Source organism: Peribacillus sp. S4, from assembly GCF_046715815.1.
Taxonomy (GTDB): domain Bacteria; phylum Bacillota; class Bacilli; order Bacillales; family DSM-1321; genus Peribacillus; species Peribacillus frigoritolerans.
On record NZ_CP175708.1, the window covers coordinates 5527226 to 5582479 of the forward strand.

48 protein-coding genes and 4 tRNA genes (1 of these 52 running past the window's edge) are annotated in these 55254 nt (G+C 41.8%); 4 read left to right on the forward strand and 48 right to left on the reverse strand.

Translation table 11 applies throughout. From position 1 onward, the window contains the following. The 10 genes from ACJ9PY_RS26565 to ACJ9PY_RS26610 all read right to left on the reverse strand — a co-directional run. Positions 1–1052, reverse strand: partial view of a sugar ABC transporter ATP-binding protein gene (locus ACJ9PY_RS26565; protein WP_336058831.1) — the 5' portion only. Its footprint begins 430 nt before the window's first position; the window shows 1052 of its 1482 coding nt (coding positions 1–1052); the start codon lies at positions 1050–1052; its stop codon lies beyond the left edge, outside the window. A gap of 18 nt (positions 1053–1070) precedes the next feature. Beyond that, positions 1071–1463: a D-ribose pyranase gene (rbsD, locus tag ACJ9PY_RS26570; protein WP_034316088.1), complete on the reverse strand. Its 393-nt coding sequence runs from the start codon at positions 1461–1463 to the stop codon at positions 1071–1073. Then, positions 1460–2344, reverse strand: coding sequence for a ribokinase (rbsK, locus tag ACJ9PY_RS26575; protein WP_063574590.1), 885 nt, complete (start codon positions 2342–2344; stop codon positions 1460–1462). Before rbsK ends, rbsD begins: the two co-directional genes overlap by 4 nt. Continuing rightward, on the reverse strand, positions 2341–3327 hold the full coding sequence (locus ACJ9PY_RS26580; RefSeq protein WP_403188205.1) for a LacI family DNA-binding transcriptional regulator: 987 nt from the start codon (positions 3325–3327) through the stop codon (positions 2341–2343). Before ACJ9PY_RS26580 ends, rbsK begins: the two co-directional genes overlap by 4 nt. Before the next feature lie 428 nt (positions 3328–3755). After that, a complete protein-coding gene (locus ACJ9PY_RS26585; RefSeq protein WP_411739320.1) occupies positions 3756–5567 on the reverse strand; it encodes an IucA/IucC family protein in 1812 nt (603 codons plus the stop codon). 21 nt (positions 5568–5588) lie between these two features. After that, positions 5589–6917: a lysine N(6)-hydroxylase/L-ornithine N(5)-oxygenase family protein gene (locus ACJ9PY_RS26590; protein ID WP_098864457.1), complete on the reverse strand. Its 1329-nt coding sequence runs from the start codon at positions 6915–6917 to the stop codon at positions 5589–5591. After that, on the reverse strand, positions 6892–7476 hold the full coding sequence (locus ACJ9PY_RS26595) for a GNAT family N-acetyltransferase (protein WP_098864458.1): 585 nt from the start codon (positions 7474–7476) through the stop codon (positions 6892–6894). Before ACJ9PY_RS26595 ends, ACJ9PY_RS26590 begins: the two co-directional genes overlap by 26 nt. Beyond that, a complete protein-coding gene (locus ACJ9PY_RS26600; RefSeq protein ID WP_411739321.1) occupies positions 7466–9268 on the reverse strand; it encodes an IucA/IucC family protein in 1803 nt (600 codons plus the stop codon). Before ACJ9PY_RS26600 ends, ACJ9PY_RS26595 begins: the two co-directional genes overlap by 11 nt. A 2-nt stretch (positions 9269–9270) precedes the next feature. Next, positions 9271–10779 carry a pyridoxal phosphate-dependent decarboxylase family protein gene (locus tag ACJ9PY_RS26605; RefSeq protein ID WP_255294610.1) on the reverse strand — a complete coding sequence of 503 codons (1509 nt, stop codon included), beginning with the start codon at positions 10777–10779 and terminating at the stop codon, positions 9271–9273. 7 nt (positions 10780–10786) lie between these two features. Further along, on the reverse strand, positions 10787–12139 hold the full coding sequence (locus ACJ9PY_RS26610) for an aspartate aminotransferase family protein (protein WP_098864460.1): 1353 nt from the start codon (positions 12137–12139) through the stop codon (positions 10787–10789). Between the two features lie 676 nt (positions 12140–12815). On the opposite strand from ACJ9PY_RS26610, the gene ACJ9PY_RS26615 reads away from it, so the two are divergent. Then, positions 12816–14279: an alpha-amylase gene (locus ACJ9PY_RS26615; RefSeq protein ID WP_063574584.1), complete on the forward strand. Its 1464-nt coding sequence runs from the start codon at positions 12816–12818 to the stop codon at positions 14277–14279. A 141-nt stretch (positions 14280–14420) separates the two neighbouring features. Next, positions 14421–15656 carry a peptidase T gene (pepT, locus tag ACJ9PY_RS26620; RefSeq protein ID WP_098864490.1) on the forward strand — a complete coding sequence of 412 codons (1236 nt, stop codon included), beginning with the start codon at positions 14421–14423 and terminating at the stop codon, positions 15654–15656. A 64-nt stretch (positions 15657–15720) separates the two neighbouring features. Here pepT and ACJ9PY_RS26625 read toward each other — a convergent pair whose 3' ends face one another. Both ACJ9PY_RS26625 and ACJ9PY_RS26630 read right to left on the reverse strand, forming a co-directional pair. After that, positions 15721–17790 carry a catalase gene (locus ACJ9PY_RS26625; RefSeq protein ID WP_411739322.1) on the reverse strand — a complete coding sequence of 690 codons (2070 nt, stop codon included), beginning with the start codon at positions 17788–17790 and terminating at the stop codon, positions 15721–15723. 502 nt (positions 17791–18292) lie between these two features. Continuing rightward, on the reverse strand, positions 18293–19741 hold the full coding sequence (locus ACJ9PY_RS26630) for a DEAD/DEAH box helicase (protein ID WP_411739323.1): 1449 nt from the start codon (positions 19739–19741) through the stop codon (positions 18293–18295). A 294-nt stretch (positions 19742–20035) separates the two neighbouring features. On the opposite strand from ACJ9PY_RS26630, the gene ACJ9PY_RS26635 reads away from it, so the two are divergent. After that, positions 20036–20368 (forward strand): heme oxygenase, encoded by a 333-nt coding sequence (locus tag ACJ9PY_RS26635; protein WP_057278265.1) that lies wholly within the window; start codon positions 20036–20038, stop codon positions 20366–20368. Between the two features lie 59 nt (positions 20369–20427). Here ACJ9PY_RS26635 and rlmN read toward each other — a convergent pair whose 3' ends face one another. The 25 genes from rlmN to ACJ9PY_RS26760 form a co-directional block, all read right to left on the reverse strand. Further along, positions 20428–21495, reverse strand: a complete 1068-nt coding sequence (gene rlmN, locus ACJ9PY_RS26640; protein WP_095678798.1) for a 23S rRNA (adenine(2503)-C(2))-methyltransferase RlmN — start codon at positions 21493–21495, stop codon at positions 20428–20430. A gap of 81 nt (positions 21496–21576) precedes the next feature. Further along, positions 21577–22056 (reverse strand): 23S rRNA (pseudouridine(1915)-N(3))-methyltransferase RlmH, encoded by a 480-nt coding sequence (gene rlmH, locus ACJ9PY_RS26645; RefSeq protein WP_411739324.1) that lies wholly within the window; start codon positions 22054–22056, stop codon positions 21577–21579. A 372-nt stretch (positions 22057–22428) separates the two neighbouring features. Further along, on the reverse strand, positions 22429–22590 hold the full coding sequence (locus ACJ9PY_RS26650) for a CxxH/CxxC protein (protein WP_065310847.1): 162 nt from the start codon (positions 22588–22590) through the stop codon (positions 22429–22431). Positions 22591–22766: 176 nt separating this feature from the next. Beyond that, on the reverse strand, positions 22767–23987 hold the full coding sequence (locus tag ACJ9PY_RS26655) for a S1C family serine protease (protein ID WP_187050312.1): 1221 nt from the start codon (positions 23985–23987) through the stop codon (positions 22767–22769). Positions 23988–24258: 271 nt separating this feature from the next. Further along, positions 24259–25053 carry an MBL fold metallo-hydrolase gene (locus ACJ9PY_RS26660; RefSeq protein WP_034316123.1) on the reverse strand — a complete coding sequence of 265 codons (795 nt, stop codon included), beginning with the start codon at positions 25051–25053 and terminating at the stop codon, positions 24259–24261. A 6-nt stretch (positions 25054–25059) separates the two neighbouring features. Continuing rightward, the gene (locus ACJ9PY_RS26665; RefSeq protein WP_328134341.1) at positions 25060–25854 is read right to left on the reverse strand and encodes a two-component system regulatory protein YycI; all 795 of its coding nucleotides are present in this window, start codon (positions 25852–25854) and stop codon (positions 25060–25062) included. Beyond that, on the reverse strand, positions 25841–27178 hold the full coding sequence (locus ACJ9PY_RS26670; RefSeq protein ID WP_411739325.1) for a YycH family regulatory protein: 1338 nt from the start codon (positions 27176–27178) through the stop codon (positions 25841–25843). The genes ACJ9PY_RS26665 and ACJ9PY_RS26670 overlap by 14 nt, the downstream gene beginning before the upstream one ends. Next, on the reverse strand, positions 27175–29007 hold the full coding sequence (walK, locus tag ACJ9PY_RS26675; RefSeq protein WP_048685611.1) for a cell wall metabolism sensor histidine kinase WalK: 1833 nt from the start codon (positions 29005–29007) through the stop codon (positions 27175–27177). The genes ACJ9PY_RS26670 and walK overlap by 4 nt, the downstream gene beginning before the upstream one ends. Before the next feature lie 5 nt (positions 29008–29012). Next, positions 29013–29720: a response regulator YycF gene (gene yycF / locus ACJ9PY_RS26680; RefSeq protein ID WP_034316131.1), complete on the reverse strand. Its 708-nt coding sequence runs from the start codon at positions 29718–29720 to the stop codon at positions 29013–29015. Positions 29721–30001: 281 nt separating this feature from the next. Continuing rightward, positions 30002–31420: a peptidoglycan DD-metalloendopeptidase family protein gene (locus tag ACJ9PY_RS26685; RefSeq protein ID WP_411739326.1), complete on the reverse strand. Its 1419-nt coding sequence runs from the start codon at positions 31418–31420 to the stop codon at positions 30002–30004. A gap of 409 nt (positions 31421–31829) precedes the next feature. Further along, positions 31830–31902, reverse strand: a tRNA-Phe gene (locus tag ACJ9PY_RS26690). Between the two features lie 29 nt (positions 31903–31931). Continuing rightward, positions 31932–32007, reverse strand: a tRNA-Asp gene (locus ACJ9PY_RS26695). Positions 32008–32030: 23 nt separating this feature from the next. Next, positions 32031–32102 (reverse strand) — tRNA-Glu (locus ACJ9PY_RS26700). Between the two features lie 8 nt (positions 32103–32110). Beyond that, a tRNA-Lys gene (locus tag ACJ9PY_RS26705) sits at positions 32111–32186 on the reverse strand. A gap of 278 nt (positions 32187–32464) precedes the next feature. Next, positions 32465–33757 carry an adenylosuccinate synthase gene (locus ACJ9PY_RS26710; RefSeq protein ID WP_034316136.1) on the reverse strand — a complete coding sequence of 431 codons (1293 nt, stop codon included), beginning with the start codon at positions 33755–33757 and terminating at the stop codon, positions 32465–32467. A 281-nt stretch (positions 33758–34038) separates the two neighbouring features. Further along, positions 34039–35403, reverse strand: coding sequence for a replicative DNA helicase (gene dnaB, locus ACJ9PY_RS26715; protein WP_034316139.1), 1365 nt, complete (start codon positions 35401–35403; stop codon positions 34039–34041). A gap of 140 nt (positions 35404–35543) precedes the next feature. Next, positions 35544–35993: a 50S ribosomal protein L9 gene (gene rplI / locus ACJ9PY_RS26720; RefSeq protein ID WP_034316140.1), complete on the reverse strand. Its 450-nt coding sequence runs from the start codon at positions 35991–35993 to the stop codon at positions 35544–35546. After that, positions 35990–37960 (reverse strand): DHH family phosphoesterase, encoded by a 1971-nt coding sequence (locus ACJ9PY_RS26725; protein ID WP_053536992.1) that lies wholly within the window; start codon positions 37958–37960, stop codon positions 35990–35992. Before ACJ9PY_RS26725 ends, rplI begins: the two co-directional genes overlap by 4 nt. A 41-nt stretch (positions 37961–38001) precedes the next feature. Next, positions 38002–38949 carry a YybS family protein gene (locus ACJ9PY_RS26730; RefSeq protein ID WP_063574572.1) on the reverse strand — a complete coding sequence of 316 codons (948 nt, stop codon included), beginning with the start codon at positions 38947–38949 and terminating at the stop codon, positions 38002–38004. A gap of 237 nt (positions 38950–39186) precedes the next feature. Next, positions 39187–39426 (reverse strand): 30S ribosomal protein S18, encoded by a 240-nt coding sequence (gene rpsR, locus ACJ9PY_RS26735; RefSeq protein ID WP_053348323.1) that lies wholly within the window; start codon positions 39424–39426, stop codon positions 39187–39189. 48 nt (positions 39427–39474) lie between these two features. After that, positions 39475–39999, reverse strand: coding sequence for a single-stranded DNA-binding protein (gene ssb, locus ACJ9PY_RS26740; protein ID WP_057278276.1), 525 nt, complete (start codon positions 39997–39999; stop codon positions 39475–39477). Between the two features lie 69 nt (positions 40000–40068). Next, positions 40069–40353 (reverse strand): 30S ribosomal protein S6, encoded by a 285-nt coding sequence (rpsF, locus tag ACJ9PY_RS26745; protein WP_034316153.1) that lies wholly within the window; start codon positions 40351–40353, stop codon positions 40069–40071. 194 nt (positions 40354–40547) lie between these two features. After that, positions 40548–41648 (reverse strand): redox-regulated ATPase YchF, encoded by a 1101-nt coding sequence (gene ychF / locus ACJ9PY_RS26750; protein WP_034316156.1) that lies wholly within the window; start codon positions 41646–41648, stop codon positions 40548–40550. A gap of 166 nt (positions 41649–41814) precedes the next feature. Beyond that, the gene (locus tag ACJ9PY_RS26755; protein ID WP_034316158.1) at positions 41815–42012 is read right to left on the reverse strand and encodes a DUF951 domain-containing protein; all 198 of its coding nucleotides are present in this window, start codon (positions 42010–42012) and stop codon (positions 41815–41817) included. Between the two features lie 20 nt (positions 42013–42032). After that, positions 42033–42869, reverse strand: a complete 837-nt coding sequence (locus tag ACJ9PY_RS26760; protein WP_063574571.1) for a mechanosensitive ion channel family protein — start codon at positions 42867–42869, stop codon at positions 42033–42035. Between the two features lie 371 nt (positions 42870–43240). Between ACJ9PY_RS26760 and yyaC the strand changes: the two genes are divergently transcribed. After that, a complete protein-coding gene (gene yyaC, locus ACJ9PY_RS26765; RefSeq protein ID WP_053536995.1) occupies positions 43241–43876 on the forward strand; it encodes a spore protease YyaC in 636 nt (211 codons plus the stop codon). Between the two features lie 49 nt (positions 43877–43925). Here yyaC and ACJ9PY_RS26770 read toward each other — a convergent pair whose 3' ends face one another. From ACJ9PY_RS26770 to rpmH, 11 genes are all read right to left on the reverse strand, one after another. Further along, positions 43926–44627 carry a DUF554 domain-containing protein gene (locus tag ACJ9PY_RS26770; protein WP_053536996.1) on the reverse strand — a complete coding sequence of 234 codons (702 nt, stop codon included), beginning with the start codon at positions 44625–44627 and terminating at the stop codon, positions 43926–43928. Positions 44628–44679: 52 nt separating this feature from the next. Next, complete coding sequence (locus tag ACJ9PY_RS26775) at positions 44680–45540, reverse strand: ParB/RepB/Spo0J family partition protein (RefSeq protein ID WP_063574570.1); 861 nt, start codon at positions 45538–45540, stop codon at positions 44680–44682. Continuing rightward, a complete protein-coding gene (locus tag ACJ9PY_RS26780; RefSeq protein ID WP_034316249.1) occupies positions 45533–46294 on the reverse strand; it encodes a ParA family protein in 762 nt (253 codons plus the stop codon). The genes ACJ9PY_RS26775 and ACJ9PY_RS26780 overlap by 8 nt, the downstream gene beginning before the upstream one ends. Positions 46295–46553: 259 nt before the next feature. Further along, positions 46554–47414 carry a nucleoid occlusion protein gene (gene noc, locus ACJ9PY_RS26785; RefSeq protein ID WP_034316169.1) on the reverse strand — a complete coding sequence of 287 codons (861 nt, stop codon included), beginning with the start codon at positions 47412–47414 and terminating at the stop codon, positions 46554–46556. A 381-nt stretch (positions 47415–47795) separates the two neighbouring features. Then, complete coding sequence (gene rsmG / locus ACJ9PY_RS26790; protein WP_034316171.1) at positions 47796–48512, reverse strand: 16S rRNA (guanine(527)-N(7))-methyltransferase RsmG; 717 nt, start codon at positions 48510–48512, stop codon at positions 47796–47798. A gap of 29 nt (positions 48513–48541) precedes the next feature. Continuing rightward, positions 48542–50428: a tRNA uridine-5-carboxymethylaminomethyl(34) synthesis enzyme MnmG gene (gene mnmG / locus ACJ9PY_RS26795; RefSeq protein ID WP_411739327.1), complete on the reverse strand. Its 1887-nt coding sequence runs from the start codon at positions 50426–50428 to the stop codon at positions 48542–48544. 21 nt (positions 50429–50449) lie between these two features. Then, entirely contained in the window at positions 50450–51835 is a 1386-nt protein-coding gene (mnmE, locus tag ACJ9PY_RS26800) for a tRNA uridine-5-carboxymethylaminomethyl(34) synthesis GTPase MnmE (RefSeq protein ID WP_054398445.1), read from the reverse strand. Between the two features lie 335 nt (positions 51836–52170). Continuing rightward, on the reverse strand, positions 52171–52791 hold the full coding sequence (gene jag / locus ACJ9PY_RS26805) for an RNA-binding cell elongation regulator Jag/EloR (RefSeq protein ID WP_063574568.1): 621 nt from the start codon (positions 52789–52791) through the stop codon (positions 52171–52173). Next, on the reverse strand, positions 52788–53576 hold the full coding sequence (gene spoIIIJ / locus ACJ9PY_RS26810; protein ID WP_053537000.1) for a YidC family membrane integrase SpoIIIJ: 789 nt from the start codon (positions 53574–53576) through the stop codon (positions 52788–52790). The genes jag and spoIIIJ overlap by 4 nt, the downstream gene beginning before the upstream one ends. A 174-nt stretch (positions 53577–53750) precedes the next feature. Beyond that, a complete protein-coding gene (gene rnpA / locus ACJ9PY_RS26815; RefSeq protein WP_057278285.1) occupies positions 53751–54107 on the reverse strand; it encodes a ribonuclease P protein component in 357 nt (118 codons plus the stop codon). Between the two features lie 80 nt (positions 54108–54187). Continuing rightward, the gene (gene rpmH / locus ACJ9PY_RS26820; RefSeq protein WP_034316183.1) at positions 54188–54322 is read right to left on the reverse strand and encodes a 50S ribosomal protein L34; all 135 of its coding nucleotides are present in this window, start codon (positions 54320–54322) and stop codon (positions 54188–54190) included. Between the last annotated feature and the right edge of the window lie 932 nt (positions 54323–55254).

Consider the following 55254-nt stretch of genomic DNA (forward strand, 5'->3'; position numbering starts at 1 on the left):
CCGATATTTTCCCTTACAGAAAAGTCCAGGATCAATCCCTCTTCTTTACGATTTTCCGTAATGAAAGCCAGGCCGTGTCGTACTGCATCCGTTGGTTTTCGTATGGAAACTTTCCTGCCTTCAATGGTGATTTCACCGCTGTCTATTTGGTCGACACCAAAAAGGGCGCGCATTATTTCCGTTCTGCCTGCTCCCATCAATCCGGCTACACCGACAATCTCACCTTGCCGAACCGATAAATGGATATCTTCAAAAAGCCCCTTTCTGGTTAAACCTTTCACATCAAGGACTATGTCGCCAGCATTCGCTTCACGATGAGGAAAACGGTCCTCCAGCTCCCGCCCGACCATTTTCTGAACGACTTCATCGAAATTCGTTTCTGCAATTCTTTTCGTATCGACTGTCTTTCCGTCTCGCATTACGGTGATCCTGTCACAAATGGCGAATATTTCTTCCATTCGGTGAGAAATATAAACAAGCGATACACCCTTTTTGGTAAGCCCCTTCATCACTTCAAAGAGCTTCTCTATTTCCCTATCAGTTAAAGCGGCTGTGGGCTCGTCCATGATGATGACTTCGGCATCCGTCATGAGCGCCTTGGCAATTTCAATCATTTGCTGTTCACCGACAGAACAGAATCCGGCTTCCTTATCAAAAGGAAGGGAAATATTAAGTGTTTTAAAAATCTCCTTTGCACGCGCTTTCATTTGTTTCGTCTTCAGGACACCGAAGGGATTCACCATTTCCCTGCCGATAAATAGATTCTCCAGCACGGTCATTTCGGGCCAAATATTCAATTCCTGACGGATAAAGGCCATTCCTGCCTCTTCGGCTTCCTTTGAATCCCTGAAGGAGGTTTCTTTACCGTTAATCTCGATCGTTCCTTGATCTTGTTTATGCAGCCCGGTCAAAATGTTCATCAAGGTTGATTTCCCTGCTCCATTCTCCCCCATTAGTGCATGTACTTCCCCAGCCTCTAAAGAAAAATGAACACCTTCCAATACCTTGTTTTGACCAAATGCTTTATAAATATTGTGCATTTCGATTTGCATGCTCATCATCTCATTTCTTTAAAAGAATACTCCAGACTGCAATATGCAATTTGAATATGGCGTCGTCTCCCCGGTCCGGATAATGGCTTTCGCGTTACTTGTCAGCCTTTTAAAATCCTCATGGGAAACATATTCAATCGCTGCTCCGAATTGCTGCTCCATGTATTGATGCTGTTCCGGGTTTTTAACCTTCACTTCTGTGGCAGCGATAACTTTTTCAACAACCATATCTTCGTGAACCGCCCGGACGACATCTTGAAATGATGGCGTTCCAGGCGTCAATGCTAAATCTATCTTGCAAACTCCGGGCGGCACCGGCAGCCCGGCATCACCTACGACAATATAATCGGTATGACCAAGGTCAACCAAGACCTTTGCTATTGAACTATTGATGATTCCTTGACGTTTCATGCTTCAAAGCCCCTCTCGACCTCTACCCTTTGCGGCATGCCGCCTTGAGCACCTAATTTCGTCACGGAAATGGAAGCTGCCCGGTTCGCGAACAACAGACTTTCGTCAAAACTTTTTCCTTCTGCAACAGCCACCGCAAAGGCTGCATTGAATGTATCCCCTGCACCTGTTGTATCCACCGCCTCCACTTCAAAGCTTGGAACAACCTTTTCTTCATGTCCATCAAAGTAACGGACGCCATTTTTCCCTTCGGTAATGAATAATTTATTTGGATACTCAGTCAAGACTTCCGTTCTATCTCTCCCATCGAATAGTATCTCGAACTCATGTTCATTCGGAGTAAGGAATGATGCCTGTTGAATGACAGCCTCGCTTAACTTGCGGGCGGGAGCTGGGTTCAATAGTAATCTCTTTTGAAGCATGTTGCACAAGTCAGCCAGATACTCCACAGTTTCCTCGGGTATTTCCTGCTGAACCAACACGATATCCGATTCCTCTATCACCTTTTTCGCCTTTTCTACATATTCAGGAGTAATGAAATCATTCGCACCTTTTACGACAATAATGCTGTTATCACCTTCCGAAAGGGTAATATGTGCTGTCCCTGAAGCAGAACCTGTAACCGGTTCCACATACTTCGTGTTTACATGATTTTTTTTCAGGTTATCTAAGATGATCTCTCCATAGACATCATCTCCTACACATCCAACCATCGACACTTCTGCACCAAGACGTGCCGCTGCAACAGCCTGATTGGCTCCCTTTCCTCCAGGAACCGTGATAAAGGACTCCCCTAAAACCGTTTCCCCCGCCATTGGCCGTTTGGCTGATGTCACCACTAAGTCCATTGACGAACTTCCCACTACTGCAATTCTAATCATGTCTTCTCCGCCTTCCTTCTCGTTGTTTGTCTCTCCACAAAAGAAACAGGGAGCTTTTTATGTGTTACTTCCATTTTTTCTTGATTGATCCTTTTAATTAGCATTTCCGCCGCTTGTGCCCCCATCTCATAGGCAGGCTGCCGAATGGTCGATAACGGTGGATGCAATAACGCTGTGAAGGAGATATCATCATAGCCGATCAATTGTATGTCTTCCGGTATCCGTATTCCCCGTTTTAAGATCTCTTGAAGTGCTGCGGCTGCAACAATATCATTACAAGCAATGATTCCATCCGTTTCCGGATATTGCTCGAAAAGCTGCTTGACGCATATTTGGCCGCCTTGAAGAGTCAGGGATGAATCCATGACTTGCACGTTCACTTTTGCTTGTTTCAATTCTTCCAATGCTGCCATGTACCGTTCATATACAGGCTTTATTTCGACTGGCCCCCTAATGAGGACGATATTCGTACTGCCTCTATCCAGCAATACGCGTGCTGCCAGCTTACCGCCTGTCCTTTGATCGGAATAAACAGCTGGTAATTTCTCTGCTGTACGGTCGAGAAGGACAACTGGAATATCCAGATTATCGAAATTCTCATTGGCTTCTTCACTAGTTGAAGCAATCATGCCCACTACATTGTTTTGCAGGAAAGTGTCAATATATTCTATTTCTTTATCTCGCTTTTCATCACTATTTCCAAAAATTAACCGATAACCAAACTGCTGCAGATAATCCTCGACACCTCTTGCCATTTCTGGGAAGAAGGGATTCGTAATGTCCGGCAAAATCAAACCAACCAATTTGGATTTACGATTGTAGAGGGATCTTGCCACTTCATTCGGTTTATAATTCAATTTTTCAACAGCTGCCATGACCACCTTTTTTGTGTCCTCATGTGCATAACCACTGCCATTCATAACTCTGGAAACCGTTGCTACAGAAACTCCAGCTTCCTTTGCCACATCCCGAATAGTTGCCAAAATATCACCCTCTATACTATTGTGTAACCGTTTACACATAGCTTATCACCAATTTAAATGAACGGCAAGCCCTCTTCCAAAGATATTTTTTAGGAATTTCGACCCAAAAAAAATATAACACAATTCGTTTTTTATGCGTACATTTCGTCTCTTTGAGTTTCCCACATATAGGTTTAACACTCTCATTACGTCAAAATCCAGTCTACTTTAAAACATAAAAGACTGTAGCTCTACCTAACTGTTAAAACTAGTTGATTGGAGCGGTGTACGTGACTCCTGCGGGGAAAGCGCGTCTACGGGAGACCCCGCAGGTGCAAGCCGAGGAGGCTCACGAACCGCCCGCGCAAAGCGAGTGCCTGAAGCGGAAATCAACGGTCAAATTGTAAAACCATAAGAAAACTGGCTCAAAAGTCTGAGCCAGTTTAACTTTATAACGTTTTTGCAGGTAACTTTTCATAAAGGGCATTATTCACATGCCCAAACTCAGAGGCATGCGGACGGTCTTCACCATCGCTATACCCATATTGAAGCATCCGATTTCTATTCAGGCAGAGCTTTGTTAATTTTGGCGCAAAGAAATTGAACGTATCGAAACGATCCTGTAGCATAGGGAATTTTTTCTGATGTGTAAGGATTGTTCGAGTGACGCCTTCCCAGAAAGCATTCTCATCCAAAAGGGACCTCTTCATCAGAAGTGCTGACAAGTATCGGAAATGACAGATGAATAGTCCCGTAAAAATGAATTGAACCAGCCCCTCCGGAGTCTCACTTCTTAGTACTTTCCTTAAATCATCGGGAAGGCTGCTTAATTCAGGAAGCGGTTGATCACTTACGTTTACATCATCTACAAAATCCTTGATGGCCAAACGGTGAGGTTTGTAATCCTTCAAAACTAAAATGGTATTTTGACCATGCGGCGAGAAGACTAATCCATATTGATAGATGAAATGCAGTAATGGTGATAGGATGACGTCAAATAATTGAGCTGTCCAGGCTTCTGCAGTCAATCCCGATTTTTCAATAAGACTTTCCACATATGGTTTACCTTTGCTGTCGACATGTAAAAGGGACGCAAGCGTAATGGGCTTTTCGCCTTCTTCCATATAACTGTAAATGCTTTCTCTCCAAATCCCCCCCAGCATCTCCAAATATTGATACGGTACATTCTCTAGCTTGGAATAATACGGGTGATCAACATTTAAACTGGCCACTTCACCAGGAAGCACTACTTTGCATTGTTCTTTCAAGAATGAATCATTTTCATAAATGTTCTTTATATACGTTGTGATTTTTGGGGCAATGACCGTGCGTTCAGCTGGCAATCCACGGTAGACTAGCGTATTTAAAATGCTCATCGGCAGCTTGACGTGGTGTTTATCCTTATTCGATACATTAACAAATGTCCGGATGGATTGTTGCGGCAAATATTTATCAGGACCATTTCCCAAAGCTACGATCAGCCCTTTAGCCAAGTCATCGGTAAAGTTCTGGATGATTACATTCTTCCACTGCCATTCATGAACTGGGAGGTAGTAATAGTTTTCGGCGTTCAGACCTTTTTCTGTCAATGTCTTTGCAAATGATTTTTGGGTTTCCCCATCCAGTTCATTCTCCATCAATTGCTTATAGGATAACGTTTCGACTGAATTGAACTCACCCCTCGTTTTATGGACGGCAATCCAGGATAACTGAACTTCCTTCTGGTTTTCTGGGGCGAACTTCAAATAATCATCATAACCGAAACCGATTCTTCCCTTGTTATAAGCAATCCAAGGGTGACCGCTCATTTCGCCTTCAAGTAATGCATAATCCAGTTCGACTAAATCATCCGCATCTTGTTCAGGTTTGGATAGCAATTGGAGATCCGCAAGCAGCGTATGATGGAATTCTTTGATTAAATGTCCTGTTGTTTCTGCAGTCATCCCAATTAACGGCTGGATGTCCAAAATGAATTGAATAGCATCTTTAGCCTGTGTAATACCTTCCGTTTCACATACCTGGATTGACTCGGCCTGTACTTCATAGCTGTCAAAAAGACGGGGCGACGCTAAAAATCGATAAGATTTCCCCTCATTTATCTTTAACTCATATAGATTTGCTGCTGCGTTTTCGTTCAGGACAGCTGGATGGATCATATCCTCATACATATACTCAGAAATCATCTTGGCCAGCAGGTTTTGGTTTACTATCGACCAATTTTTTTCTGAAACTGCCTGTTCCACTTCATTTATGAACTGCATATAATTCTTCCTTCCCTTTTCTTAGTAAGCCATGACGGGTGTTTTTACACGGAATGACTGAAATGCACCCTTTGGCTTCGATGGATAAACTTCTTTACCTGCCAATTGATTGATGATAATCGAATTTCGGAATGCCCCCAGACCTAGATCCGGAGCACCCACACCATGTGTATGTATCTCGCCATTTTGAATAAATAGGTGATTCGGTGTAGAGATGGCCGTTCCTACCTTATAGTCTTTCGTTATTGCAAGACGCCCCAAGTCATCGCGGACTAAATGGTCCTCCATCGTTTCAAGGAATGCCGGAAGGGTTGATTTATAGCCCGTCCCAAAAACAATCGCCTCTGTGTCCACATCAAATTCGCTATCTTCAACCCACTGTCGGCATTTCAATTGCCAGCCATTTTCGGCGGGGGTAACTGCCGAAACTTCCGTCATGGCCCGAAGTTCAATGGCAAGTTCGGCATTTCCAATCGATTTCTCATACATCTTGTCAAAAATTGCTGCAATGGTCGTAGCGCTGATCCCTTTATACAATAAATCCTGTTTCGGCAGGATTTCATCCTTCTTTTCCTGCGGCAGCCGATAAAAGAAATCAAGGTAATCTGGAGTGAAGTATTCCAACCCGAGTTTTGAATATTCCATAGGGAAAAAGCCCTTGGATCTTGTATACCAGTTTAGCTGGTAGCCATATTCCTCCTGCTCATTAAGCAAATCCAGAAAGACCTCGGCTGCACTCTGTCCAGATCCGACAACCGTTACGGATTTTTTCTTTAAGATGTTTTCTTTATTCCGTAAATAATCGGCCGAATGCAGGATGCTCTCTCCCATATAGGGCTGAAAGGCCGATGGAACAGTCGGGGAACTGCCAATTCCCATGACTACATGGCGGCTATAATAGACTTCGATCTTTTGTGTTTGTACATCCCTTACACTGATTTGATAGCAGGGTTCACCTTGATCTCCTATATATTCAACCGCCTCCACCGCTTTGCCAAAACGGCAGCTATCAAGTTGATGGGCAGCCCAGCGGCAATAGTCGTTATATTCCTTTCGTGGAATCAAGAATTTTTCAAGGAAGTAGAAATGATAAAGCCGATCATGCTGCTGTAAATAATTCAGGTAGCTATATGGGCTTGTCACATCTGCCATGCTAACCAGATCGGCAAAGAACGGCACTTGCAGCGTTGTCCCTTCCAGCAGCATCCCTTCATGCCAATTAAATTCCCCCTTTTTCTCAAAAAAGACGGCATTCAACTCCGGGGTTTTCTCCAAAAGGGCCGCAAGTCCAAGGTTAAATGGACCAATCCCTATCCCTACCAGGTCATAGATAGATTGTTGCTTCTCCATAGTTCCACTTCCTCTCGAAATTCCCCCGTGTGCATGACATAAGCAATGCTGTTTTGTCAGGGAGTTCTATCTCTTTAATTGGGGTAAACCCGCATTTTTCAAATAAATGAATCATCTTTGCATTCCTGATATCCGGTTCAGCCATCACTTTGTTTGTGGTTGAGGTAAGTAGTTGGAACTTCACCATTGCCCGTAAAAACGGCAAAGCCAGTCCTTTCCCTAGATAATCCGGATCACCAATGAGTAAATGAATGCCTTGATCTCCCTCTTCGGATTCATAATGATCTTCGATGATATCGCCTTTTACCCAATACGATTCCCAATAGCTCATGGGAATGGAGTCCAGACAGCCTAAATAAAGTGTTTGGTGTGTATCAGCCAGTGCCTTTTTTAAATGAACAGCAAATTTTTCTTTTGTGAAATTCAAATTCCAGTAGGGTATCACATGATCTTCATGCATCCATTCATGCAGTGTATCCAAATCCCTCTCAAATTCAACTTTGACAAATGAAAGCTGTTTATTGCAGTCCTTGAGCACTTCTTCATAACTATTTTTCATGGACGGCCATAACCCCCTGCGCGAACGGATTATCAATCGTTGTATAAACGGATTGTGTCTCAAGTGAACCAACAAGCTCATCCATATCATGGAATCGTGTCAGTAAATTAGCCTTACAAGTTAATTCCCGGGCATGAAGCAACTTTGAGACAACTCGATTCAACCCTTCATCTTCGCTATCCCTGCTGCATGTTTCCAGATGTTCCTGAACGAGCTGTAACAGATTGCTTTCTGATACTAATCCTTCCGTTCCAAAATTATTGATTAAGCCTAATAAGTGATTAAAAAAGAAATAGTATTGCAGTCTTTCTTCTGCGACATCATCAGAACAAATCGTGAAGCTTTTTTCACTTAGTTCCGGCATGATCTTTTGCAGCCTGTCCACTTTGGACTCACAATAGTAATACCCTTGATTATCGCGATAATAAAAAGCGGCTGGATACCCATCTTGAAGCTGAATGATGGAATTTTGTTGATGGGCTTCCAAAACGATTCCATACTCTTCAAATAGCCAAAGCATCGGTTTCAATGTCATGGACAGATAGGTTTTGAACCAATCCTTACTTACTTCTTCGGTACTGCGGTCTTCTTCAGCTGATAACTTGCGGATGATCGCTCCAAGCCTTGATGGTGCACCATAAGCATTATCCTGACATAAGCCGGCAATCAGGCTTGCTTGTTTATCGTTTTCATAAAAAGGATTTTCCCGGATATCAACATCGAATCCCGATTCTTGCTCGGTCGTTTTGATCGTTAAGTAAGCAGGATCCTTGATGATACGGAAGGAGGGGTGCCGTTCTTTTAGATCGTCTCCCACTTTAGAATCTATTAATTTAGCGATTTCCACACCACGATCTAATTCTTTTTGCAGATTTGCACGTAGGGAATTCGTGATTTTTACCGGAACGGAAAATTTGTACATATATCTCGATGTGGCACTATATACCGTTCTAAATGAAGAGGTGGCCGTGAATTTTTTTCCAAGCGGTCCTGCATAAACTAGTGACCCTTGCTCGATCAGCCTCTTGACCTCCTCTTTTTCGATAAGCACTTTTGCCTGGAGCGGGTGTGCCGGGATAATGATGTATCGGCTTTCCTTTTGGCAATACGTGTCACGAAATTCACTGGAAATCTCCAAGTCACCGGCTAATTCCTGTTTGATGATTTCACTTGCCGATCGGACTTCACTGGAATCCTGGATGACGATCGAAGGTTCTGCCAGGAAGTAGTGCAGCTGGAACTCCCCTTTTAATTCGGGTGAATAGATCCATTCATCTTTTGCCGAAATGCCTTGCTTGCTTTTCGGTGTCGGATGGAACAGATGCCCGAATAAAAGTGACTGCTCTGCTTCGATGTAGGTGAAATCAGGACTTTGAAGGGCATCAGCGTCTTCCGTCCTCGCTTCCACATACCGTTGAATGTTTTGGCTGCTAAGGATGACACGCAGCATCAATTCATCTTCACTATCCGTCCGGCCCTGTTCATTCAATAATTCTTTAGAAACGATCGAGACCATTGTCACGTAATCTAATTCAAGTACTTGCTTGGATGCCGTTTGATAGTAAATCGGGAAGTTGAAAATATGACGCCCCGTTTCCGACCAATATTTAAGCGGAACAAGCATTGTAATATCTTGGGATGTGAGCTTACTGACCACTAATGAATCCGGGATGGCCCCCCCCAAATTCGGCCAGTTTTTCGTTTCTTCTAAATTGTAATTTCCGGTTTCCCGGAAATAACAATTCAGAAAGCTTTGCATTGTTGCCTTTTCAGCTATTCGCTTACCATTCATCTTCATTCCTCCATCATCTTGAACATTTCACCTAATACTCGGATTTCATCTAAAATTCCCTCTATGTGTTCAAGGCTTGTCATTGGATTCAATAGTGTCATTTTTAAATATACCTGTCCGTCAAAACGCGTTTTTGCTAAAAATGCCCGTCCGCTTTTCAGTAATTCCTGCTGAATCTGTTTATTTAATAGATTGACTAACTGATCACTTTCTCCCTCGGGATTATAACGGAATACAACCGCATTCAATTCAGGGTCTTTATTCAATACTGTGAATCCTTCCTCTTTATCGATCTTCGCAGCCACCTCACGTGCAAGGTGACAAGTATAATCGATCATTTCGGCAAAGGTATCCAGTCCAACGACCTTCAATGACATCCAGAGTTTCAGTGCGTCGAACCTTCTCGTCGTTTGAACCGATTTATTGACTAAATGAACCATGCCCTCGGCTTCATCTTCCTGTGGATTCAAGTAATCGGCGTGATGCTGGATATATTGAAATGAGTTGCTGTCAGAGACAAGAAAAGCACCACAACTGATGGGTTGATAGAATAATTTGTGAAAATCAACCGTAATCGAATCGGCCCGTTCAATTCCGCTGATTAACTCTTTGTAATCCTTACTTAAAATCATCGCGCCTCCATATGCGGCGTCCACATGCAGCCATATCCCATTTTTCCTTGCCGCTTCGGACAATTCATGTAATGGATCGATTGAACCGAAATCTGTTGTTCCACAAGTTGCAACGATGGCAAATGGCAGTAAACCCTGTTCCTCTAAAATCGACATTTGATGATTTAATTCATCCATGGACAGACGGTGGTTTGAATCCGTTTTAATCGTGACTACAGACTGTTCACCAAGCCCCAGCTGTGCCGCTGATTTACGGACCGTAAAGTGGGCAGCCTCGGAGCATAGGATCCGCAATTTTTTCGCCTCGACTGGCAAACCTTGCTGCTGAACATCCACACCCCAGAAACGCTTACAATAAGCGTCCCTCGCCAATAGCAGTCCCATATAATTGGATTGGGTTCCACCGCTTGTGAAAATCCCATCCGCTTGTTCAGGTAACCCCACCTGGCTGCACAGCCAATCTATTAAACGCTCTTCAACGAAGGTGGCAGCAGAGCTTTGGTCCCATGAATCCATGGATTGATTCAACGTGCCGATAATCATTTCGGCAGCCACGGCAGGTATTAATGTCGGGCAATGCAAATGTCCGATACAAGCGGGGCTGTGTACATTGATGCTGTCATTAATAACAAACTCCGCCAGCTCATCCGCTACAGCTTCCATTGTCTTCCCTTTTGGAGAAGCAAGGGACAGCTCGTTTAATTTTGCTTCGATTTCATACGGTTTTTTCCCAGAGTATGGTGAATCGTTCCCTTTTAAAAAGTCTGTCAGCTTTTTTTCAATGATTTTCAATGATTCGCTGTAGTTGTTGAAGCCTTCTTCGTTATTCAAGAACATCCGAGAATATGCAAAATCCGTTTTATTTATCATTTCGATCATTGATCATTCACCCTCTTGCAACTGCTGCACGAACAGCTTGTTCAAAAATTGCAGTGGCTTCGCGAAGCTGGGGTTCCGTTACGATCAATGGAGGCAGGAACCTCACTACACTTCCATGTCTGCCTCCAACTTCCAGAATCAACCCTCTTTGAAAGCATTCCTGTTGAATGGCACTGGCAAGTTGCGAATCAGCAGGATGGCTTCCATTCGCATTTTGCGGTTCTTCATGATTGATCATTTCCACACCGACCATTAATCCCCGGCCCCTGACATCACCGATTTGCTTAATATCCTTTTGCAAATCTTTAAGAATATCCTTTAAGATTTCTCCCATTTTAGCGGCATGCTCCACAAGATTCGTCTCTTTCATGTATTTTAAAGTAGCTGTTCCTGCTGCCATCGCCATTTGATTTCCGCGGAACGTACCAATATGTGCACCTGGTGACCATAGGTCAAGCTCTTTGTTATAAATCACCACCGATAATGGAAGACTTCCGCCTATTGCTTTGGATAGTACAAGAACATCCGGAACGATTCCTGCATGTTCAAAGGCAAACATTTTCCCTGTACGGCCGATGCCTGATTGAACTTCGTCGATAATAAGCGGAATGCCCTTCTCTTTCGTTATTCTCCTGATTTCCTTAAGCCATGGAATTGGAGCTGGAATGGAGCCTCCCTCACCTTGTACTGCCTCTAAAATCATTCCTGCAGGTGCCAATAATCCGGATTCGGGATCGTTCAATAGATTTTCGATATACTGGCTGCTGATTTTATGGCTTTCTTCTCCGCCTATTCCAAAGGGACAGCGATATTGATAGGGATACGGCAGGAATTGAACATCTGGCATTAACCCTTGTATTTTTTCCTTTGGTCTTGTATTGCCGCTGATTGACATGGTTGCATGCGTTGCCCCGTGGTAAGCTCCTTGGAAGGATAAAATGCTTCTATTGCCTGTCGCTGTTTTAACCAGTTTAAGTGCTGCCTCAATGGCATCTCCGCCAGTAGGACCACAGAATTGAATTTTTGCATTTTTCCTGAATTCCTCAGGCAGGCATTCGAAAATTTCATCGACGAACTGCTCTTTAATTGGCGTCGTAAAGTCCAATGTATGCAAAGGACGCTTATCCTTAAGAATTTTTTCCATCGCTTCAAGCACTGCCGGATGATTGTGTCCAAGCGCTAATGTTCCAGCCCCGGCAAGAAAATCAATATATCGTTTTCCATCCATGTCTGTTAAGTAAATTCCCTCCGCATGATCGATCGCCATGGGTAATCTTCTAGGATATGATCGGGCATTTGATTCCCTTGTATTTTGTTGTTCCAGTAGTTGATCATTTTTTGTGAGCGTGTTCGTTACCATATTGAACCTCCATGTATTGAATTAATTGAGAATAATTATCATTATCATGGAACTAATTTTACTGATAATGATAATTATTCTCAATGAGTAAATCCACTCATTTTTCTGCTAGTAAATTCCAATAAAATTAAGAAAAGGTTAAAACTGGGGCCTATTCTCTATTTACCTATTGAATACAAAAATGTTCTTAAGGCTTTATTAAGACTCTGTTTATAAGCTGAACGCAGTCAAAAATCATGGAAAAAGAGGAAGAACAATGAATGGTTTAAAAGGAAAGCAGCTCCTCCAAAGATACGATCATTCTATCTTCCGTGCTCCTACTCTTATTAATTGATGCAATGGCTTTCGCCCACTTCTTTAAACGAAGAGGTATAATAGGATAATAGACTTACAAAAAATTAAGGTATCCCAAAATTCGGGATGCCTCTTTTTGAATTGGCGTATAGCCTTTTTCGGGTTATTCCTCCACATTTGATTAATTTTTAACTGCTAATCAATATAAAATACCCTTATTTGGTATAAAATAGTAAAATAGAGAGGTAGATGAACCTCAATCAAGAGGGTTGTTCACTTGTTTATCATTTGATTTTAGTGGGTAAAGAATTCCATTATTACTTTATCCGATTGCATTAGTTTCACTTTTTTAATAATCAGGTCGGTGTCAGGGGGGAAACGGATGAAAAGAAATCATACGATGATGCAATTTTTTGAGTGGCATCTTGAGGCAGATGGTTCTCATTGGGAAAGATTGAAATACGCAGCCTCCAAGTTGAAGGATATAGGAATTGACTGCGTTTGGCTTCCACCAGTCACCAAAGGGCAATCCGTTGGGGATAATGGATATGGAATATATGACGGTTACGATTTGGGGGAATTTGACCAAAAAGGAACCGTTCGTACAAAATACGGAACCAAAGATGAATTGCTGCAAGCAATAGCCACCTGTCATAACTACGGACTTTGCGTTTATATCGATTTAGTCATGAACCATAAAGCAGGAGCTGACGGAACCGAAAAATTTGAGGTGATTGAAGTCAATCCAGACAACCGTATGGAAGATATTTCAGAACCATTCGAAATGGAAGGCTGGACCAAATTCGATTTCCCGGGCCGTAAAAATAAATACTCTGACTTTAAGTGGAACCATACTCATTTCAATGGTACAGACTATGATGCCGAAAACGACAAAATGGGTGTATTTCGCATCACAGGCGAAAATAAGCACTGGAATAAGCATGTCATCGATGAATTCGGAAACTACGATTATTTAATGTTTGCCAACATCGATTACAGCCTGCCAGAAGTTCGTAAGGAAATGATTAGCTGGGGAAAATGGATGGTTGATACGTTAAAGTGTGATGGTTTTCGTTTGGACGCCGTTAAACATATCGATTATGAATTCATCAACGAATTTCTCCAAGAACTCATTCCTTATACAAAGGAACATTTTTTTATGGTCGGCGAATTTTGGAAGGCGGATGTTAAAGCCTGTCAAACTTACTTAGAGCAAACCAATCATGACCTCAACTTGTTCGATGTTTCCCTGCATTATAAATTTCATGAGGCCTCAAACGCAGGAACAGACTTCGACCTCTCAACCATCTTTGATGATACCCTCGTCCAAACCAATCCAGCAGAGGCTGTCACTTTTGTCGATAACCATGACTCCCAGCCTCACGAATCCCTGGAGTCTTGGGTAAAGGACTGGTTCAAGCCATCGGCATATGCACTTACCTTGCTTAGACTTTGCGGTTATCCGTGTGTATTTTACGGAGACTATTATGGAATCGGCGGACCTTCTCCGGTGCCTGGGAAAAAGGATATCCTGGATCGCCTATTATTCGCTAGGTATGAAAAAGCTTACGGAGAACAAACCGATTACTTTGATGATCCAAATACGATAGGCTGGGTCCGGCACGGGGTTGAAGAGCTAGAAGGCTCGGGGTGTGCGGTCATTATCTCTAATGGAGACCACAACAGTGAAAAAAGGATGTTCGTCGGCGAGCATCGTGCTGGTGAAATCTGGAGTGATTTAACCTATCATAGAGATGACCACATCACCATTGAAGAAGATGGGTTCGCTACCTTCCCCGTTCATGGAAAAAGCGTATCTGTATGGGCCTTGAATAATCCACTCTAAAAAGAGATAGCAAGGAACGGCATGTCTTTTGCAGATATGCTGTTCTTTGCTGATTACACCACCCAAGAAGATTTGGAAAAAGATAATTTTTCCATTACAGTCAATCATGGTAAGATAAGGGGAAAAGGAGTTGAAGGAAAAGTGAAAAATGAAATCATTGAAAGATTCACTTCTTATGTGAAAGTGGATACCCAATCGAATGAGGAAAATCCCTCATGCCCTTCTACACCCGGACAGCTGACCTTGGCAAATGCATTGGTCAAGGAACTTCAATCCATTGGGATGAAGGATGTGACAATTGATGGGAACGGCTATGTCATGGCAACCTTGCCAGCCAATTCAAATAAGGATGTTCCGACAATCGGTTTCTTGGCCCATGTCGATACAGCAACGGATTTCACCGGAAAAGATGTAAAACCGCAAATCGTCGACAACTATGATGGCAAAGATCTTACTTTACATGAAAAATTGGATGTCATTCTTTCACCTGATGATTTTCCTTCGCTTAAGAACTATATAGGGCATACCTTGATTACGACGGATGGGACAACCCTGTTGGGAGCAGATAATAAGGCTGGAATTGCCGAAATCATGACTGCCATGGATTATTTGATTCAGCATCCGGAAATCAAGCATGGAAAAATCCGTGTTGCTTTTACCCCCGATGAGGAAATCGGCAGGGGACCCCATAAGTTTGATGTAGATGCTTTTGGTGCCCAATTTGCCTACACCGTGGACGGCGGCCCGCTTGGGGAACTTGAATATGAGAGCTTCAATGCAGCATCGGCCAAAATCCTGATCAAAGGGACGAATATTCATCCTGGAACGGCTAAAGGAAAAATGGTGAATTCGGCAAAAATCGCCATGGAATTCCATAATAAGCTCCCAGCGGCAGAAGCACCGGAATATACGGAGGGTTACGAAGGATTTTATCACCTGCTTTCCTTTCATGGTGATGTGGAAGAGACCAAGCTTTCTTACATCATCAGGGATTTCGACCGCCAAAGATTCAATGAACGCAAGGAATATATAACAAAAGTGATCGAAGATTTAAAAGAAAAATATGGGCAAAACCGAATCCAGCTCGAATTACACGACCAATACTTCAACATGAAGGAAAAAATTGAGCCTGTGAAGGAAATCGTGGATATCGCCCATGAAGCAATGGAGAAACTCGATATAAAACCGAAAATCTCGCCAATACGCGGTGGTACGGACGGATCTCAATTATCGTATATGGGCCTGCCAACACCCAACATCTTTACGGGCGGGGAGAACTTTCATGGAAAATATGAGTTTATTTCCGTTGATAATATGATATTGTCCACTAAAGTGATCGTTGGCATTGCATCACTTTTTGAAGAAAAAGCAAAGTAGCTTGATACGAAATATCTATTGAAATAAACCCCCAGACTTCAAGTCTGGGGGTTTTCAATAGATATTAAGCGCGTTTCCAGTGACGGTGCTTGGCAATTGCCTCGATAAAGGCAGAAACGCTATTTTGATCCGTAACAGCTACAATGCCTGAAGCTGGATCATTGGAAATGATGCCTGCCTTCGATAAGATCATGGCCCCTTCTTTTCCCGCACCAATCGCTTTGAAATGATTGTAGGCTTCACCAACAAAGTAAATGGGTTCCTTGGATGCCATTAAAGCATCGACACTCCCCTGCCCCCCTGCCACATATACAGCATCGAAAAGTACCGAATCGGCTGTCAGGAATGTCTGATTCACCTCGACCTGCTGTCCTTCAGAACTTGTAACCACTCCACGATTATGACTGATGAATTCAGCCGTTATACCTGCCGATTTAAATGATTCCAAGACTTGATTAACCTCTGAACCGTTGAAACCATCTGCAGCCAAGATTGCCACTTTTCTAGTTGCGGCCGTGTTCACTTTCATTTGCTCCTGGCTTAAAGCCGGAGAAGCCAAGTCCATTTGATCCTCAATTTTGTTGGCTGGAGGATTCACGCCCACTCCCATGGCGATCGTTTTGGCCAGTTCAACATCCACATTGCTGAACATCTCGACAATTTGCTGCTGAACATCCTTACTTTTCACTTTTCCCACTTCAAAGTGGAAAGCCTGAATAATATGCTCCTTCTCCACTTCCGTCATGCTATTCCAAAATAGTTTAGCCTGGCTGTAATGATCCTTGAAGCTTTCACTGCGCTGCCGGACCTTCCTGCCATCGACCTTCTCCTGGTAATGTGCATAGCCGCCTTCCCCTTCCGAAGCAGGTTCAGGAGAGTTGCCTGCAAGGGAGTTTTTGTGGTAGCTGACCGGCCCTGGATTTATTGACATCCGGTGCATGCCATCGCGCTGATTATTATGAACGGGGGCAACCGTCCTATTAATCGGTAGCTCATGGAAGTTCGGTCCTCCCAATCTGGATAGCTGGGTATCCGTGTATGAGAATAAACGTCCCTGAAGCAGCGGATCATTTGAAAAATCAATACCCGGTACAACATGCCCCGGATGGAAAGCTATCTGTTCCGTCTCTGCAAAAAAGTTATCCGTATTTTGGTTCAAAACCATTTTTCCGATTATTTTAACCGGGATTTGTTCTTCCGGCCATAGTTTAGTAGGATCAAGGATATCAAAGTCGAATTTGAATTCATCTTCCTCCTTAATCATTTGGACGCCAAATTCAAATTCAGGATAATTCCCGGTATCTATCGCTTTCCACAGATCTTGGCGGTGAAAATCAGGATTCTTCCCTGCAATTTTCTGTGCCTCATCCCAGACAAGGGATTTTACTCCCAGTACAGGCTTCCAATGGAATTTAACAAAATGGGCCACGCCTTTTTCATTTACAAAACGGAATGTATGGACACCAAACCCTTCCATCATCCGGAAACTTCTCGGTATGGCCCTATCAGATAGGTGCCACATGACCATATGTGCCGTTTCTTCATTGTTTGCGACGAAATCCCAAAACGTATCATGGGCAGATGCCGCCTGAGGTATTTCGTTATGAGGCTCCGGTTTAACCGCATGAATTAAATCCGGGAACTTAATGGCATCCTGGATAAAAAATACCGGAATATTATTTCCGACCAAATCATAGTTTCCTTCCTCCGTATAGAACTTTGTGGAAAATCCCCTTACATCACGGACCGAGTCTGCCGATCCGCGGGAACCTGCCACCGTGGAGTAACGAACGAATACTGGTGTCTTGACTGAAGGGTCTTGAAGAAACTTGGCTTTTGTATATTCGGTCATCGGTTCATATACCTGAAAATATCCATGTGCTCCAGATCCACGCGCATGGACAATCCTCTCAGGAATACGCTCATGGTCAAAATGAGTCATTTTTTCACGAAAATGAAAATCCTCCATCAAAGTTGGACCACGGGTTCCCGCTTTCAAAGAATGCTCATCTTCAGAAACACGCAAACCTTGGTTAGTCGTCATCTTTTTCCCATTATCGTCCACTCGATATTGATCCAGCTGCCGCTGCTTACTTTGCCCATTGATTCTTCCGCTTTCATTTGCTTTCGTCATCCCACTCAATCCCTCCATGTCTAAGAATTCAGATTAAATCGCGTTGTTTATTGTCTACAGGATTGTTGACTTCGACTCCAGGCACTCGCTTTCCGCGGGCGGTCCGTGAGCCTCCTCGGCGCCTTTGCGCCTGCGGGGTCTCCCCTGGACTCGCTTTTCCCGCAGGAGTCCTGCACCTTACGTTCCAATCAACTTTGTTTTAAAATTAGATAAACCCCTTTTTTCTACAAACAGATGTATTTATTGTTTCGAAATAATTGCATTATCCTTCCTCATATACCACTCTGTTTTGACGGTTAAACAGAATTTGGAGAAAGAATCTTAACCTCCTCATAAACAAAAAAACTACTAATTCAGTGAGGACCGATCATTTCGGGGGAGGGCGAATTATCTGTGTGTAGGTCGAATTTTCCCCCGGTGGTCGAAAAGTTCCTGTCCCAAGCCATAAAAAAGAAGCGGGAAGACCGATTTTCGGTCTTCCCGCTTCCTTCATTCGACATCTTTAGTTCTTAAAGGCCTCTGAAACCTTCAAAAGTTTGCCTTTCACTTTCGTATTTTTCATCACTTTCAAGACAAGCGGTCCCTTTTCATTCAATATTTCTACATAAGAAACATTATCCTGGATCGTAATGATCCCGATGTCCTCTGCATTCACTCCATCAATCTTAGCGATGGTTCCGACAAAATCCACAGCCCTGAGTTTCTTTTTCTTGCCGCCATTAAAATACAGCTTCATGATTTGTTTATTCAATTGTTCACTTTTATCTTTTTTGATTTTTGGACGGGCTTCCAGTTTGGCTTCGAATTCCGTTTTGTTATTGGAAACTTCCTCTTTAGATGGAGCAGTCATCTTAGGGATTTCAAAACCGATATATCCTTGGATCTCGGTAAGGAATTTGTCTTCGTACGGCGTCATAAAAGTAACGGCCTTTCCTTTTTTACCGGCACGGCCCGTTCTTCCTGTTCGATGTACGTAACTTTCCTTTTCCAATGGCAGGTCATAGTTAATTACATGGGTTATATTGTCGATGTCAATTCCACGGGCAGCAACATCTGTTGCAACCAAATAGCGGAATTCACCTCTTCTGAATTCATTCATCACTGCAAGGCGATCTTCCTGAAGCATGCCGCCGTGAATCATGTCACACGGATATTCCAGTTCCAGCAGCTGTTCACATACTTGGTCCACCCTATCTTTCGTCCGGCAGAAAATGATGCAGCTATCGGGGTTTTCCATGATGGTTACGTCTCTAAGCAGGGAAAACTTATCATCTTCTTTCACTTCAATAAGGGCATGTTCAATTTTCTCCGTCGTTAAACCCTTTGCTTTGATTTCAATATCCAAAGGATCTTTCATATATTGCTTGCATAGTTTTTTTATACTCTCAGGTAACGTAGCAGAGAACAGCATGGTTACTCGATCTTTCGGAAGCTCCTTAATAATGGCTTCCACTTGTTCGATGAAGCCCATATTCAGCATTTCATCCGCTTCATCAATAACTAAATGAGTTAAGCGTTCCAAGGCGAATGTCCCTTTCTCGATATGATCCAGAACACGACCCGGGGTTCCGACGACTACATGGCTTTTTTGTTTCAATTCCGCTTTTTGCAGTGCGAATGGATGTTTTCCATAAACTGCAGTAGCCTTTATCCTCTTAAATCTGCCAATATTCGTAATATCCTCTTTTACCTGTACAGCGAGCTCACGTGTCGGTGTTAAAATAAGCGCCTGAGGCTTATTTTCTTCCCAATCGACCATTTCGCAGATCGGTATGCCGAATGAAGCGGTCTTGCCGCTTCCTGTTTGCGATTTAACGACAAGATCCCGCTTTTTCAGCGCCACTGGAATCACTTCGCGCTGTACTTCGGTTGGATGTTGATATCCCAAGCTTTCTAATGCCCTAACAATTTCATCGCTTAATGTATAGTCAGTAAAACTCAATTCATTCATATAACAGCCTCTTTTGTTGTTTAGTATGTTGCTTTATTGTTCCCATAATCGTAATTTCCTTATACAGAGTTCTATTATACGCGATATGCACCAATAAACCTTGTAATATCCAAATTCAATAGTTCTATTTCAATATAATGAACCGTCCGTCTTCATTGAAACAATGTCTTCAGGGCCCACATGATTGGAGTTAATCAAAATGGACCCTGCTTCTTTCAATATGCTAAAATATGTATGAAATTGCGGAAATAAAGGGTGTATATTCCAAACCGATGGCCAAAAGGAGGACTCAAAATGATAATCGTAACGAATAGAATCAGAGTCAAAAAAGGGATGGGTGCAGTCATGGCCCCAGGATTTACTGCACCAGGTCCACTTGATACGATGGAAGGCTTCGTAAAAGTTGAAGTATTATTAACGCAGAATTTGACGGATCACGATGAGCTTAGCGTTAATATGTACTGGGAAAACCTTGATAACTTTACGGCTTGGAGAAATAGCGATGCATTCAAAGCTGCACATAAACGGCCTGAACCAGGTTCCGGAGAAGCAAAAAAAGAATCTCCAATTCTAGGCAGCGAGCTTACAACGTATGAAGTCGCCTCGGTAAAGGAAATAGCTAAATAATGAAATCACACAAAAAAGAGGCCGCAAAATTTGCGTCCTCTTTTTGTTTATTAATGAATTTACTTAGCTTCGGCTTTTTTGATTTGTTTACTTCTAAGCTGACCGCAAGCCGCATCAATATCCGTTCCATGTTCTTGGCGGATTTTACAATTGATGCCTCTCTTTTTCAGCGTATCATAAAACGAGAGAACGGACTCTTTGTCACTTCTTTGGTATTGGCTATGCTCATCTACAGGATTATATGGGATCAGGTTGACATAGAGACGATGTTTTTTGTCATCAAGAAGATCGGCAAGTTGCTCGGCTTCTTCTTTATGGTCATTGACATCTTTCAATAGGATATATTCGATCGTAATTCTCCTATTCGTTTTCTCTAAATAATAATCAAGAGATTTCATCAATTTTTCTATTGGGATGCCTCGGTTTATCTTCATGATTTGTGTCCTGAGCTCATTATTCGGCGCATGCAATGAGATGGCCAGATTCACCTGTAATTGAGTATCGGTGAATTCATAGATCTTATGGGCAAGACCGCTTGTCGAAACAGTAATGCGCCTGCCCGCGATAGCAAGACCCTTATGGTCCATGAGCACTTTCAAAAAGTCTAACATATTTTCGAAGTTATCGAACGGTTCGCCAATACCCATTACAACAACATGGCTTACAACATCACCTTTTTCCAATTTATCAAGATGCAGTTGAACGTTCATGATTTGTTCCACTATCTCCCCGCTGGATAAATCACGGCTTTTGGCCAATAACCCACTGGCACAGAAACTGCAGCCAATATTACAGCCCACTTGGGTGGTGACACAAACCGAAATTCCGTATTTATGTCTCATCATAACCGTTTCGATAAGGTTGCCATCTTGTAATTTAAACAGAAACTTGATCGTGCCATCCGCTGCTTCTTGCTTGACGTGCTCAGTCAAAGTCTGGATGACAAAGTGCTCTTCAAGTAATTTTATGCACTCTTTATTAACATCCGTCATTTCAGAGAAACTCGTCACACGTGTTCTATAAAGCCACTCCCAGACTTGGGAAGCTCTGAATTTTTTATGGCCATGGTCCGAAAGCCACGCTGTCAATTGTTCGAATGTTAAACCATAAATGGACTCTTTATTCATTCGTTACCCTCTTTTCATTACATTAAGATTTAATACTTTAACCCATTACATTAAGGGGAACTCCCCCGGAATCAGTCTCTATCATTTATGATATGGTTCATTTCTATTTATCCGAAAAGCCCGATATATTTGCTCCACAAGAACCAATTTCATTAATTGATGCGGAAAGGTCATTTTCGAGAAGGAAAGGGCATAATCGCTTCTTGATAACACCTCGGTGCCAAGTCCAAGCGACCCGCCAATAATAAAGGCAATTTTACTCTTTCCATACGTGGCGAGCTGATCCATATGAGTGGCCAGCTGTTCTGAGGTAAGCTGTTTTCCATTGATCTCAAGCGTTATTACGTAGGTGTCCGGGCTGACTTTGGCCAGGATTCGTTCACCCTCCTTTTGCTTTACAATGTCCATGTCCGCTGTACTCAGGTTCTCCGGAGCCTTTTCATCCAGTACTTCCACAAGTTCTATATTAGCATAGGAGCTTAACCTTTTTGTATATTCAGCAATTCCTTGCTTTAAGTATTTTTCCTTTAGCTTGCCAACAGTAATAATCGTTATTTTCATATATATCCTCTAGCTTTCATTATGTTTTTACTATCAATTGTTGGATTTGCCTACCTATTATCATACCTTACAGTGACCTATAAGCAAAACAAGCATATCCTTTCCAATTTTTAATGCTTTTATAATAAAAACCGCTGCCCCTGAAAGCGGCAACGGTAACTTTCATTATTGAAGATATTCGGCTGGACTTAGTTCCAATCCGAACAATTATCTTGATTATTCATACTACCTAATGCTTGGATCTAAACGATTCCACCCGCCGCTTTAATCTTCGGAAAATGTTAAGAACAGGTTAAGAACAGGTTACAAACATGTTATCCACAAAAGTTATCCACATATCCACAAAATCTATCCACATCTTGTATGGGAATATTAGTTCCCTACTAGATATATTGCCACGTTTCGACAATATTCACAGGTTGTTGATAACTGATTTTCTTCGGGAACAAGCGTTAAAACAGGATAGGTTTCACATTCGTATACCACTTCATCCAGCGCCATGTCCACGTGTTCCTGACAGCAATATAATTTCATCTTTCATATCTCCTTTCCCATTCATTATTCCCGGTACTTCCATTCCCAATTATCCACAAGTCACTTGAGATCTTTAATTTCAGTATATATCCACAGGTAATCGTAACAAAAAATAAGAAAAGCGCAAGGAAATAGAAAGGACAGGAGGCATTTTCTGCCCCCTGTCCTTTTGTTCTTTAAATTTCGCTGCTTGAAAGCGTGACTTCCGTTGTTTCTTTCTTTCCGTCACGGTAATAAATGATTTTAACTTTATCACCGACTTGTTTTTCATTGTAAAGGTATTTTCTTAATTCCACGACATCATGGATTTTTTCATTATCCATTCCAACTACGACGTCAAATTCCTTCAATCCTGCTTTGGATGCTGGAGAGTTGCTTTGAACGCCTGTTATTGCAACGCCTGAAGTAACTTTCCTTGGCAGCTTTAATGTATTTTGTTGATGGTATTGGGAAATTTCTTCTACAGATGCCAGGTTAACACCCAAGAAAGCACGTTTCACTTCACCAAATTCCTCTATATCATTAATAATCGGGATTACTGAATCGATCGGAATGGAAAGACCGATTCCTTCCACTGCATTTTCTGCAATCTTCATCGAATTTATTCCGATGACCTGCCCTGACATATTAACGAGTGCCCCTCCGCTGTTACCTGGATTAATCGCCGCATCGGTCTGGATGACCTCCGCATTCCAATCCACTTGTCCGTCCTCGTTGATATCTACCTCTATCGTGCGCTCCAAACCGGAGATGATCCCTTGTGTGATCGACCCGGAGAATTGAAGGCCTAATGGATTGCCAATGGCAATGACGGGCTCACCAGGTTTCAATTTGCTAGAGTTTCCGAATTCAGCAATGGTTTTGACTTTTTCACCATTAACGACAATGACGGCTAAATCTGTCCATGGGTCACTGCCTTGTAGTTCAGCTGGCAATTTAGTGCCATCACTTAATGTCACTTCAAGTTCATTAGCTCCTTCAATGACGTGATTATTCGTGACGATATAGGCCTTGCCGCCATCTTTCTTGTAGACGACTCCAGATCCAGTGCCGGCTTCTGCCGAACTGTCCTCGGCGTTGCCCCCTTGACCCCAGAAGTTCGTTTCCTGAATGTTAGTGATGCCGACCACTGCATCGCTGGCTTTATCAACGGCATTGGTGACGGCACTTGTTACATCAAGAGTAAGGTTTTGCTGGGACTGCTCCGTGGTCCTTCTCTCCGTTGGTTTTTCCGTTGTACTTTCTTTTTCATCGTTATTTAACAGTCCGCTTCCCGGAAAGGCTAATAAAATAAGTAAGGCCCCGATGATGGCGCCCCCCAAGCCTGCTAGAAAATAGCTCGTATGGCTTTTTTTCCGTTTATTTTGGTTCTCATCATTCTGATCATAATAACCCAAGACCGCCCCATCCTCTCATTTTAGTAATGTATTATAGCAATTCTATTGTTTGGTATCCTCCCTCAATTATACTCATTTACCGAAATTTTTCTAAAAAAATGCATGCTTAATTTAAGGGGCAATATAAAATTGACTAGTATCAGCCCTTTTCCTTTTACCTATACAGTTCTAACCAAACGATACCCCTTTTAATCCGATTCGTAACTTACGAATCGAAATTTTTAAAAATAAAAAAGGAATGAACAAGGTATCCCTCATCCATTCCTTTCATTTATAATGTAACAAGTTCCGTTGGTCTTTTCGGGTCAGTATCATATAAGGAAAATTGTTCACCCACGATGATTCCCTTTGTCTTTAACGTCTGTTCCACCGACATTCTTGCTAGATCCTTCATATTGTTATCAAGGCTTAAGTGGGCCAAGTAAATCCGCTTGGTCTTATCACCGGCCACTTCGCTCATTGCAAGGGCAGCGTCTTCATTACAAACATGTCCGACATCACTTAAAATCCGGCGCTTGATGCTCCATGGATATTTTCCCATCCTCAGCATGGACACATCATGGTTACTTTCGAATACATAAGCATCGGCATTTGAGATGATTCCTTTCATCCGATCGCTTACGTACCCTGTATCGGTAATGACCACAAGTTTCTTATCTTCATGATGAAAGACGTAAAACATCGGCTCTGCCGCATCATGTGAAACGCCGAAAGATTCTATATCAAGGCTGCCGAACGTTTTGACCTGTTCCATTTCAAATGTAAATTTTTGTTCGGTTGCAATTTCACCGATCGATCGCTCCATGGCATTCCATGTTTTTGCATTCGCATATATCGGGAGTTTATGTTTTCTGGCAACCACGCCAAGACCTTTAATATGGTCGCTGTGTTCATGGGTAACAAGGATACCGGATAGCTTGGACATATCACGGCCTATATCCTGAAACAATGCTTCCAGGGCTTTACCGCTTAAGCCGGCATCGACGAGGAATGATTGATCCTCCGTTTCCACGAAAAAGGCATTTCCTGTACTCCCGCTTGCGAGAACACTAAAATGCATTGTCATCTATACTCACTCCAGTATTTTTTCTTCTGTATTCAATTCAATGACCTCTCCATCAAAAGCATTCACGAAGAGATCCGTTTCGTCATCAATGACCACCCACCATGTTGGCACAAGTAAATGTGACACAGATGTCGTCTGCAACGAATTGTAATATCCCAATTTTACATTCGTGACGTTACTTTTGGGATCAATATCACCATTCTGATATAATGCTCCGATAGCATTTACAGCAGATGTCAATACTTTAGGTTTATTGAATTTTTCGATCCCCTCTAAATACATTTGTTCATAGGAAACGACTTCACCCTTCTTGTTCAGATATAAAGTGACCTTCCCTTTACTATTATTATAAAACATCTTTTTATCTGCCACTTGATAGCAGGTGATGGTCTGGCTTATTTCATCATAGCTCCAAAAACGATATTCATTTCCTTTTAATATATACTCCTTCAGGAATATATCAAGGTCTGCAGCATTAATTTCCGCTTTCATGCCAACTGGTATCTTAAATGTACCCACAAGTTTCTTATCATCGATGATTTTTGCTTTTTGATTTTTCAGGTACTGTATATCTTTCTTCTCGAAAGTCTTGCTTTTGGCAATCAGGAATTGATCCGACTTTTGTTTCGGAAGTGGGGTTTCTATTGAAATCTCATCTTCTTTCAACAGTTCTTCCGTTGATGACTCCGTGAAACTTTCATACTGGGAGTCATTAATCTTTTCCAGGAATTGATAAAGAAGAAAAATATTCAAAACGAAGAAAACCATGATGAAAATCGACTTTGTATTATTCCAATCCACTTTGATCGCCTCCCGTATCTTCATCAAAAGGCACAATAAACCATTTATCGCCGATACGATAATACCAAGTGGGCTCGAGTGTAACTAGAGTTACAAGTTTGGAATCGAGGGATTTATTCAGTTTATAGCCAATCGAGATGTCCTCCACGCTTTTGAAATCGATATTATCTTTCGATTTCAGCTGATTAATTACTTCTTTACCGCTTTGTAAAGTCTTTGGCGATCCTTCTGACGGGAGGACTGAGTCAAGTGAAAAGTATGGGCGGTCATAGCTATAAATTTCTTCTTTCCCCCAAATTTGCTCGATTTCTGTCATTCCAGATTCATTGAAGGTCGGATAACCATTTACGAATAAGCGGAATACCACTCGTTGTTCATTATCCGACATATAGGCAAAGCGGTAATTGTTATTTTCCCAACCGGCATGATCATTGATGAAATCGATGCTTTTTTGCAAAAGGTCACTGGAACTGTCAAATAACTTGCTCTTTTGTGCCGGATTTATATAAGAAATTAAGTAATTCTCTTTATTGACCGTCATAAGTCTTGTTCCATCCGTATATTCCTCACCGACCGAAACCGATTCCTGGCGAACGAACTTCGGAAAACTAAATAACGCATTTTTCAAGTTTCCAATATCCAAATAGTCAATATAATATTCAAGTTTGTTGATTTCCACTGGGTTTTCCGGGACGAACAGCGTCCTTTTGCTGTTTATCGTTTCAGCAACGTATTCAGGATGCTTATCATAGGAACCCCTATAAAATGAATCCATGAAATTCCTTAGCTTTTTAGAATCGACCAAACCTTGATAAACCTCCTCTTGATCGTAGGAAACAAAATAAACGGCAGATTCATTACCGCTGATATCCTTTTGTTTAATGATGATTCGATCAAACGAAAATTCAGGCACTTCCTTATCCCTTATATTCAATACCGTTTTATAAAGAGAGATGGGGATATCATCGGAGAATTCGATTTCGATCGATCCATCTTCATGAACAAAATCGTCAAATTTCCTTTGCAGCCTTTTTACGGATACCTCTTTTAAACCGCTGAAACGCCATTGTAAAAATTCATTTTCCATTTCATTGATTTCTACCGGGCTGGAAGTCTGGAAATGCTGCCCATTGCCATGGAAAAGGATACTGACTGGTTTAATGACATCACTGACAATCTGGACATCGCTTTTAATCTTTATAAATTCCGACGATTGTTCAAATGGATCATACTCAGGCTCGTACGTCCAAATGCTCCATGTCAAAAATATGCTTGTCCCAACCAAAATAATCAGTATGATACTTTTTGCACGTTCAAAATTCATGACCAATCATCCTCTTCTTCCTGTTCGTAAGGAAGTGTAAAGAACACGGTAGTTCCTTTTCCATCCACACTTTCCGCCCATATTTTCCCGCCATGCGCCACGACCATCTCTTTTGCAATCGCTAAACCAAGCCCTGTCCCGCCTAAGTTACGGGCCCTTGCTTTATCCACACGGTAGAAGCGGTCGAAAATTTTATCAATGACGTTTTTCGGGATACCCACGCCTTGATCTGTAATGCTCACAATGATAAAGCCATCAGATGCCCTGACGCGGAAAGTCACTTGACCCCCTTCAGGTGAGTACTTTAATGAGTTGGAGATTACATTATAGAGAACCTGGGTAATTTTATCTTCATCAATATCCACAAAATAAGCTTCCTTCGGCAAATCACGCTTAAACGTGATGTCATCATTTTTCGACATTTCAAAACGATCGATGATGTGGTCATAGAATTTATTGAAATTCACCCAGCCGGTTTTAAGCCTGTAATCTTTACTGTCCATTTTCGAAAGCTGTAACAGATCATTAACAAGCCTGATCATTCGCTCCGTTTCATTTTGGGTCACACTTAAAAACGATGGAGCGATTTCCTCGTCCTTCCATGCCCCTTCAGCCAATGCTTCCAGGTAACTTCTCATCGTCGTTAGCGGAGTTCGCAGTTCATGTGATACATTGGCAACGAATTCCCTGCGTTCGCTCTCGATTTTTTCCTGCTCTGTTATATCATGCAAAACAGTGATCAAACCATTAACGAATCCCGTTTCTTTTTGAATGACCGAAAAATTCCCCCTCAAAATGAAAGGCCGGTTTTTTTTGCTGTAATCAAGGATAATGGACTCTCGCTCTTCCAATAAATCCTCAAATTTATATTCTTCTTCAAGACCCAAAACCTCAATGATCGGTTGGTTCATGACGGTTTCACTCGAGACATTCAATAATTGTGCCGCCGGTTCATTAATCAAGTTCACCCGACCGCGCCTGTCCGTTGAAATTACGCCATCCGTCATATTGGCAAGGACAGATGAAAGCTTACGCCGCTCTCCTTCTGTGCTTGATTGCGACTCTTGGAGTTTTTTGGTCAAATTATTGAAAGTGACGGCAAGCTGGCCAATTTCATCATCGCCATATACCCTGACTTTTCTGGAGAAATTCCCTTTTGCCATCACCAGGGCCTGTTTTCTCATATCAGACATGGGTCTGGTGATCGTTCGTGCGAGCAAGATCCCCAAGATGGCCGTAATGACCAAAGCGATGGCCGTACCCGTCATGAAGATGCTATTGATTTCATCCATCTGCTCAAAGACATTCTCCATCTCGGCTATTACATAGACGGCGCCAATGACCTCCCCATTTGCTTCAACGGGTGTCGAAAGGACCCAGAGCCTCCTGCCTGTTTTCTTATCGCGAAATACATCACTATCTTCTTTTCCAAAAGTGAGTGTATTCTTGATAAGGACCTCTGTCGTTTTCTTCCCTACAATATCCTGGTTACCTGGGGCTGAAGTTCCGATCACGCGTCTGCTGCGGGTGTCGATGACACGTACTTCCGAAATATCATTCGATGAATTATCCCGGTCTTTCAATATCGCATCAATCGCTTCTTCGAGGGTCGGATCTTCCTCTCCCCTCTCTTTTTCCATTTCCTCACCAATACTGTAGGTAAGCAGGTTAACGTGACCTTTTATTGATTTCGTAAAGTTCCCGACAAGATTTTCTTCCAATTCCCCAACAAAATATACCCCGATTATTTGCATCGCCACGAAAATGAGCAATACATAAATCAGAACAAATTTAAAATGAATTGAGCGAAAAAAACCAACCTTTTTCATAGAAACTACTCCTGTTCAGGGTTACGCAGGTAATAACCGACCCCTCTTCTAGTTACAATCCAGCCAGGATGGCTTGGATTGTCTTCAATCTTCTCACGAAGACGTCTGACCGTTACATCGACCGTCCGTACATCACCAAAATAATCATAGCCCCACACGGTTTGTAATAAGTGCTCCCTTGTCATGACCTGACCGATATGCTTCGCTAAGTAATGAAGCAACTCAAATTCACGATGCGTCAATTCTATCGTATCACCGCGCTTGGATACCACATAGGCATCCGGATGGATAGTGAGCGTGCCTATCGTAATTTCCTTCGGTTCATTTTCTTGATCGGGAACCGGAACAGCTTGCTGACGTCTAAGGTTCGCCTTAACGCGGGCAATTATTTCCCGGGTACTAAATGGCTTTGTCACATAGTCGTCTGCACCAAGCTCCAATCCTAACACCTTATCTATCTCCGAGTCTTTTGCCGTTAGCATGATGATCGGAGTTTCATACTTCTTCCTTACTTCCCTGCATACTTCCATCCCATCGCGCTGCGGCAGCATGATATCAAGTAAAATCAAATCAGGTTGCCGTTCTTCCACCATTTTGAGGGCTTCATTGCCATCATAAGCACAAAAAACTTCGTAGCCCTCTTTTTTTAGATTGAATTGTAATATATCAGCAATTGGCTTTTCGTCATCCACTACCAGAATCTTTTTATCCATGTACTTATCTCCTTTTTAATAACTGAACTGAATCTATTAAAAACCGTGTCCTTATCCGGGACCTTATTCACTTTTCCTTCTGCTTGCACAAAGCTTCGCAACCTAGTTTCAGCAAAGTTACATATATATACCCAATAAAAGGGGCTGAACACCGGAATGAAAGCAAATTGTCTCTATTCTACTTTATCATTTTATAGGCATTAAATCACCTTTTTCCTATTATTCTCATCTATTAATAAAGCAGAAGAAGTCTTCGAATAATTTTCGAAGACTTCCATCAATTACTGACTTATATAGTTTAGCGGATTAACGAGAGACCCGTTTTTATATATTTCAAAATGAAGGTGGACACCGGTCGAGTGACCTGTTGAACCCATCATGCCAATTTTCATGCCTTTTTCAATCTTTTGTCCCGCTTTTACATCTATTGAATCCAAATGGGCATACACTGTCTTATACCCATTATTATGATTGATCGTTATCTTATTTCCATATCCTCCAGAATTCCCGGCAGTTTCGATTATCCCATGATCTGCTGCCGTTATGGTCCTGGTGGCTGGCCTTGCAATATCGATACCTTTATGAAGTTTCCCCCAGCGCTGGCCCTGCTTACTGGAAATATAGCCCCCATCTGCAGGCCATGAATATGTACCGCTGCCCTGTGAAGGTATGACCTTGGTGCCTTTTTTGGTGATTTCCGTTTTAGCTTCTTCCGTGACTTCTTTTTTTACGATCGATTCACTGATTTTCTTTCCATTTGTTTCAGATACATTATAGGTGAACGCAAGAATCCCCTCATTTCCCATTTGTTCAGTAATGAGTTCACCCTTTGGAAGTTCGTCATCCTCCTTCACTTTCTTTTCAAAAGGAATTCTCTCTTCCTTTAATACTTCTCTTTCTACCACTACGTTCACATAGGGGGTACGCTGGGTCACATAGAGACGCTCGCCCTCTTTAACACCTTTGTCCTCATCCTGTCCCGGATTCAGCTCCAGCAGTTGATCCAGGTCCATATCATGGCTATTGGCAATGGCTTCAAGATCTTCATCTTCCTTAGCCTCATAGATCGTCGTTTCTTCCTTTCCTTCTTCTATCATGGAAAGGGTTTTATCGACACTCTTGATTTCGTCCGGATATACCATTGTCTCTTTAAACGTAACGGGAAGTGAAAATTCGATGTCCAGAATTCTGCTTCCTGGCTCTTTTAACGAATCGGCATCTTTTTCACTTTCTTTTTTATCTGATTCGTATTCAGCATATTCCTCTTCATTTACATATAATAAAGTGATTTTCTCCAGAACGTCCTCTGCATCTTCCTTTGACGCAACATAAGCGACCGCCTGGTTATCTATGTCGATTTCATACGCCTCGGCCTTCACATTCAACTGATCCTGAATTCCCTTAACAGCCTGATCCTCTTTAACATCCTCATCGAATACCTCTTCAGGTACGAACTTCAACTGTGTTTCCTTATCGAATGTAAAGTCAGGATAATCTTCCTGTGCTTCCTCTACCTTATCGGCTACGATGTTTTCGATTTCCGTTTCATCCGTCACACTGCCGACGAACTCATCATTAAGATAAACATGCTGTATGGTTGTAGTTTCCGATATCCCAGCAGCAGTTACCCGATTGCCCGCAAGCACCAAAATGACGGAAACCATCAACAGGATGATCCCCTTGCCTTTTGAGCTAAACATATATTGTCCTCCTTAACGGCTCAGTCACCAATTAAGAAACTAATCAAATTTATTTGAGATTTATTAGTCCAATTTAAATATCCAGATGCTTATGACTGATTTCTATAATGATTTTTATCACTCATAACTCTACCATATTAAGAAAAAAAACAAGAAACAGACTTCATAATGTAATAGAACTGTATAAATGGTGACAACATGTACCAATAGATATGGTAATGGGGACAGTTCAATAAACTGCGGAAAAAGGAGTGGGCCTAAGCCCACCAAGGGTAAAAGCGAGTTATATTCCGAATTGGCCGAAAATGGTATGTTACAAATCGTTAACAATCTATTAACAAGATTTCATTCATAATCCTCTGGATGCATAACAAAAAAACGCCCTAAAGGAAAGGCGTTTATACAAGGATGGCTCAGGACGGAATCGAACCGCCGACACAAGGATTTTCAGTCCTTTGCTCTACCGACTGAGCTACTGAGCCAAATATTCTATTTTAGAATAAAAATAAAATGGCGGTCCCGACGGGAATCGAACCCGCGATCTCCTGCGTGACAGGCAGGCATGTTAACCGCTACACCACGGGACCAGTAAAGCATATATATAAAGAAGTGACCCATACGGGATTCGAACCCGTGTTACCGCCGTGAAAGGGCGGTGTCTTAACCGCTTGACCAATGGGCCGAAAAAAATGGTGAGCCATGAAGGATTCGAACCTTCGACCCTCTGATTAAAAGTCAGATGCTCTACCAACTGAGCTAATGGCTCGTTCTAATGAAATGTTTCTTTGCTGGATGTTAACTTCCCATCTGCAGCTTGTTAATGGCTTGTTCTATTGTGACGACGCTTTTGATAATATCATGGTTCTTATAGTTTAGGCAATAGTTTTTTGAAATAAAATTATTTTTTTCTTATCTTTTTTATTTTCCCTATAGTTTTTATCCACATTCACTCGGTATCCCGGACCTCCCGAACGTGACATATAATGCATCGATCTTAAAAATGAAAGAAGAGCCGGCAAAAAAAGCCAGCTCCTTTTTCATGAATTACGCTAGACGCCAAGGGCTTCTCACGACATTTGTTTGGTTACGGTCAGGACCGACAGAGAAAGTGGTCAAAGGAATGCCTACCAATTGAGATACGCGCTCTACATAGTGGCGAGCGTTCTCTGGAAGCTCATCCAATGATTTGCAGCCTGTGATGTCTTCTGACCAGCCTGGCAGCTCTTCATAGACTGGTTTACATTCGCCAATCGCTTTCAAAGTCGCTGGTACCTCATGAATGATTTCGCCTTTGTATTCATAGGCCACACAAATTTTGACCGTATCAAGACCTGATAATACGTCAATCGAGTTCAATGATAAATCGGTAATCCCGCTGACACGGCGAGCATGGCGAACGACAACAGCGTCAAACCAGCCTACACGGCGCGGTCTGCCTGTAGTTGTTCCATATTCACGGCCAATTTCCCGGATTTGGTTACCGACTTCATCATGCAATTCTGTAGGGAAAGGACCATCGCCCACGCGGCTTGTGTATGCTTTACATACTCCAACCACATGGTTGATCTTCGTAGGACCTACACCCGAACCGATTGTAACTCCACCTGCAACCGGGTTGGAAGAAGTGACGAATGGGTATGTTCCTTGATCGATATCAAGCATGACACCTTGTGCCCCTTCGAATAATACCCGTTTTCCTTCATCAAGTGCGTCATTCAATACAACGGATGTATCACAAACATATTTCTGCACTTGTTGTCCGTACTCATAGTATTCTTCCAAGATATCTTCAATTTTGAAACCTTCCGTTTCATAGAAGCGTTCGAACATACGGTTTTTTTCGACAAGATTTTGAGACAATTTCTCCTCGAAAATTTCACGGTCCAAAAGGTCTGCCATGCGGATTCCGTTACGAGCAGCTTTGTCCATATATGCAGGGCCGATTCCCTTTTTAGTCGTTCCAATTTTGTTGGCGCCTTTACGGTCTTCTTCGACTTCATCCAATTTGATATGGTAAGGAAGAATGACATGTGCACGATTCGAGATACGAAGATTATCCGTACTCACCCCATGGCTATGTAAATAAGCAAGCTCCTCTACAAGAGCTTTTGGATCAACTACCATACCGTTTCCAATGACACAAATCTTATCACTATAAAAAATCCCTGACGGAATTAAATGCAGTTTATAGGTAACGCCGTTAAATTTAATTGTATGCCCTGCATTATTCCCACCTTGATAACGAGCGATGGCTTCCGCATTCTGGGATAGAAAATCTGTTATTTTACCTTTACCTTCGTCTCCCCATTGTGTACCGACTACTACAACTGATGACATCTGAATAAAGCACCTCCAAAGGTTCACGTAATACCGATCATTAACCGGTTCTTATCAAACAAACCTATTTTATCAATAATCCAAACTGGAAGTCAATACAAAATCCGAACAATACACTTTTTAAAAAATTCTTTGTTCGTAAATATGAGAAATTTCTTTCCGGTTTTTTTAGGATTGTCAAACATTATTGTACCCCCTGATTTCTTTTTCTATTATCATTAGGGCCTTTCTTTTTCCTGAAACAGAGAAAGCCCGCCATTGCATGAATGGCAGGCAGTCCCCTATGCGCCGGGAGACATCGAATCATCATCGAAGCGGCGTTCGAGATTGACGAATTTATTATATTCTTTTACGAATGCAAGCGAAACCGTGCCCACCGGACCATTACGCTGTTTCGCTATAATGATTTCAATGATATTTTTATTCTCGGATTCTTTATCATAATAATCATCACGGTATAAGAATGCGACGATATCAGCATCTTGCTCGATACTCCCGGATTCCCGGATATCAGACATCATCGGGCGCTTATCCTGACGCTGCTCAACACCCCGCGATAGCTGGGAAAGGGCGATGACGGGCACTTTAAGTTCCCGAGCCAGCGCTTTGAGTGAACGTGAAATCTCGGATACCTCTTGCTGACGGTTGTCGCCTGAACGGCCATCGCCTTGAATTAACTGCAGGTAATCGATCAATATCATGCCAAGGCCATGTTCCTGCTTCAAACGACGGCATTTTGAACGGATTTCACCAATCCTGACACCTGGCGTATCATCGATATAAATGCCGGCATTCGACAAGCTTCCCATCGCCATCGTCAGTTTACGCCAATCCTCATCAGTTAAGGAACCTGTCCGTAAATTCTGTGCGTTGATATTCCCTTCAGCACAGAGCATACGCATAACGAGCTGCTCTGCACCCATTTCAAGACTGAAAATCGCTACATTCTCCTCCGTTTTGGTCGCAACGTTTTGAGCGATGTTCAATGCAAAAGCGGTTTTACCAACCGAAGGGCGGGCACCAACTATGATGAGGTCATTACGTTGGAACCCCGCTGTCATTCGATCCAGTTCAGCAAACCCTGTCGGTATTCCCGTGACATCCCCTTTACGGGTAGTCAAAATTTCTATATTATCGTAAGTCGCAACCAATACATCCTTAATATTTTGAAAAGACCCGGAATTCTTACGCTGGGCCACTTCCATGATCGTTTTTTCTGCTTCACCGAGCAGCTCCTCGACCTCGTCCTCGCGACTGTAGCCTTCCTGAGCGATGTTCGTCGCAGTCCGGATCAAACGGCGCAGCAATGACTTCTCCTCGACGATGCGGGCATAATATTCAATATTGGCCGCGGTAGGCACCGATCCAGCCAATTCACTTAAATAAGAAACCCCGCCAACTTCTTCAAGGTTTTTTGTCGCAGCCAATTCCTCTGTCACCGTAATCAAATCGACAGCTTTTCCTTCGTCATTCAATTTAAGCATCACATTAAAGATCTTTTGATGAGAGCTTCTATAAAAATCTTCCGGAATCAAAACTTCCGATGTAACGGTCAATGAAGAGGGCTCAAGAAAAATGGCTCCTAGCACAGCCTGTTCGGCTTCTATATTTTGAGGTGGAATCCTATCCTGAAATTGTTCTATCATATCTTAAAACCTCCCATTCTAAGAGGATACCTTTTATATGTTTCTAGTGAAAAAGAAAAAAGTGAAAGGACAGCATGCCCAATCACATTTTTCGTCTATCTCTATTTTATCAATTTTTCACAGATATGAAACAGCTAAAATTAGTTAATTTCTTTCACATGCACAGTCAGTGTTGCAGTGACTTCAGGATGAAGCTTCACCGGAAGCTTTGTATGCCCTAAAGTGCGGATGCCTTCAGCAAGCTCCATTTTACGTTTATCAACCTTGATACCGTGTTTTTTCTGAAGCTCGGATGCAATTTGTTTAGTCGTGATGGAACCGAATAAACGCCCGCCCTCACCGGCTTTGGCAGATAGTTCAACCGTTAATTTCTCCAGCTGCACTTTCAATTCTTCAGCCTGCTGCAGCTCTTCTGCTGCAAGTGATTCTTCTTTATTTTTCTGTGCTTCCAAGGTTTTCACGTTTGAATTATTTGCTTCAACGGCCAATCCTTGTTTAAGCAGGAAATTATGTGCATAACCATCCGCAACATTTTTAACTTCCCCTTTTTTCCCTTTACCTTTAACGTCTTTAAGAAATATCACTTTCATTCTTTATATCCCCCTTCTAAATATTCATCAATAGCTGCTTTCAATCGACTTTCGGCTTCATCAATGGAGCATACCTGTTGAGTGGCGGCATTCGTTAGATGTCCGCCTCCATTCAACATTTCCATGATCACCTGTACATTGATATCACCAAGAGAACGCGCACTTATCCCCACCGTATCATCAGACCGCTTAGCCATTACAAAGGAAGCGACAACGCCATCCATCGTCAATAGGGTGTCCGCAGCCTGAGCAATGAGCACCTGATTATGAACCTGATCGGTTTTTGCCGCGGCAATGGCAATTCCCTTTTTATAAAAGATGACTTCTTCAATGAGCTTCGATCGTTTGATATAGGTGTCCACGTCTTCTTTTAAGAATTTCTGGACAAGTACCGTATCAGCTCCATGCGCCCTTAGATATGAGGCTGCATCGAAAGTGCGTGATCCTGTTCTTAAGGTGAAGCTTTTCGTATCGACGATGATACCGGCAAGAAGCGCCGTCGACTCCAGCATATCAATTTTTGAGCGTTTCGGCTGATATTCAAGCAATTCGGTCACAAGCTCTGCCGTTGAAGATGCATATGGCTCCATATAGACGAGCAATGAGTTCTTGATGAACTCCTCACCCCGCCGATGATGGTCGATGACAACAACCTTATCGATTCTATTCAATAACCGCTCTTCAATCACCATGGAAGGTTTATGGGTATCGACCACAACCAGCAAGGTCTCATCCGTAATCATTTCAAATGCGTCATCAGGTGTTATGAACCGGGCATACAGCTCTTCTTTATTTTTGATTTCCTCCATTAGACGAAGGACACTGCTGTCGAGCTGCTGGGTGTTGATGACAATATAGCCTTCACGTTCATTCATTTGGGCAACTTTCAAGATGCCGATCGCTGAACCGATTGCGTCCATATCCGGGTTTTTATGGCCCATGACAATGACTTTATCGCTATCAAGGACTATATCCTTCAATGCATGGGAAATCACACGGGCACGGACCCTCGTGCGTTTTTCCATCGGATTGGTTTTGCCGCCATAGAATTTCACTTTTCCATTCGCTTGCTTTATGGCCACCTGGTCACCGCCCCGCCCTAAAGCGAGATCCAAGCTGGACTGGGCAAGCGTACCTAGTTCCGGCAAGGATGACACGGCCGAGCCGACCCCGATGCTCAAGGTCAGTGGTACATTTTGCTTGGCCGTCGTTTCCCTGATTTCATCCAAAATCGAGAATTTCCCCTTTTCTAGCTGCTGAAGGATATGCTCATTAAAGACAGCGATGAATCGTTCCGAGGAAACCCGTTTAAAGAAAACGCCATTATCCCTTGCCCACTTATCGAGAAGTGAGGTAACCAAGCTATTAATGCTGCTTTTACGCTGATCATCCATACCCTGTGTCAAATCATCATAATTATCAAGAAGAATAATCGCAATTGCCGTTCGCTCATCTTCATATAATTTCTCAATTTCCACTTGCTCCGTCACATCAAAAAAGTAAAGAAGCCTTTCATCACGCTTATGGACCACCTTGAATTTCCGATCGTGGAGCGTAAGTGTCTCTGTCTCGATCTCTTGCTTGATTAACGGTACTATCGAGTCCGCAACATCGTATAGCGATCTTCCTGCCAAGGAATCCTCACTAAAACAAGAAGCCAGGAATGGATTGGTCCATTCAATGTAATAATCCTCATTAAAGAGCATGATCCCAATCGGCATTTCCAATAACGCTTCCTCGCCCACCTTCTTTAAACGGTAGGATAAAGTCGTTATATACTCTTCTGTCTTCCGTTGCTTTTTTTCTACCATTCTTAATGTTAAATAAAATAAACCAGCAAGAATCAATAGTCCAACAAGTGCAATAACCCAATTATAATAAGCCAGGACGCCCAAAAGTAAAACGACTGCGGCCAGCACCCCATACAATGGGGACTTAATCGAGTATTCTTTCAAATAAGATGGCATAGTTTCAGCTCCTAAAAGCATCTGTTTTACAAAAAAGTCTTCTATTCCTTTTTCTTGATTGTCTCCCTAAAGGGAAAGCCTAAATCTATTATACCTAAAAATCGGACGGCCGTCGTTATAATCGGAATCGGCAGAAGCAAAGAAAAAACCACAATTAAAACAGGTATCGCCTTAACCCATGACTTGACATGAGCGATATAGAATATCAGTGAATATCCTTGTAATAAAATGAAGAACTGCAGTATGAAAAATAGGTTCGTTATGGCCATATATACAAAACTGTTCTTGTCCGTATTCACAAAAAGAGCAAGAAGCATCGTAATTAAATAATACCATAAAAGGCTTTTTGGGAGTCGCAGATCTCGAAAATGAGGCCATTTTAACGCCTTATCACTGAACCTCTTCACAATGGGATGCGCTGCAAATAAAATCAATAAAACCATGATGACGGACATCAAGACGAACAAACTTGGCATCAGCGTGTTCATCATATCGATCGATTCATACACCTGCTTTTTGACTTGTTCTGTCGGTGCCTGTCCAAAGGTATCCATGATGCCGATTGAATTTTCAATGGACCCCTCAAGAATGTTCATCGATTCTTCTATGTAATTAACATCCGTAATCAAAACTGAAGCTGCATACATTAATAAAATGCCCCCCAGAAAGACAAGGACTGCGCTTATGAACATAGGTGCCATCGGTTTGTCCTTTTTCAAAAAATAGCCGATCGCAATTCCCGTTGCCCCCATGAGCAAGGTCAGCGGAACAGACAATATCGTCCCGATGAGGATCGACAATAACGAGGCTACAAATAAGTAACCAAGGCTCCACGATAACTTTTGTTTGATTGTGACAAGTATGAATGGAATGGGTAAAAAGAAAGAAGTGAAAATACCCAATGGTGGGATTTGAATGGTGATGAACAATAAAATGCAATATAGTGCCAGAAGTGCTCCGCCCTCGGCAATTCGTCTCCCGCTATTCATCTTTATTTCACCCCCTGTTATGATTGACGTCTTATCTCCATCTTTATATTGTATCCGTTACGGCCAGGATATTTCAAACATCACAGTCTTTTTTGGGATATGATTATTTTTTCTAAGGAAAACGCGTGGATAACTTCCTTCTGAAATAAAAAAAAACCGCAATTCAGCAGTTTTCAGGCAAAAGCAATAACTTATAAAAAAGGCACATTAAGGATAACTCCTCAACGTGCCAATTTATTATTCACCAGATACGTATGGTAGTAATGCCATAGTACGTGAGCGTTTAATAGCAATCGTTAATTTACGTTGATATTTAGCGCTTGTGCCAGTTACACGACGTGGTAAAATTTTACCGCGTTCTGAGACGAATTTTTTAAGAAGATCTGTATCTTTGTAATCAATTTTAGTGATTCCGTTAGATGTGAAATAACAAACCTTTTTACGCTTACCGCGTCCTTTACGTCCACCCATTGCCATAATATATTTCCCTCCCTGCTTTTTTGAATTTTCATTTTAAACGGCTGTTTAAAACGGAAGATCGTCATCTGAAATGTCGATTGTTTTACCGTCATTTGCAAATGGATCATCATCTACACGAGTGTAGTTGTTATTGCTTCGTTGATTCTGATTAGGATTTTGTCCATACGAATTGTTGTCATTTCCGTTATTACCATAACTTCTTTGACCTCCACCGTAAGAACCGCCTTCATTTCTTTCACCCGCTGAACTGCTTCGTGGTTCAAGGAATTGAACGCTCTCAGCCAGAATCTCCGTCACATATACGCGTTTGCCGTCTTGTCCTTCATAATTACGTGTTTGGACACGTCCATCCACGCCAGCTAAACTGCCCTTTTTCAAGAAGTTAGCTACATTTTCTGCCGGTTTACGCCAAACTACACAGTTAATGAAATCCGCTTCACGTTCACCTTGCTGATTCGTAAAACTACGGTTGACAGCTAAAGTAAAGGTAGCTACGGGAACTCCATTAGGTGTATATCGTAATTCAGGATCTTTAGTTAAGCGTCCTACCAAAACTACGCGATTCATCATCAGAATCAACCCCTAGGTTTCAAGCTTGTTTCATGTGAAACAAGATTAGAATTTATATTAATTGTCGAATTAAACTTCTTCTCTAGTAGCCATGTGGCGAATAATGTCTTCACTGATTTTAGCTAGACGATCGAATTCTTGAATCGCAGCACTTTCAGCGTTAACTTTAAGAAGCATGTAGTAACCATCACGGAAATCATTGATTTCATATGCTAGACGGCGTTTACCCCATTCTTTTGCTTCTACTTCCGCACCATTATCAGAAAGGATTGTGTTGAAACGTTCAACTAAAGCTTTTTTAGCTTCTTCCTCAATGTTTGGACGGATGATATACATAATTTCGTATTTTCTCATCACTGTCACCTCCTTTTGGTCTAAGCGGCCCAATTGGGCAAGGAGCAATTATTTATAATTACTCACAAGATAAAATTATAGCATAGTTAAAGAGGCATTGCAACGAACGGTTCGACTTATTACAATTAAATGTAATCTAATGATTTAAGTCTATAAAAAAGACCCTACATATGGAATGGTAGGGTCTTTGATTCTTATACGTTGAAACGGAAATGGATAACATCGCCATCGTTAACGATGTATTCTTTACCTTCCAAACGAACCTTACCCGCTTCTTTTGCGGCGCCATGACTGCCCGCTTCAAGTAAATCGGTATAAGAAACCGTTTCGGCACGAATGAAACCGCGTTCGAAGTCCGTGTGAATGACGCCAGCACATTGAGGGGCTTTCATTCCTTTGCGGAATGTCCAAGCCCGCACTTCCTGTACGCCAGCTGTAAAGTATGTTGCCAATCCAAGCAGATTATAAGAAGCACGGATCAGCTGATCTAGACCTGACTCCTCGATGCCAAGTTCAGATAGGAACATTTCCTTTTCTTCACCTTCAAGCTCTGCAATTTCTTCCTCGATTTTGGCACAAATCACGATTACTTCGGCATTTTCCTTAGCGGCATATTCACGAACTTGCTGAACATATTCATTATCGTCAGCATTCGCCACTTCATCTTCGCTCACGTTCGCCACATAAAGCGTCGGCTTAGCTGTAAGTAAATGCATGCCCTTCACGATTTTTTGCTGTTCTTCGGTAAACTCGACGGAACGTGCAGGCTTTTCATCTTCCAATGCTTCTTTTAAAGCCACAAGGATTTCATGTTCTGCCACAGCGGCTTTATCTTTTTGCTTGGCCATTTTTCCGACACGGTCGATGCGTTTGACAACAGATTCCAAATCGGCAAGGATCAATTCAAGATTGATGACCTCGATATCATCGATTGGATTTACTTTTCCGGAAACATGGGTAATGTTATCATCTGCAAAGCAACGGACGACTTGACAAATTGCATCCACTTGACGGATATGGGAAAGGAATTTATTACCTAAACCTTCTCCTTTACTTGCCCCTTTTACAATCCCGGCGATATCCGTGAATTCAAATGCTGTCGGAACCGTTTTTTTCGGTTTTACCAATTCAGTCAATTTTTGCAGACGGTGATCTGGCACCTCCACAATCCCTACATTCGGGTCGATCGTACAGAAAGGGTAGTTGGCAGATTCCGCACCTGCCTGAGTTATTGCATTAAATAAAGTGGATTTACCTACGTTAGGCAAACCGACTATACCAGCTGTTAAAGCCATTTATATTTCACTCCTTCAAGATGATTCGTACATATGGGAAAAGAACTGATCTTCTATAAAGACCATCCAATACCTAAACCTTTCCCAATTATAGATTTCGCTTCCTAAAAAGACAAGTAAATCATGAGAAACGCCGGACTACTTTCACTCCAAAAAAAAAGCATGATCACTCCTCATGCTTTTGCAGAACTTTTTTCATTTTCTTCGCGAATTCACGTCGAGGCAGCATCACGCTATGACCGCATCCTTCACATTTTATCCGGATATCCATTCCGAGCCGTATAATTCTCCACTTATTCACTCCACAGGGATGTGGTTTCTTCATTTCCACAATATCCTTAAGTGCAAATTCCTTTTCTTCCATAATCATGAGCCCCCCAATTCCTATGACTCGCTGCCATTGTACGTAGATTTAATCCCACTTGCATCAAGCGCAGCACTTATTTCTTTTCTTAATATCCTACTGATTTCAATATGATGCATCGGCTTTGTTTCCGCTTTAATCCGAAAGACGATTTCTTCAGGACTGATTTTTTCAATTCCCAAAAATTCAGGTGCTTTGATCAAAGCTTCGTATTTGCCTGCCATACTGTTTAAAAGATCTTTCAGCACCTTCTCAGCACGCTCGGTCGATCCATCGTTAGGTATGGTCACATCAACAATTGCCATACTATTTAAAATGGAATAATTCGTAACCTGGATGATGCTGCCGTTGGGTATGAAGTGCAATTCACCTACACCGCTTTTAATTTTCGTCGTACGAAGCCCGATTTCAATGACTTCCCCTTCAAAAGTATTGATTTTAATATAATCCCCAACTGAAAACTGATCTTCAAAGATAACGAAAAACCCGGTAATTATATCCTTGACCAAACTTTGTGCGCCAAATCCAATGGCCAAACCGAGAACACCGGCACCAGCGAGTAATGGCATTACATGAAGACCAAGAATCTCCAGAATCATCAACAAGGCAATGAAATTGATGACATAGGTAATGATATTTTCCAGCAATTTAATGAGTGTCGCTTCCCTGCGTTCCGTTACCCGAATGGGACTTCTTAAACGTGCTTTGAAAAATTTATTCAGAATAGTCTTTCCTATTGTAATAATAATACGCGATAACAGCAGAACAAGGAAGATTTTAATAATACCCTCGCCCATCAGCAGCCATATCTTTTCATCCAATATCTCTTTTGCAACACTATCATAAATGCGATCCATATTTTCCTCCTGCCTAATGCAAATAACAGCAAATCTATTATATCTTCGACGTATTCCTCTACCCTCCATGCATGGAGGTAACCATGAAATAGCGAGATTTTCTCTATTTTATCAATAAATAATGGTTTCTGTACAAAAAAATTATGGGTATATAGTTAATAGAATTTAGAAATTTTATCCCGAACATTCAAATGATTATTTACTAGAAAGTATAGATGAAAGCAATTGGTAGAGGATAACGTCGATTCATATCCCCTTCACCTGTTTGCATGTTTTGCAAAAAATTCCCTCACCCATCATGTTAAATACCGTATATTTTCCCCTTTTTATCCGTATACTGTAATACCAAATAAAGTAAAGGAGTTGAGCCGATGAATCTGAATTCTAGTCTATTTAATAATAATAAAAATAGATTAAGTCGCATCCTGCATGAAGATACGGATGCATCCAAACAAATTTCCCAGGAATTAATCAACCTCCTCCCAACAGGAAAGCTTCAACCAATCGTCATCGTCTGCATAGGCACAGACCGTTCCACAGGCGATTCACTCGGACCACTTGTCGGCACTCTGCTTAGTGAAAAGGCTGAAAACAGTTCTTCTTCATTCCATGTTTATGGTACTCTGGATGACCCTATACATGCGATGAATTTACAGGAAAAATTAAATGAAATTAAAAAGCTACATGCCAATGCCTTTATAGTCGGAATCGATGCTTGCTTGGGGAAAATGAAAAGCGTCGGCATCGTTCAGATCGGCCAGGGACCAGTTAAGCCGGGTGCCGGGGTCAATAAAGACCTTCCTTCCGTCGGAAATGCCCATATTACAGGAATCGTGAATGTAAGTGGATTCATGGAGTTCATGGTCTTGCAGAACACGCGTCTTAATCTTGTGCTAAAAATGGCGAAAACCATTGCCGAGGGGATTTATGAAGCACAAAACCATTATCCAATAAAACCTTCCATCACTCCTTTCACATGGTCATTCAAGCAAGAAAAAACCCTTTGATCGGTTTTTTCATAAAAAAGAAGGAAGGGGCCAGCCCCTTCCTTCTTTTTTATACATAATACATGAAAGTAACCAGAATGGCCGTGATCATTATGCCCGGAAGCAGATTCGCCACCCTGATTTTGGTGACACCGATAATATTCAAACCAATCGCCAAAATCATGACACCGCCAGTTGCCGTCATTTCCAATATGAAGGAATCCATTAATGCAGATGGGATCATCGTATTGATTTGCCTTGAAAAAACCGCCAGGAATCCCTCATAAAGAATGATAGGAAATGCTGAAAAAAGTACCCCTATGCCTAACGTGCTGGCGAGGACAAGTGCTGTGAATCCATCGATTATCGCCTTTGTTATCAAAACGTCGTGATCATTCCGGATACCGCTATCCAGGGCACCAATAATGGCCATCGCCCCAATTCCAAATATGAGCGTAGCCGTTACAAACCCCTGAGATATCGAGGTTCCTTCCTTCGCTTTCATCCTGCGTTCAATCCAATTGCCTAAAGAATTAAGCCTGCCCTCAAGATTCATCCATTCACCGAGGACCGCCCCGCCGACAATACTTAAAATGACAACAAGGAAATTATCGCTTTTAAACCCCATCTGCAAGCCTAAAACCATCACGGCTAAACCGATACCGCTCATGACCGTTTCTTTAATCTTCTCAGGTATATGTTGTAAAAACCTTCCTAAAATCGAGCCGATTAAAATGCAGGCACCGTTCACCAAAGCCCCTAATAATACCATCTCATCCACCTAATTTTCTGCATATGTCTTCATGATCTTTTCATAAGGGGATCTAAGAGGAAAGGTTCTCTTGATCGATCAAGTTCAAAATTCTCTCTAAATCTTCTTTTGAAAAGAACTCTATTTCTATTTTTCCTTTTTTCTTGCTTTGTTTTATCGTTACGCTCGTTCCTAGTCTCTCACGCAGACTTGTCTCCCTTTGCTTTATGAAGATATCTTTTTTCTCTTGTTTCTTAGGTTTGGTTTCACGTGAAACGGTATCATTCAATTGATGTATATACTGCTCCAGCTGTCTGACATTCATACCTTCCTTGAGGACTTTATCCGCTACCGGCTTGAGCATCTCTTTTTTCTTTAAACCCAGCAATGCCCGGCCATGTCCCATGGATATTTCCCCGTCGGAGATATATCTCCTAATTCCTTCAGGCAAAGATAGTAATCTAAGATGGTTCGCAATATGGGGTCGGCTTTTTCCCAGCCGGTTGGCCAGCTGCTCCTGGGTGAATTCCAATTTTTCAAGAAGCGTTTGATAAGCGGCAGCCTCTTCGATCGGATTCAAATCTTCCCGTTGCAGGTTTTCCAAAATGGCCAGTTCCATCATCTGCTGTTCACTCAATTCCCTCACAACGACTGGAACTGTCTTTAAATCAGCTTCCTTGGCAGCACGATAACGCCTTTCCCCAGCCACGATTTCATATCCCTTAATACTTTTCCGGGCAATAATCGGCTGTAATATCCCATGCTCCATGATGGATTGCTTTAATTCCTCTATAGCTTCTAGCCGAAAGCTCTTTCGGGGCTGATAAGGATTTGGCCTTAATTCCCTTAATTTGATTTCGCGCACGATTTCATCTTTACTGATCTCCCCACTGTTGAAAAGTGCGTTAAGTCCTTTGCCAAGCCCTTTAGCCATTTGATACCACTTCCTTTGCCAATTCTAGATAGACCTCCGCCCCTCGTGACTTTGGATCATATATAATTATCGGTTCTCCATGGCTCGGTGCTTCACTCAAACGGACATTGCGGGGAATGATGGTTTGGTAGACTTTATCCTGAAAGTATTTTTTGACTTCTTCTATGACCTGGAGACCTAAATTTGTTCTTGCATCCAACATCGTCAATAGCACACCCTCGATTTTCAAATCATGGTTCAAATGCTTTTGGACGAGGCGGACCGTATTCAATAGTTGACTCAAACCCTCCAATGCATAATATTCACATTGTACTGGGATCAAAACAGCATCGGCAGCCGTTAAGGCATTAAGCGTAAGCAAACCCAATGATGGAGGGCAGTCAATCACAATGTAATCATACTGGCTTTGCACCTCTTCTAACGCCCTTTTTAATCGGACTTCCCTTGAGATGGTTGGAACAAGTTCAATTTCTGCACCTGCAAGTTGAATTGTCGCAGGTATAGCATATAGGTTTTCCACCTTTGTTTCCATGATTACGGTACTGGCCTCAACATCATCAACCAATACATCATAAATACATTGTTCCACATCTGCTTTGTCAATACCTGCACCGCTTGTTGCATTTCCCTGCGGGTCAATATCGACCATTAAGACTTTCTGTCCAATGTATGCAAGACAAGCACTTAAACTGACAGAAGTTGTCGTTTTTCCAACACCGCCCTTTTGATTGGCAATGGCGAGAATCTTACCCACGAATTCACCCGCTTTCAACTATCTTCATGACGCTATATCTATTGACTTTTACCGTGAATCCAATTATTTCTTTCTATTTTATCATGAATGTTACTGGAAGAAATCGTTTTCTTAAATTCCTCTTAAAATTTGAAATACTTCTAAAAGCATTGAAAATCCAGGAAAAGTTGAATGTTTTAAAAGTGGAAAATGCCAGTTTGGAGAGAAAATAAAAAAAGCTTGGTAATCGGAGACTACCAAGCGGGCTAAGGATGGGGAATCAAGTTTTTTTCTTGGGTATTTTAATCGTGAATTGATAATACTCCTCGAATTCTTCTTCCTCTGCATCCAGATTTATTCCATTGTCTGTAACCATACTGAGCGATTGGCGGATGGTATTCACGGCAATCCTCATGTCTTTACTAAACGCTTTTCGCTTAGGTTTCGGCTTCTGCACAGTACCCGTTAAGAGCTTGACGACCTGCTCTTCGGTCTGCTTGACGTTTAACCCTTTTTCGATGATTTCCAAAAGCAGTTTCAACTGCTTTTCAGGACTCTTTAACGGTATCAACGAGCGGGCATGGCGTTCCGTAATTTGCTTTTGAAGAAGTGCATCCTGAACCTCCTGCGGCAGCTTAAGCAGCCGAAGCTTATTCGCCACGGTGGATTGACCAATTCCCAGTCTTTGTGCCAGGGCTTCTTGGGTTAAACTATGCAGCTCCAATAGTTTTCCGTAAGCCAAAGCTTCTTCAATCGGTGTCAGTTCTTCACGCTGAAGGTTTTCTATCAGCGCAACGGAAGCCGTTTCTGTATCGGTGAAATCTTTGATTATAGCAGGTGCCAATTCCCAGCCAAGCTTTTGCATGGCCCGGAAACGACGCTCACCTGCAATGATTTCATATTTTCCCTGACCATAAGCCCTTACTACAATTGGTTGAATGATCCCATGTGTATGGATCGTTTGAGCCAATTCGGCAATTTTATCGTCATTAAAAACGGTCCTTGGTTGAAATCGATTAGGCACAATGTCGGAAATGGAAATTTTTCTTATTTCTTCATTATTATTGCTAGGTGTCTCCATCTCTAGTTGCTCTTCTTCTTTTTCGCCAAACCCAAAGAACCGCGAAAAAGGATGCTTCATCTTCCTACACCACCTTTTAAAACTCCCAAATAACATATTCTCTATTTATAGGACAAGTCCTGCATACATTTCCCGACATGGTTATACATATGTCCCTTCACTGTAAAAAACATGTCGACTGGCGCCATCAAGGCAATAATGAGGGTCGACGGCCAGTTTTTATAAATATCGGCCGGCTTTCCCAAAATTATTTCCCTGAATCAGCAAGCTAAGGGCACACGTCTTAACCTGTACCGAAAATGCCTTCTTGTTGGCACATGCAGTATTAAGTGAAAATAATAAGGTCATACATTTATAGTAAAAGAAAATAAGGGCAAGTACCAGCCATATATATCTGAATCCTCTGCTCTTACTATGAAAACATACTTTATCGTACAGAGGTTATTCAATAGGCTGCTTATTCGGTGTCCCTGGTTTTCTTGGGTATTTTTTAGGAGTCTTCTTCACTTTTTTTACAGTAATGATGTTTCTTTCACTATTTTCCTCTGGCAATGTGAAAGGATGAATTTCTTCAATTTCTCCGCCTAATGTAAAAATGGCCTTCTTCCCTGTGTCCATTTCATCTTGTGCACTAGCCGCTTTCATGGCAATGAACGTCCCATCCAGTTTAACAAGCGGCAAACATAGTTCACTTAAAACCGACATCCTGGCTACCGCCCTCGCCATGACAATATCATAGGATTCGCGATGCTCCGGTTTTTGGGCGAAGGTTTCCGCCCGGTCATGATAAAAGGAAACTCCCTTTAATTGCAATGAATCCGCAAGGTGATTCAAAAAAGAAATTCGCTTATTCAAGGAATCCACAATCGAGACGTGGATATCAGGGAAACAAATCTTCAATGGAATACTCGGAAATCCAGCTCCAGCCCCAACATCGCAAATTCGATAGGATTCGTTAAAGTCGAAATAGAAGGCTGCACTGATTGAATCATAAAAATGCTTTAGATAAACTTCTTCTTTATCTGTGATGGCCGTTAAGTTCATCTTTTCGTTCCATTCCACCAATAATCGATAATACGTGTCAAACTGATCAAGCTGTTGAGGAGAAAGCTCAATCCCTTTCTCCAGCAGTGCTTGTTGGAACTGTTCAATATTCATGTTTTTTCAATCCTTTTCGGGTATTTCCGTTACTGAGATACTCTGGCAATCTTACCTTGTTCCAAATAAACAAGCAGAATGGAAACATCAGCGGGATTCACACCGGAAATTCTTGAAGCCTGAGCTACTGATAGCGGGTGGACCTGCTTTAATTTTTGACGTGCTTCCGTTGCAAGACCAGAAATTGCATCATAATCGATATTCTCTGGAATCTTTTTGTTCTCCATTTTTTTCAGGCGATCGACTTGCTGCAAGGATTTTTCGATATATCCTTCATACTTGATCTGGATTTCGACCTGTTCCGTCACTTCTTCACTCAGTTCGACATCACTTGGCGCCAACTTCTGAATATGGGAATAATCCATTTCAGGCCTTTTCAATAAATCGGAGGCACGGATTCCATCCTTTAATTCACTGCCGCCACTTGCAGTAATGACTTCTTGCACCTCTTTGGTCGGTTTGATGAAGTTTGATTTCAATCGTTCCTTTTCCAGTTCAACCGCTTCTTTTTTCATAAGGAAATGTTTGTAGCGTTCTTCTTTGATCATTCCGATATTGAATCCAATTTCCGTTAAGCGTAGATCGGCATTATCATGACGCAATAATAAACGATATTCTGCACGTGAAGTCAGCAATCGGTATGGTTCATTCGTGCCTTTCGTTACAAGGTCATCAATGAGAACACCAATATAGGCATCTGAACGGCTTAAAATCAGTTCTTCCTTACCCATTGCATTCAATCCTGCATTAATACCGGCCATCAATCCTTGTCCTGCTGCTTCTTCATAGCCGGATGTCCCGTTAATTTGACCTGCAGTATATAGATTTTTGATTTTCTTCGTTTCAAGTGTAGGCCATAGCTGCGTAGGAACGATGGCATCATATTCAATTGCATATCCAGCACGCATCATTTCCGCTTTTTCAAGTCCCGGAATTGTTTGCAGGATTTTCACTTGCACATCTTCAGGCAGACTGGTGGATAAACCTTGCACATAAACTTCCTTTGTATTGCGACCTTCAGGTTCCAAGAAGATTTGATGCCGTGGCTTATCATTAAAACGAACGACTTTATCTTCTATCGATGGACAATAACGCGGTCCGGTTCCTTTAATCATTCCGGAATACATTGGTGAACGGTGTAGATTCTCATCAATGAGCTGATGTGTACCCTCATTCGTATACGTTAACCAGCATGGCAATTGATCTGTTATGAACTTTGTCGTTTCATAAGAAAAGGCACGAGGCACTTCATCGCCAGGCTGAATTTCCGTTTTGCTGTAGTCTATGGAAGAACTATTCACACGTGGAGGCGTTCCTGTTTTAAAACGGACCAAATCAAATCCTAACTGCTCCAAGTGTTCAGAAAGCCTGATGGAAGGCTGCTGATTATTAGGGCCGCTTGAATATTTCAGTTCCCCTAAAATGATTTCACCGCGTAAATATGTTCCCGTTGTGATTACGACAGTTTTCGCACGGTACACCGCACCAGTTTTAGTGATGACACCCGTACATACATCGTTTTCAACAATTAATTCCTCTACCATTCCTTGAATCAATGTCAAATTTTCTTGGTCTTCTATCGTCTTTTTCATTTCTTGCTGATAGAGAAATTTATCTGCCTGCGCCCGCAGCGCACGAACGGCCGGACCTTTTGCCGTATTGAGCATCCTCATTTGAATATGGGTCTTGTCGATATTTCTTCCCATTTCACCGCCTAAAGCGTCAATTTCCCTAACGACTATCCCTTTTGCCGGTCCGCCGACGGAGGGATTGCATGGCATAAAGGCGACCATATCCAGGTTAATGGTGATCATCAACGTTTTAGCTCCTACTCTTGCAGCTGCAAGGCCCGCCTCACTGCCAGCATGACCGGCACCAATAACAATGACATCATAGCTACCTGCTTCGTATTGCATATCCTTTTCCTCCTTTTACGCTTATTTTCCTAAACAAAATTGAGAGAACAATTGGTTGATCAAATTATCCTGAACGCTTTCGCCAATGATTTCTCCAAGTAACTCCCATGCTTTCGTGAAATCGATTTGAACCAAATCAACCGGCGTCCCCATTTCAATAGCATCAATTGCATCTTCGATAGCCTGTAATGCCTGCCCCAGCAAAGCTATATGCCTTGCATTGGACACATAGGTCAGGTCTCCCGTTTCTAAAGAACCTTCGAAAAATAAAGAAGCGATCGCTTCTTCCAATTCATCGACCCCTCGATCTTCCAGTAATGAAGTCGTAACGACTTTATGGGATGCAGCCATTTCCTTAACTTTTGCCATATCGATTTTTTGTGGAAGGTCTGTTTTATTGATGATAACGATAACATCCATTCCCTCAACCGCTTGGAATAGTTTCTCATCTTCAGTAGTGAAATCATCGGAATAGTTCAATACAAGCAATATTAAATCCGCTTCTTTTAATACTGCACGAGACCGTTCAACTCCAATTCGTTCAACGATATCTTCCGTTTCGCGAATTCCTGCTGTATCGACAAGTTTAAGCGGTACACCGCGAACATTGACATACTCTTCAATAACATCACGTGTTGTACCTGGAATATCAGTGACGATCGCTTTGTTTTCATGAACTAAGCTGTTAAGCAATGAAGATTTTCCGACATTAGGACGACCTATGATAACGGTCGCAAGTCCATCCCGAAGTATTTTCCCCTGTTGGGCCGTGTGAAGCAGCTTCTCTATTTCATTCTTCACATAACTGCCTTTTTCCAAAAATAAACGATGCGTCATTTCTTCGACATCATCATATTCCGGATAATCTATATTTACCTCGACTTGAGCGAGGGTCTGTAAAATTTCCTGACGCAGATTTTGGATTAATTTCGAAAGCCGGCCTTCCATTTGACCTAATGCAACATTCATGGCTTTATCCGTTTTAGCACGGATTAAATCCATAACGGCCTCAGCTTGGGAAAGATCGATCCTGCCATTCAAAAAAGCCCGTTTCGTAAATTCACCAGGTTCCGCTAAACGAGCACCTTGTGAGAGAATAAGCTGCAGTACCCTATTGACCGAAACGATTCCACCGTGACAATTTATTTCAACTACATCTTCCCTTGTAAATGTCTTTGGACCCATCATGACCGAAACCATGACTTCCTCTATGATTTCACCTGTTTTAGGCTGGATAAGGTGGCCATAATGAATCGTATGTGATTTCACTTCAAGCAATCCTTTTCCACCTGGTCCTTTAAAGATCCTATCGGCTATTTCTATGGCCTCATCACCGCTGATTCTAACGATGGCGATCGCCCCTTCCCCTAAGGGAGTAGAGATAGCGGTGATTGTATCGAATTCCATGCTTTCACCTCTTATATATTGATGGTTCTATTTTTTTCTGATAATAAAATCGTCGAATCCCTAAATTACTACAATACCACAGTATATTCATGAAAAAAAGTAGATACTCCTTCCTTCCAAGAGTTATCCACACGCCGTTAATCCATATTCTGTAACAACCATTTTAACTTATCCACATGTGAATAACAAATATCGCCCGCTTCATTTTCTTCCATCCCCTTTAAGGATCAAGAAAATATAAAAAATTTGTCACTTATTGTTGAATGGAAAATTCGCAAAAAAAATATTCGACATTCATCCCTAAAAAAAAGAACCCCTGCTTAAAAGCAGAAGGTTCATTTAAGTGGAGTAATGACCAAGTGACGATATGGCTCCGTCCCACTTGAGGTTGTTTTTATTTTTGGATAATCCAGGAGAGCATTATGGATGACCTTACGTTCATAGGATGGCATCGGCTCCAGTGAAACAGCTTTACCTGTTTTCGTGGCTTTATTTGCCATTCTTTCAGCCAATTGGATTAAGGTGTCATTGCGGCGGCTTCGATAATCTTCTGCATCTACGGTAATATTCAAATACTGCTTCGAATATCGATTTGCTACCAGCTGTGCTAAATACTGAAGTGAATTTAGTGTTTGACCCCTTTTTCCAATCAATAATGCAATTTTATCACCTGATAAATGGAATGTTACGTTCTTCCCTTTACGGGTGACATTTATTTGTGCATTGACTCCCATATCGACGCAGACATTCTTCAAAAATCCAAGTGTCTCTTCAATGGGATCCGGAGGCAATGTCACATGGACGATTGCCTTCCTTGCACCAAATAAACCAAAAAATCCTTTTTTTCCTTCATCTTCTACTTCAATCTCCACGCGATCCTTAGTGCTGTTCAGTTGAGCTAAAGCTAAATTTACTGCTTCTTCGACAGATTGTCCTGTAGCAGTCACTTTTTTCACTTTTTCTTTGCCCCTCCCGCGTTTTCCGCAGCTGCTTTTCTAAGATCCGGACCTTTGATGAAATATGTTTGAACGATACCAAAAATGTTACCAACTACCCAGTAAAGAGAAAGAGCAGCGGGGAAATTAATAGCAAATACAACAATCATGATGGGCATGATGTAAAGCATCATCGTCATTTGTGCCGCCATTTGTGGATTCGAGTTCATTCCAGCCATGGACATCTTTTGCTGGATGAAAGTCGTGATACCTGCAACGACCGGTAAAACATAAACAGGATCTGGGGAACCTAAATCAAACCAAAGAAAACTATGTAAAGCAATTTCTTCCGTACGGCTGATTGCATGGTAAAATCCGATCAAAATCGGCATTTGCACCAATATCGGCAAACACCCCGCCAATGGATTCACATTATATTTCGAAAATAGGGCCATTGTTTCTTGCTGTAGTTTTTGTTGTGTGGCAGCATCTTTTGAGCTGTATTTAGCTTGAAGTTCTTTCATTTCAGGCTGAATGGCCTGCATGGCTTTCGAGCTTTTCACCTGTTTGATCATTAATGGAAGCAATGCCAGGCGAATGATTAGTGTAACGCCGATGATTCCCAAACCATAGTTCTCGCCGAATGCTTCGGAAAGCCAGATGATCAGGGCTGATAATGGATAGACAATGTATGAATTCCAAAAACCTTCACTATCCGCAGTAATAGGTTCTTTAATTTCCGTACACCCTGCCAACAGCATCATTATCGAGGCTAGTCCAATAATGAGTAATATTCGTTTTTTCAACCGTAATTTCCTCCTAACTGCAATCAATCTTTTTTGAAACAATTGTGAACTGTTTATTAGAAGATTTCAAGGAAAAGTAATCCACTTTTTCCACAGTTACAATCGGAATTTTCTATGTCATCTTACTTAAGTAACCATATGATACGAGGAGTCTTATTCGATATTAAGGGGACTTTATTGTTTTTTCATTTTAAAGTTTAGTGATTTAGAACGTTTCAGGACATGTATCAAGCTGCTTTTCACCTGGAAAAAGTCCATCTCCGCCGCTGGTTTTCGAGCAATCACAATATAATCCTTACCCTCTTCTATATCTTCTTTCAATTCCAAAAACGCTTGCCGTATGTATCTTTTGATTTGGTTCCTCATAACGGCGTTCCCGATTTTTTTACTGACAGAAAGGCCGATCCTAAAATGATCCTGACCCGGCTTTTCAAGGACATAGACAACGAATTGCCGATTAGCAGAAGATTCACCTTTTTTAAACACAAGCTGAAATTCATCCTCTTTCTTAATCCTTAACTTTTTTTTCATTTTTACACCTTCATTACATGAATTGAGTCTCAGTAAATCCCTTATTTTGCGAAAAAAGACCACTGAGACTTTTCAGTGGTCTATGCAGATAATACTTTTCTGCCCTTACGGCGACGTGCAGCGATTACTCTACGTCCGTTTTTCGTGCTCATACGTGCACGGAAACCGTGAACTTTACTATGTTTGCGGTTATTCGGTTGATAAGTTCTTTTCATTATATGACACCTCCCTGAGGAATAACAGTTAAAGACAGTCTTTACAATTATATAGATGGAGGTTTCTACTTGTCAACCTCATCCATAAAAAATTTCTTTTTTTAATGCTCAATGTCCAGTAGGCCTTTTTTTACTACCTAGCCTATTGTAAATGATTTTGCTCCGAACTGATATAGAAATTTTTGGGGAAGGGCAAATTTCCATCATTTTATCCATGGGCATGAATATGAGATTCGCAAGTAATCCTCCCTTACGACACACCATTCGACAAATTATAAGAACGAACCTGAATCCCTTTTGATCTTTCCCCATGCAGGCCTTCCGGCTTGAACACCTGGTTCATATCAACTTAATTCGAGCCTATAATCATGGTCTGTGGATAAAATTCGACATGTTTTTTTCTATCCACATCCCATTTTAGAGACTTTTGCACATAACAATGGCCTGTGGAAAAGTTTTTCCCACAAGCCCGGTAAGTTGTGGATAAAGTTTTCTAACCCATTGCAAGACGCCTGAATTTCTGATATTATATTTGTGTTTTCACTCTGAATAACTTTATCAACAGGTAACATTTATCCACAGACTGTGAATAACTTGTGGATAGTTTATCCGACCTGTGTATATTAATCTGTCCACAGATGGTGGATATTGTCGAAAACCCTTTTTTCTTCTTTATTATATATTTCTTAAAATACCTGTTGATGAATAAACATTCAAATCTACACTGGCTCACCAGATGTAGTCTGTACAAAGGTTGTACAGCGCAAGATATAGTTTTGGGCACTTCACATTACACAACACAAAAATTCCTTAATACAGCTCACCGAACCTTTGCTGTCAAAATTAATATGAAGACGGCAATCGATGAGTTTATTTGTGCCTATACATTTAGATACAATGATTAAAATTTTTTTTGCAAAGGAGGGATAAGT

Coding starts and splice junctions, on each gene's coding strand:
- mnmG (WP_411739327.1), bottom strand. CDS start 50,428: ATGCAATACGAAGCAGGTAGCTATGATGTCATTGTTATTGGTGCCGGT.
- walK (WP_048685611.1), bottom strand. CDS start 29,007: ATGAAAAAGGTTGGTTTTTTTCGCTCAATTCATTTTAAATTTGTTCTG.
- noc (WP_034316169.1), bottom strand. CDS start 47,414: ATGAAGCATCCTTTTTCGCGGTTCTTTGGGTTTGGCGAAAAAGAAGAA.
- rpsF (WP_034316153.1), bottom strand. CDS start 40,353: ATGAGAAAATACGAAATTATGTATATCATCCGTCCAAACATTGAGGAA.
- ACJ9PY_RS26670 (WP_411739325.1), bottom strand. CDS start 27,178: ATGAATTTTGAACGTGCAAAAAGTATCATACTGATTATTTTGGTTGGG.
- yycF (WP_034316131.1), bottom strand. CDS start 29,720: ATGGATAAAAAGATTCTGGTAGTGGATGACGAAAAGCCAATTGCTGAT.
- ssb (WP_057278276.1), bottom strand. CDS start 39,999: ATGATGAATCGCGTAGTTTTGGTAGGACGCTTAACTAAAGATCCTGAA.
- rsmG (WP_034316171.1), bottom strand. CDS start 48,512: ATGAATATTGAACAGTTCCAACAAGCACTGCTGGAGAAAGGGATTGAG.
- ACJ9PY_RS26775 (WP_063574570.1), bottom strand. CDS start 45,540: ATGGCTAAAGGGCTTGGCAAAGGACTTAACGCACTTTTCAACAGTGGG.
- ACJ9PY_RS26770 (WP_053536996.1), bottom strand. CDS start 44,627: ATGGTATTATTAGGGGCTTTGGTGAACGGTGCCTGCATTTTAATCGGC.
- rplI (WP_034316140.1), bottom strand. CDS start 35,993: ATGAAAGTGATATTTCTTAAAGACGTTAAAGGTAAAGGGAAAAAAGGG.
- ACJ9PY_RS26625 (WP_411739322.1), bottom strand. CDS start 17,790: ATGACGAAAGCAAATGAAAGCGGAAGAATCAATGGGCAAAGTAAGCAG.
- rlmH (WP_411739324.1), bottom strand. CDS start 22,056: ATGAAAATAACGATTATTACTGTTGGCAAGCTAAAGGAAAAATACTTA.
- rbsK (WP_063574590.1), bottom strand. CDS start 2,344: ATGATTAGAATTGCAGTAGTGGGAAGTTCGTCAATGGACTTAGTGGTG.
- ACJ9PY_RS26635 (WP_057278265.1), top strand. CDS start 20,036: ATGATAATCGTAACGAATAGAATCAGAGTCAAAAAAGGGATGGGTGCA.
- ACJ9PY_RS26595 (WP_098864458.1), bottom strand. CDS start 7,476: ATGAAAAATAGTTATGAAGAAGTGCTCAAGGACTGCAATAAACAGCTT.
- yyaC (WP_053536995.1), top strand. CDS start 43,241: ATGAATCTGAATTCTAGTCTATTTAATAATAATAAAAATAGATTAAGT.
- ACJ9PY_RS26585 (WP_411739320.1), bottom strand. CDS start 5,567: ATGCAGTTCATAAATGAAGTGGAACAGGCAGTTTCAGAAAAAAATTGG.
- mnmE (WP_054398445.1), bottom strand. CDS start 51,835: ATGGAATTCGATACAATCACCGCTATCTCTACTCCCTTAGGGGAAGGG.
- ACJ9PY_RS26660 (WP_034316123.1), bottom strand. CDS start 25,053: ATGACAATGCATTTTAGTGTTCTCGCAAGCGGGAGTACAGGAAATGCC.
- rnpA (WP_057278285.1), bottom strand. CDS start 54,107: ATGAAAAAAAAGTTAAGGATTAAGAAAGAGGATGAATTTCAGCTTGTG.
- rlmN (WP_095678798.1), bottom strand. CDS start 21,495: ATGAATAAAGAGTCCATTTATGGTTTAACATTCGAACAATTGACAGCG.
- ACJ9PY_RS26650 (WP_065310847.1), bottom strand. CDS start 22,590: ATGAAATTATATTGCTGTCAGGAACACGTGGACATGGCGCTGGATGAA.
- ACJ9PY_RS26605 (WP_255294610.1), bottom strand. CDS start 10,779: ATGATCGAAATGATAAATAAAACGGATTTTGCATATTCTCGGATGTTC.
- ACJ9PY_RS26730 (WP_063574572.1), bottom strand. CDS start 38,949: ATGAATAGCGGGAGACGAATTGCCGAGGGCGGAGCACTTCTGGCACTA.
- rpsR (WP_053348323.1), bottom strand. CDS start 39,426: ATGGCAATGGGTGGACGTAAAGGACGCGGTAAGCGTAAAAAGGTTTGT.
- ACJ9PY_RS26615 (WP_063574584.1), top strand. CDS start 12,816: ATGAAAAGAAATCATACGATGATGCAATTTTTTGAGTGGCATCTTGAG.
- ACJ9PY_RS26710 (WP_034316136.1), bottom strand. CDS start 33,757: ATGTCATCAGTTGTAGTAGTCGGTACACAATGGGGAGACGAAGGTAAA.
- ACJ9PY_RS26755 (WP_034316158.1), bottom strand. CDS start 42,012: ATGGAAGAAAAGGAATTTGCACTTAAGGATATTGTGGAAATGAAGAAA.
- ychF (WP_034316156.1), bottom strand. CDS start 41,648: ATGGCTTTAACAGCTGGTATAGTCGGTTTGCCTAACGTAGGTAAATCC.
- ACJ9PY_RS26725 (WP_053536992.1), bottom strand. CDS start 37,960: ATGCCATCTTATTTGAAAGAATACTCGATTAAGTCCCCATTGTATGGG.
- ACJ9PY_RS26760 (WP_063574571.1), bottom strand. CDS start 42,869: ATGGATCGCATTTATGATAGTGTTGCAAAAGAGATATTGGATGAAAAG.
- ACJ9PY_RS26630 (WP_411739323.1), bottom strand. CDS start 19,741: ATGAATGAATTGAGTTTTACTGACTATACATTAAGCGATGAAATTGTT.
- ACJ9PY_RS26685 (WP_411739326.1), bottom strand. CDS start 31,420: ATGTTTAGCTCAAAAGGCAAGGGGATCATCCTGTTGATGGTTTCCGTC.
- ACJ9PY_RS26590 (WP_098864457.1), bottom strand. CDS start 6,917: ATGGAGAAGCAACAATCTATCTATGACCTGGTAGGGATAGGGATTGGT.
- dnaB (WP_034316139.1), bottom strand. CDS start 35,403: ATGATAGAACAATTTCAGGATAGGATTCCACCTCAAAATATAGAAGCC.
- rbsD (WP_034316088.1), bottom strand. CDS start 1,463: ATGAAACGTCAAGGAATCATCAATAGTTCAATAGCAAAGGTCTTGGTT.
- ACJ9PY_RS26600 (WP_411739321.1), bottom strand. CDS start 9,268: ATGAATGGTAAGCGAATAGCTGAAAAGGCAACAATGCAAAGCTTTCTG.
- ACJ9PY_RS26610 (WP_098864460.1), bottom strand. CDS start 12,139: ATGGTAACGAACACGCTCACAAAAAATGATCAACTACTGGAACAACAA.
- rpmH (WP_034316183.1), bottom strand. CDS start 54,322: ATGAAAAGAACTTATCAACCGAATAACCGCAAACATAGTAAAGTTCAC.